Here is a 57,671-nt window from a genome sequence, read left to right as displayed (position 1 = left end):
GAGCGATACCGTGGTTATAGCACCGAAAGAATATTATCGAAATAAAAAAGGTTTTTGTTTGGCACAGAAAGATTGGATTACACGATAAAGGCAGCACTGATAAATTCAGCCGCGCCGTCTTAGCACATCTTTTTCGCCCTGCCTATGTCGACAAATTCTCCACATAGCCCTGCTGTGCGTTCGGTTTATTTCTTTGACAGGGAAAAATCTGTGCCAATCTGACGGCCTTCATTTTATCAGTGATTCCTAGATGTTGAATATGAGAGAGGGCAGTGCCGTGAAAATAGCAATCGCAGGTACCGGCTATGTAGGTCTTGCAAATGGTCTTCTGTTGGCGCAGCATCATGATGTATATGCCTATGATATTGTCCAGGAGAAAGTAGACCGACTGAACAGCGGGCGCTCTCCTGTTGTGGATGCTGACATTGAGGAGTACCTTCAGAAGGATACCCTTTCGTTTCGTGCGACGACAAATGCAGCGGAGGCATTTTGTGGTGCGGGATATATTATTATTGCTACGCCGACGGATTATGACGCGAAGCGCAATTTTTTTGATACGTCATCCATCGAAGATGTGCTTGACAAAATCATAAAGCTCAATCCTACGGCGAATATTGTCATCAAGTCGACGATTCCTGTAGGATATACAAAGTCCATACAGAAATACTATTCGTTGGAGAATATCTTCTTTGCACCAGAATTTTTGCGCGAAGGGAAGGCTCTTTATGATAATCTTTATCCGTCGCGCATTATTGTCGGTGCAAAGACGAAGGCGGCACAGCAATTTGCAGATCTTCTCGTCACAGCAGCGGCAGCGAAGGATGTTCCTGTCCTTTTCATGGAGTCTACAGAGGCGGAAGCGGTCAAGCTTTTTGCCAATACCTATCTAGCACTTCGTGTTGCGTATTTTAACGAACTGGACAGCTATGCGGAGCTTCGCGGACTGGACAGTGCGCAGATTATCAGAGGGGTCTGTCTTGACCCACGTATAGGTCAGGATTACAACAATCCATCCTTTGGCTATGGGGGATATTGTCTGCCGAAGGATACAAAGCAGCTTTTGGCGAATTATAAAGATGTTCCGCAAAATCTTATCACGGCGATTGTGCAGGCAAATCATACACGCAAGGATCATATCACGGAGATGGTTCTTGCGCGTGATCCGAAAAAGGTAGGGATTTATCGCCTAACGATGAAGGCCGGATCAGATAATTTCCGTACTTCAGCGATCCAAGGAATTATCAAGCGCCTTCGCGCAGAGGGGGCGCAGGTTGTTATCTATGAGCCGATGGCGGAGAAAGAAGCGCTGTTTCATTGCCCGATTCTTCGTGACATTGAGGAGTTTAAGCGGGTCAGCGATGTCATCGTCGCGAACCGTTGGTCGGCTGAGTTGTCGGATGTCAGGGATAAAGTCTACACACGGGATATTTTTGGAAGAGACTAGGCAGTCATAGGGGGAGAGCGCATGTGCGGATTTGCAGGGTTCGTATGTCCCGGAGCAAATGCGGAGAAAGAGCGTGTCGATGTGATGCTCGATACGATCCGACATCGTGGACCGGACGAGCAGGGCGTATATACCTTCTCGAACTGTGCTATCGGTCATGTGCGTCTTAGCATTGTCGATATGGTGTCCGGACGGCAGCCCATGCTTTCGGCGAGCAATGATGTGGGTGTCGTGTTTAATGGGGAAATCTACGGATTTCGCGAAATTCGCGAGGAGCTTTTTGCAGGTGGTGCGGCCTTTCGTACAAATTCGGATACGGAGGTTCTCCTTGCGCTTTATCAGAAATATGGTATGCAGATGCTTTCGCGTCTGCCGGGGATGTTTGCTTTTGCTCTATGGGATGATCGGGAGCAACTTCTTTTTTGTGCGCGTGACCGATTTGGTGAGAAGCCGTTTTACTATGCCATTGGGCGCAATGGGGAGATGATTTTCGCCTCGGAAATCAAGTCGATCCTGGCAAGCAATCTCGTTGATCCTGTATTGGATATGCGGGCAGTCTCGCATTATCTCCATTATTCGTATATCTATCCGACGCTTACGATTTATAAAAATATCTTCACGCTGCCCCCTGCCCATGCACTTTGTTATCATGCGGGGCGTATCGAGATCGAACCGTACTGGACTCTTCCCGAAACGAATGTGAAAATTGGGGAGGAGGAGGCTGTCGAGGAGTTTACACGGCTTTTTCATCAGGCGGCTCGGCGGCAGTTGGTCGCGGACGTTCCCGTGGGGGCGTTTCTCTCCGGCGGTCTGGATTCCGGTTCTGTTGTTGCGGTTGCATCGGACTATGTGCCGAAATTGACGACCATTTCGTTTGCATTTCGTGAAGGGCTTGATGAATCGCCGATTGCACATACGATGGCGGAACGATATGGGACGAATCACATTGATGTGCGCGATATTGACTTTGATATGGCAGAAATGCTGATGAAGATGCAGGAAATCTTCGATGAGCCGTTTGCCGATCCTGCCGCTATCCCTGCCTATCTGATTGCGAAGGAGGCACGAAAGTACGCCAAGGTTGTTCTGACGGGAGATGCCGGTGATGAAATATTGGGGGGCTACGATACCAAATATTCCGCATTCGCCTATGCACGGCGCTTTGCGGAGCAAAACATTTCCGTTCCGTTATATCGACGGCGGCTTCAGGCATCTTATTTTGCACAGCGTGTAAAGAGAAAACTGCAAAAACTGTACGCTGTGGACGGGCAGACAGTTGCTATGCGCGATATAGAGATTCGTATGCGTGCGCTCGATATTTATGCGGCTGCTCCGCAGAATATTGCGGATTACGCACGGGGCGCGTTTCGGCTGCTCAGCAAAGAACAGGCGCACGCACTCCGCCTTCCGCCGCTTGGTAATGATTATTGGCTATATGAGGGGCTTCTCGGAGGAAATGCGCTTGATGATGCAATCCGCATTGACTTGCTCGACTATCTTCCGGGCAACGGGTTCGTCAAATCGGATCGAACGACGATGGCGGTTTCTCTTGAGAGCAGGACGCCGTTCTGTGATGTTGAACTGGCGACGTTTGCGATCCGTCTGCCGTTTTCGATGAAGGTGCGCGAGAAGTCCGCGAAGTACATCATGCGAAAAGCCTTGGGGGATCGTTGGACGGATGCGGTAAAGGGATTTGCCAAAAATGGATTCTCACCGCCGTTTGGCACATGGCTGCAGGAACCCAAGGTGAAGGAGATGACCTCGTTTTACCTGCACGAACGAGACAGAAAGATCTTCGATGTCCTTGATTTTGACGGCGTACAGGCGGTTATGGGAGACGGGGGCGCTGTTTGGCAGCAATGGATGCTGCTCCAACTCTCCATGTGGATGGAACTGCATCCATGCAGGTTGGCGTGACTTCGATGCAGTACAGACAGACTTTTGATTGAATGGGTGATTGATTTGAACTACGCCGACTTGGTATGGGATCATGACGAGAATGCTCATGCGGAGTATATGAACAATCTTGCGCCGATCGTACTCTTTACCTATAACCGCCTTGACCATACAAGGCAGACGGTGGAGGCTCTTCGGGCGAATCTCTATGCAAAGGAAAGTGTGCTCTATATATACTCCGATGCGCCAAAGACGGAGGCGGCAGCTGCGGCTGTGCAGGCGGTGCGCGACTATCTTCATACGATTGACGGCTTTCGTGAAGTCCATATCATTCTCCGTGAGGAGAATTGGGGACTTGCGCGCAATATCATGGATGGTGTGACGCAGATTGTCAATCAATATGGGAAGATCATCGTTCTTGAGGATGATATTGTTACCTCAAAGTATTTTCTGAAGTACATGAATGATGCGCTTGAAATCTATAAAGACGCTCCGCAGGTTATGAATATCTCTGGTTATATGTATCCGCTTGTAACGGCGGAGTTACCCGAAGCATTTTTCATGCACTATGGGTATTGTTGGGGCTGGGGGACGTGGAAGGCTGCATGGGATCTTTTTGAGAGAGTGCCGAAGAAGCTGATCCAAGAATTTACAGAGGATGATATATACCACTTCAATCTGGAGGGCGCTGTGGATGTTTGGCAGCAAGTCGTTGCCAATGAGGGCGGGGCGCTATACACATGGGCTGTCTTTTGGTATGCTGCTGTTTTTCGGAATAAGGGATTGACCCTTGTTCCAAGAAACTCACTTACGCTTAATGTCGGGATGGATGGATCGGGAGAGCATTGTGGTGATACAGAACTGTATCATGTTAAAGTCAATCAAAATCCAATTCAAAAGTTCCCTTTAGAACTTCAAGAACTACCCCTTGCAAGGGAAAGGCATCGTCTTTTTTTTGAGAAGCAGAAGCTGAGCTTTTTCCGTCGATTGGCAAGAAAAGGGAAGAGCAGCATACGGAAACTGTTGTAAATATAGTTTAACGTCAGGGCGTGATTTTCTTGGTGAGTATGATAAGGATTGTGTTTCACTGCTGAAGAATGGCTGATGTAAAAGGTGTGATTATGTATGCTATCCTCTATTGTTTTTTTGTTCTCATGCCGTATGATGAATTTATGGGAACGTATTCATAATAAGATTCAAAAAAAACATTGTATTGTCGGTAGCAATACGAAGTTTCATCGACAGTCTAACATAATAAATATGTCCAATAAAAATGAGCATATTTTGATAGGGTGCGGAACTCATATTCGTGGAGAGCTTATGGTTTTTCCGTATAGAGGAAAAATACAAATTGGTGATGATTGTTATGTTGGTGAGGGAACAAGAATTTGGTCTGAAAAAGGGATCTCTATTGGAAATCGTGTGCTAATTTCGCACAATGTCGATATACACGATTCTAATGATCATCCGGTAGAAAAGAGAGAGCGACATAATCATTATTTAACTATTTTAAAAGAGGGGTTTCGTGAAGGCTTTGATTTGAGAGGTCAAGAGATTTGTATTCAGGATGATGTATGGATCGGATTCGGCTCATGTATTATGAAAGGTGTGACAATAGGAGAAGGGGCGGTGATTGCTGCTCATGCTGTTGTGACGAGAGACGTTCCATCTGGCGCTGTTGTTGGCGGAAATCCGGCGCGTATCATTAAGAAAATACCAAGTGAATAGATATACTGCCGTGAAAAATGAGTGAACAGAACAACAATCATAGAGAGGGGCTGAGCCGTTTTGGGGACAATGCAATGTGAGATTTGTACAACGGAGATGCAGCCGTTTGAAACAGGGACGATACTGCAAAAATATACCATACAGTATTATCATTGTCCTCATTGCGGTTTCGTACGGACAGAAGAACCGTATTGGCTGGACGAAGCCTATTCGGATGCCATCTGTGATGCGGACATCGGTTTGTTATCAAGAAATGTGTTTCTGTTTCCCGGAATCGAAGCCATCATCAATATCTGCCTTCCGCAATCGGAGACGTTCTTAGATTACGGGGGAGGGTATGGCATATTTGCGCGTCTGATGCGCGATAGCGGAATCCCCTTTGAATGGTATGACCGGTATTGTCAAAATCTATTTGCAAAAGGTTTTGAAAAACAGCACGATCATTACGATGTTGTCACGGCATTTGAGCTTTTCGAGCATTTTGCCGAACCGATGAAAGAAATAGAAAATCTGATGGCGCTTGGTGACAATCTCATTGTCATGACAACGCTGATCTCAAATCCGCCGCCCCATATAAAGGATTGGTGGTACTATGTGACGCTGCATGGGCAGCATATTGCATTTTATACAGAGCGATCCATGCATCTGATTGCGGAACGTTTTCGTCGCCATTATGTCGGCTGCGGCAATATTCATCTTTTTTCATCGGAACCGCTGCCATCTTGGAAAGTACGTCTTTCTCTGAGTCGTTTTCGTGGGATATTGATGCGCTTTAAGCACAGAGAATCCCTTTTGTCACAGGACTATGAAAAGATCACGGGATAACGTTTGACCTAATATCTGATACATGGTGGAGGAAACGGTGAAACGCGTATTGATTACAGGCGCACATGGCTTTCTTGGACGCTATGTGGCGAGAATATATGGTCAGGCGGGATTTTATGTCATCGGTTTGGGGCATGGCTCATGGAGTGCATCCGAGGCAAAGGAATGGGGCGTTGACGAGTGGCATCGTGCGGATGTCGATATGGATTCGCTGCAAAGCTATGCCTCCCATGTGAGTATCATAGCTCACTGTGCGGGAAGCGGCTCGGTCGGCTTTTCCCTGTCCAATCCCATGAAGGATTTTGAGCGGACCGTCTGGACGACGCATTATGTGCTCGAATACATTCGCACATGCTCCCCGCAGACACGACTGCTCTATCCGTCCAGTGCGGCGATTTATGGCAATCAAGAGACGCTTCCGCTGACGACGGACATGACCCCGAATCCGATTTCCCCCTATGGCGTGCATAAAAGCATCGTCGAGGAGCTGTGCGTGATGTATGCGAAGCAATACGGTGTTCATGTTGCCGTGCTTCGCTTGTTTTCGGTCTATGGGAATGGTCTGAAAAAACAGCTGCTTTGGGATGCCTGCAGCAAGCTGGCGCAGGGGGATAATACCTTTTGGGGGACCGGTGAGGAGACGCGGGACTGGGTTCATGTTTCCGATGTGGCGCAGGCGTTTCTGATTGCAGGGGAGAAGGCGTCGCCCCGGTGTCCTGTGGTCAATGTGGGGACGGGTCATGCAGTACAGGTCAAAGATGTTCTGGACATCCTTTTTGAAGCGTACGGGGCGCAGGGGCATCCGGCCTTCGGCGGAGAGGTCAATGCAGGGAATCCGAATCATTATGTGGCGGACGCTGCTGCGATGAACGGCTGGGGGTGGCACCCGTCCGTTGATTTGACGCAGGGGATCAGAGCGTATGTAAGGTGGTATCGGGAGTATGGTAACGGCGGCATTCGTGCTTGACCTATCGAACAGCTGGCTTGGTGGAGTAAATTACTATCGGAATCTCCTTACTGTGATTTCGCGGTATGCATCGGATGATATTCGCGTCAAGGTGTTTCTTCCGAAAGGGCAGGATATAGATGCGTTTCGTGATCTCTCAAGGACTGTCGAGTTTGTATACATATCGTTTCCTGCACGATGGACATTTCCTTGGTTCGTGCGAAAACTGTGGATGAAATTTTTTCATGAAGACCGGTTTCTGGCGCGGCTTCTTCGCCGTCATGGTGTCGATGTTCTCTCTCATGCGCCGGATTCTGTTCGGTGTCCGGGAGTAGAGAATATCGCGTGGATTCCGGACTTTCAACACAAGTATCTGCCGGAGTTTTTTTCACAAGAAGAGCGTTCGTTTCTGGACGCAAAATTTGAGCGCATTGCAGCGTGTATGGACAAGGTGATCCTCAGCAGTGAGGCAGCGAAAGATGATTTTATAAAATATTATCCGCAGTACAAAGAAAAAGCACGTGTCCTGCATTTTGCACCCGTTCTGGATTTCGATTTGCCCAAACAGGTGAATGCGGTTGAGGAGAAATATGGCATTACAGGGAAGTATTTCTTTTTGCCGAATCAATACTGGAAACATAAAAATCATAAAGTGGTTCTAAAGGCACTGCACCTTCTGAAGGAAGAGGGGAAATTCGTCCGCGTCGTGTCCACGGGGAATACAAGTGACTATCGAGCGCCTGCGTACTTTGCTGAGATCGAGGCGTTTGTTGAGGCACACGAGCTCGGCGACCGATATTTGATCTTGGGCATGATCCCCTATGCAGATGTGCAGGCACTGGCAGAGGGCTCTTTGGGGTACATCAACCCCTCGTTCTTTGAGGGGTGGAGTACCACGGTAGAGGAGGCAAAATATCGGGGGAAACCGATACTGCTGTCAGATCTGAAAGTACATAGAGAGCAAGCACCGTCAAAGGGCGTGTTTTTCCATCCAAACGATGCTGAAGATCTGGCGAAGAAGATGTGGGAACTGTGGCGGCAGCCGACGCTGCATGAAGATGTTGATGTTTTGAAGAGAAGAAATGAGGCGGCGCTTCAAAAATTTGCACAGGACTATTGTGATATTGTGCAGACATCACGATAGTTGTTGTGTATGTGCAAGAACAAATATGTACCATAGAGCGTGATATTATTTCAAGGGGATGGCAGATTATTTATCCGCAAAGTATCAGTAATCTAAGGGGGACGCCATGGAGAAAAAGGACTTTCCAATGTCGCAGAAGCTGGCTCTGCTGCTCGGCGATATGGGGATTACCGTCTTGGTGTACCTTTTTGTTACGACGGTCATCTTGGCGCGCGGCAGTCTCATCATTAATTTCGACCTGTATCAGGGGATGCTCCCTGTGCAGGTCATACTGACGGGTCTGTTGTTCAACATCAACGGACTCTATACGATCGAGCGCAAACGTTTCGCGGAGATCCTGCTCTCTGTCGCGGTCAGCATGGTGCAAATGCTCGTCCTCATGATGGCACTGACCTTTTTCATCCGTGAGTTTGCGCTGTCCCGTGGTGTGCTGCTGTGGTGTGCGGGCATTGACTTCGTCCTGCTTGCGGCATGGCGGCATCTTCTTTGGCGCTATGTCCGAGCGCATCAGGAAATTCATGGGGTTATGCTGATCGGCAGCGAGGAAGAATGTCAGCACGTCTACCATCGTATGAAGCAGCAGCCGCAGCTCGCGATGGAACTTCGCTCCATCTGCACGGATCTCGCGGGGAGTGACTGGGCGTCTGCGGCGGAGCAGGTGGATGTCCTCGTCATCTGCCCCGATATACGTCTCAAGGACAAGGCGAAACTCGTACACTACTGTAACCTGCACGAAAAGCAGGCGCTCCTGATTCCAAACGCATACGAGGTGTTCTGCAGCGGAATGACGCTGGACAAGATTGACGATATTCCCGTCTTTCGCCCGGAGCGACTTCGGCTGACCTTGGAGCAGCGCAGCCTGAAGCGGATCTTGGACATCACGGTTGCATTGGCAGGATTCCTCGTGGCTCTCCCGATCATGATTTTGACGGCAATTGCCATCAAGATTTTTGATCCGGGACCGATCTTCTACAGTCAGGAGCGGGCGGGACGCTATGAAAAGCCGTTCAAGGTGTATAAGTTCCGCACGATGTGCGTCGATGCGGAGAAAGTGAGCGGTCCCATGCTCGCACAGGAAAATGACCCGCGCATCACACGTCTTGGCGCGTTCCTCCGCGCGGTTCGCCTTGATGAGCTCCCGCAGATCTGGAATGTCCTCGTTGGGGATATGAGCATCGTCGGTCCGCGTCCGGAGCGCCCGTTCTTTATTGAACAGTTCAAACGGGAGATCCCCGAATACGTCTATCGGATGAATGTCAAACCCGGCATTACGGGACTGGCGCAGGTCTACGGCAAATACAATACAACGGCGTACGACAAGCTCATCTACGACCTCGTCTACATCCAGAACGCCGGTATCCGCACCGATCTCACCATCATCCTCCAGACGGTCTGCGTCCTCTTTCAAAAGAGTGCCACGGAGGGCGTGTATGACGTGCGTTCGAAGGAGAGCTTGAAGGAGTTCGATATACAGAAGAATATCTACGGGGATTTCTAACGACAGAGGATAGAGAATGAGAATCTCGATTATCACGGTCTGTTATAATGCTGAGGCTACCATCGAGCAGACCATACGCAGCGTAGTACAACAGACATATTCGAATATAGAGTACATCATTGTAGATGGAAATTCTACGGATCGTACCATGGATATTGTTCATTCCTATGAAGCACAAATAGCAACGATTATTTCCGAAGATGACAATGGCATATATGATGCTATGAATAAAGGGATTCGTGTCGCAACAGGGGATTATATACAATTCCTGGGTGCCGATGATTGTTTGGTTGATCCGTACACAATAGAGCGCGTTTGCGGTGCAATCCGTGATGATACGGATGTGTTTAGTGCGCCTTGTATTGCTGTAGATGAAAAATACCATTGTGAGGGGGTTCTGGATGCTGAAGGAGTGTCAAAAGACAATTTTCGTTCATTGCCGAAGTTGCCGCACCCGGGTGTGTTTGTCAAAAGTGCTGTTTTGAAGCAGGAGCAATTTGATACGTCGTATCGGATTGCTGCTGATCTGAAACTGCTCCTAAAGTTGTATTATACGATGCAGAAAAAGTTCCAGTTTGCAAATTTTCCAGTGACGTATTTCAGTCTTGGAGGTGTAAGCAATAAAGAGGAAAAATATGCAGAAGTGGAGAACCGGAGGATTATCAAGGAACTCGCCTTGACAGATTATGTGAGGCTTCCTTCGCAACATAAAACAAGTATAAAGGTAAAGAGCCTCATACGTAATGTACTGGATCGGGCACATATTTTGGGATGGGTTTTATGCACGTTTAAAAATTGGAACAAACATCACTGTACATGGGAACATTGCCGTTGGTGTAAAAGAAGTTGATATATGCCCATATACAGCAACACTTTGTGAAGGGAGGGCGCTGTGTGATTCCTAAAATTATACACTATTGTTGGTTTGGTCATGCGCCGAAAACAGAACAGATAAAATCGTATATCGAAACGTGGAAAACATACTGCCCGGACTATCAGATTATCGAGTGGAACGAAGAGAATTTTGACATCAATGAAAATCAATATTGCAGAGAAGCCTACGAAGCAAGAAAGTGGGCATTTGTCACAGACTATGTTCGGCTGAAGGTGCTATTTACTTATGGCGGTATATACATGGATACGGATGTCGAAGTTGTAAAACCGCTTGATAGATTCCTGTCTTACTCTGCATTTACCGGATATGAATCAACACGATATATTCCTACCGGAATAATAGGCGCTGAAAAGTGCAACGCTTGGATTCAGACGTTGTTACGAGAATATGAGACGCTCAGGTTTGTCAAAGCGGATGGTTCGTATGATTTGACAACGAATGTACATAGAATAACGAATCGGACGAAAGATGTGTATCAAATAGAATTGGATGGAAAGATGAGAGTGCTGGAAGGCAATATCGCACTCTTTCCTTTTGAATGTCTTTGTGCGAAATCTTTTCAGACAGGAGAACTTTTTGTATCAGATGAAACTTATACGATACATCATTTTGCGGGTTCGTGGCTTTCAGAAGATGCTGTGAAAGTAAAGGAGATGTATCAGAAAACCTATCTTTTTTTACGTAAGTATGTGCCAATAGAGTGTGTAGTGAATGGTTTGGCACGGCTTATTTCCACATATAAGGTATATGGCGCAAAAATCACAGCAAAAAAAATAATAAGGTTTCTTACATGAAAATATTCAAAGCATGAAATTCTTTCGGAAAGTGAACATCATACATGATAAAGATCACGGTTTTTACGGCTGCGTATAACAGAGCGCATCGTCTAAAAGAGTTATATGCGTCCTTGAAGGCGCAAAACTATGATTCCTTTGAATGGCTTGTTGTGGACGATGGCTCCGAGGACAGCACGGAGGTTCTTCTGGAAGAATGGGAGAAGGAAGCTGCCTTTCCCATCCGTTTTGTAAAGCAGCAAAATTCAGGAAAGCACGTTGCCATTAACCGTGGTGTACAGATGGCCCAAGGGGAAATCTTTTTTATTGTAGATTCAGATGATGTGCTAAGAACCGGCGTATTGGAAAAAATAGAAGGAATTTTCCGGCGTATCATTAAAAATTATAATGGATTGCTGGCAGGAATTGCGGGGCTGTCTGAGACGAGAGATGGGCGTGTGATCGGAACAGCATTTCCTTCTCGTTGTGAAAATAAATATACGAGTGTTTTGGACTGGAAGAAAGATGGTGTTGTTGGAGATAAGGCAGAGGTGTTTTATCTTCCCAGTCTAAAAAAATATCCGTTTCCGCAGGAGCAGGGTGAAAAATTTTGTTCTGAGGCAATCGTCTGGAATCGAATGGCACATGATGGATATAAGCTCTTTTGTGTCAATGAAGTCTTTAAGACGTGTGAATACCTGCAAGATGGGCTGAGTGCAAACATCGAGGCACATATGAAAAACAGTCCTCGATCCACGTTGTTATACTTTAAGGAATGGCACTCGTTTATAAGAAAAAATATCTGGTGGGGGATGAAGGTCGCATCGTGGTACGTTCTCTATGCTCGATTTTTTAAGATGCAGGATCATGAAATAAAACAGGAACTTGGGATTTCGGGTTGGTATTTTTACCTTGTATCTGCCTTGGCTAAGGTGCGAAAGGCAAGAGGACAATTTAGATGAAGAAGATTTTGTTTTTGCATCCGGGAAAGGCGAACCTTCCTGAGATTTCCATTTATAAAAAGTTTTTTTCTCGGTATTGCTTCGTAAATTGCCAAGACCTGCCTTCGTATTCATTATCTGATTTCGATCTGATATGGCAGTTTATGGGCGTGGACTTGCATTTCCGAAAATCCATTCCGACGATTCACGAGTATGCATCGCTTTCGGTGGGACGAGGGAATCGGATCAAGGATTTCATGAAGCGGTGGTTGAACGCACGTCCTTCCCTGCGAATTTTTCTGAATCCGTCCATTCGTGATGCCTATGGATTTGCGGACGGCGTGCCTTATTGTTATCGCGATATGGGGGTGGATCCCCGTTTTTTTGAAGTACCTGATCCTGAAATCATGTATGATTTCGTTTATGTCGGTGCAATGGATGCGCATCGAAAATTCCATCATGTGTTGGATTTTTTTGCACGCAATCCGAAGCATCGCATTTTGCTGATCGGAAAGCCCCCCGGCGATCTGTATGACGCATATAAAGGATATACCAATATAACCTTTACCGGTGCTGTTCCATACCAAGATGTTCCGCGCCTCGCGAAACAAGCGCAGTATGCGTTGAACTACATTCCGGATCAATATCCGTATTCGTTGCAGACCTCAACGAAGCTGCTCGAATACGTTGCGATGGGCATGAAGGTTGTTACAACGTCATATCACTGGGTCAACCGGTTTGAGGCGCAGCGCAAGATGCACTTTTATAAGATACGGGAGGATTTTTCGGGATTTGATTGGAATGAACTGAATGCATTCTCTTTTTGCAATACGGATATAGAAGACTTGAAATGGGAACACATCTTGAGGAACTCCGGCTTGGATGATGCCTTGATGCGTCTGTTGGGGGAGTGAGGATGAAAATACTATATGTCATCACGCTGCCGCAGATTGGCGGTGCGCAGGTTCATCTGCTCACACTGGTGACGGAGCTTTTGAAACGAGAGCATGAGGCTGCCGTTGTTGTTGGTGCGGCAGGTTGGCTGACCGAGCAGTTGGAGGAACGCGGCATCCAATGTGTCGTCTTGCCAACGCTCAGACGAGAGATCGCACCTGCTTGTGATTTTGCCGCGTTCCGGCGTCTGCGCCGCATCATCAAGGAGTATCAGCCGGATCTTGTTCATTGTCATTCAAGCAAGGCGGGACTGCTCGGACGAATTGCTGCGAGGTCACTTGGTATTCCTGCTGTTTTCACGGTGCATGGATGGGCGTTTACGGAAGGGGTTGCGTCAACGAAGCGACGCATTTATGAGTGCATCGAATGGATCGGCGGATTCTTCGCGCAGCGTATTATTTGTGTGTCCGCGTATGACCGTAAATTGGGCGCGGCAGCACTGGGGAAACATCGTGAAAAGATGGTGACCATCTATAACGGTGTTTCGGAAGATGCGCCCCGTTATACAGGCATCATGCAGGATCCTCTGCATCTCGTCATGGTGGCGCGTTTTTCGCAGCCGAAAGCACAGGGGGATGTGTTGCAGGCACTTTTTCATTTGAACGCGTGCGGAATGAAAGTCCATGTTGACTTCGTTGGGGATGGTGCGGAACTTGCCTCTGCAAGGCAGCTTGCGGAACGCCTTTCTCTATCCGATCAGGTTCGATTTTTGGGCAGCCAAACGCATGTCGAGGAGCTTTTGCCGCACTATGACGGGTTTTTACTCATCAGTCGATGGGAAGGCTTTCCCATCAGTATCCTTGAAGCGATGCGGGCAGAGCTGCCGGTCATCGCCTCGGATGTGGGGGGCGTGTGCGAGGAGGTTCTTCATGGCACCACGGGGCTTCTTGTGCGGCGGGACAATGTGGATGATCTCACGGAGAAGCTGCGATATGCAGCCATGCATCGGGAAGAATTTCGTGCGATGGGGCGAGCCGGGCGGCAGTCCTTTCTTGAAAATTTTACGACTGATAAAATGATGGAGCGAATTATGTCCGTCTATGAGGAGTTCCGATAAGATTATTTTGCGATAATGCGTATGGTATGTTACGATTTTGTGAAATGACATTCTGGCGAAGGAGCGATGTTCTGTGAAAAAAGCATTGATTACAGGGATTACAGGGCAGGACGGTTCGTACTTGACTGAGCTTTTGCTCGAAAAGGGCTATGAGGTGCACGGCATCATCCGTCGGCACAGTACGCCGTGTACGGCGCGGATCGATCATCTTCTGTCCGATGTACGGTACGATGGGCGGCTTTTCCTCCACTATGGCGATCTGACGGATTCGAGCAATGCACATACGCTGATTCGGGAGATTCGACCGGATGAGGTCTACAACCTCGCGGCACAGTCCCATGTCGCCGTATCGTTCGAAGTGCCGGAGTATACGGCGGAGGCGACGGGGGTCGGGACGCTCCGCCTGTTGGAGGCACTGCGGCAGAGCGGCCTGCCGATCCGGTTCTATCAGGCATCGACGTCGGAGCTTTTTGGCGGGCTTCCGGATACGGCGCCGCAGAGCGAGGCAACGCCGTTCTATCCGAAGTCGCCGTACGGCGCGGCAAAGCTCTACAGCTTCTGGATTACGAAGAACTACCGCGAGTCCTACGATATGTTCGCCGTGAACGGCATCCTCTTCAACCACGAGTCGCCGCGCCGTGGGGAGACCTTTGTCACACGCAAGATCACGCTTGCTGTTGCCCGTATTCTTGCAGGGAAGCAGGAAAAACTCTCGCTCGGGAATCTGGATGCAAAGCGCGACTGGGGCTTTGCGGGCGACTATGTCGAGGGGATGTGGCGGATGCTGCAACAGGATGCGCCCGACGACTATGTGCTTGCGACGAATGAGACGCATACGGTGCGTGAGTTTGCAGAACTGTCCTTCCGTGAGGCGGGCATTGAGATCGAATGGCGCGGCAGCGGTGTCGAGGAAAAGGGATACGATGCAAAGACGGGGCGACTGCTCGTCGATGTCAATCCGCGCTTTTTCCGTCCTGCCGAGGTGGAACTCCTATGGGGGAATCCGTCGAAGGCGGAGCGGGAACTCGGCTGGCGGCGCAAGGTGTCGTTCTCGGAGCTTGTCCGCATGATGGTCGAGGCGGATCGGGAGAAGTACGGGCACTGAACGTGCTGCGATAAGGAGAACGTATATGCACATTGTCCTGCTTTCGGGCGGCTCGGGGAAACGGCTCTGGCCGCTGTCGAACGACATTCGTTCCAAGCAGTTCATTCCGATCTTTCGCGGGCGTGACGGCTTGCGGCATTCGATGGCACAGCGTGTCTGCGGACAGGTGCGCCGCACGGTTTCGGATGTTTCTGTTACGGTAGCAACGTCAAAATCCCAAGTTTCGGCGATCCGCAATCAACTCGGCGATGCGATCGACATCTGCGTTGAACCGTGCCGCCGTGACACGTTCCCTGCGATCGCGCTCGTCAGCGCCTACCTGCATGATGTGAAAGGCGTTGGGCGCGATGAGGCTGTCGCCGTTTGTCCGGTTGATCCATACGTTGAGGATGCGTATTTCGCCTCCGTGCGGCGTTTGGCGCAGCTTGCCGCAGACGGTGCGGCGAATCTGATGCTCATGGGCATCGAGCCGACCTATCCGAGTGAGAAATACGGCTACATCATACCGCAGGACAAGGCGGAGGTGAGCCGCGTCCTCTCGTTTCGCGAAAAACCCGAGGAAGCCGCGGCAAAACGCTACATCGCGCAGGGGGCGCTCTGGAACAGCGGTGTATTCGCCTATCGTCTGGGGTATGTGCTAACGCGTGCGGATGCGCTGCTTGGATGCGCGGACTATGGGACGCTGTTTTCGACCTATGACCGCCTCGACAAGATCAGCTTTGACTATGCCGTTGCCGAGCGGGAGAAGAACATCGGCGTTCTGCGCTATGCGGGGGCATGGAAGGATCTCGGGACGTGGAACACACTGACGGAGGTCATGGAGGAAGCCGCGCTCGGCGATGTCACGATGGATGGAGGGTGTCGCAGTACCCACGTCGTCAACGAACTGGATGTCCCGATTCTCGTGATGGGCGGGCAGGATCTCATTGTCGCAGCGAGCCCCGAGGGCATCCTCGTGGCGGACAAGGCGGCATCAAGCCATATGAAACCCTATGTGGAGCGGATGCATCAGCCCGTCATGTTTGCGGAGAAGTCATGGGGGAGTTTCCGCATCATCGACGTGGAGGAGGGCAGTCTGACGATCAAGGTGACGCTGAATGCAGGGCACGCGATGAATTACCACAGTCACGAGCGACGACGTGAGATCTGGACCCTCGTGAGCGGCAGCGGAACGGTTCTGTTGGACGGCGAGGAGCGTGCTGTAGCAGCAGGGGATGTCATCGAAATTCCCGTGGGGATGAAGCACAAGATCAGCGCACGGGAGCGCATGGTGGTGATCGAAGTCCAGATCGGCGAGGACATTGTGAAAGAGGACAAGGTCAAGTGGGCGGAAGAGGTGTAGTATGATGATGGAAAAGGATGCGAAGATCTACGTCGCGGGGCATTGCGGCATGGTCGGCTCTGCGATCTGTCGGGAACTCGGGCGGCAGGGATATACGAACATCATAACGCGCACGCACGCACAGCTTGATCTGTGCCGGCAGGATGCCGTCGAAACATTTTTTGCGGAGGAAAAACCGTCGTATGTTTTTCTGGCGGCGGCAAAGGTCGGCGGAATACAAGCAAATTCGGAAGCCCCTGCCGACTTTATGTACCAAAATATGATGCTTGAGATGAACGTTATCCATGCAGCATGGCAGAATGGGTGCAGGAAATTGGAATTTCTCGGATCGTCCTGCATCTATCCGCGTCTTGCCCCGCAGCCGATGACGGAGGACTGCCTCTTAACTTCGTCGCTTGAGAAGACAAACGAGGCATATGCGCTTGCGAAGATCGCAGGGCTGAAGTACTGTACATACCTCAACAAACAGTACGCTGCGGACTATATCTCAGTCATGCCGACGAATCTCTACGGTCCGAATGACAACTATCATCCGGAGCACAGTCACGTCCTTCCCGCGCTCATCCGACGGTTTCATGAGGCAAAGGAAGCGGGTGCGCCGTCCGTGACCTGTTGGGGCGACGGATCGCCGCTGCGCGAGTTCCTCTATGTGGACGATCTCGCAAACCTCTGCGTTTTCCTGATGAACCACTACAGCGGAGACGAGACCGTCAACGCGGGGAGTGGCAGGGAAATCTCGATTCGAGGGCTCGCGGAGCTGGTTGCGCGTGTGGTGGACTATCGCGGAGAGATCCTGTGGGATACTACGAAACCGAACGGCACGCCGCGTAAGCTGCTCGATGTCTCCAAGGCGGCGGCGCTCGGCTGGCGGTACACAACGGAGCTTGCAGACGGGATTCGGCTTGCGTACGAAGATTTCTTGAACAATCCGATGCGTGCGGAGCGATGAAGGACTTTATCGTGCAGAACCATGCGTCAGGAGATGCCGAGGGCGTTCTTTTGTTCGTCGATGACAGTACAGTAGCAACACAAAACCCGCCGCACCAATCGGTGCGGCGGGTTTTGTGTATATAAGGAAGTGGAGAATGGATGGCGAAAATGGATTAAGCGAGCATGGAGCGGAGGAACCAGATCTGCTTTGCGTAGTTCGTGACATGATCCTCCATGAGGTTCGCAACGCCGAAGCAGTCGTGTGCATCGGCAGCCTTGCGGATCTCAAGTGCCTGGTCGCGGAGGAGTTCGAGATCCGCGAGCGTGATCTCAAGCGCCTTCTTCTGATCGACCGCCTCGTTGCCGAGTTCCTTGATCGTCGCAATTTCGAGGTAGCCCTTGAGGCTTGCAACCGGCTGTGCGCCCGCGATCTTCAGCAGCTCCGCCGTCTCGTCGAGCACATCCGCGAACGCATCGTAGAGCGATTCGAGGTACTCATGGACTGCCTTGAACTGCGAGCCGACAACGTTCCAGTGGAGGTTGTGCAGCTTGATGTAGCCGACGCCGATGTTGGCGATGTAGGTGTTGAGTGCATCGTTCAGGTTTGCATCATTTGCGTGTGACATAGTGAAAATCCCCTTTCATCATTTTGTACTGCAGACCCTTGAGGATCTGTTTCATATCCTGTTGACATGGGCTATTATAGTTCATATAGTGTTATTTGTCAATAGTAATTATTAAATAACTCTGCAAAAAATATCGACAAAAGATTTTGCTTGACAAAATCCACTCTTTATATATAATTCATATCAATAAAATATGTTATTGCAAAAAGAGAAGGGGAATATCCATGAGCGAGAAAAACTATCATTTTGAGACCCTACAGGTGCGCGTCGGACAGGAGGCGGCGGATCCCGTCACGGATGCGCGTGCGGTGCCGATCTATCAGACGACCTCGTACGTGTTCCACAATGCGCAGCACGCCGCCGACCGCTTTGCGCTCAAAGATCCGGGCTATATCTACGGGCGGCTCATGAATCCGACGCAGGATGTGTTCGAGAAGCGCATCGCGGCACTTGAGGGCGGTGCGGCGGCACTCGCGTTTGCCTCGGGAGCGGCGGCGATCACGGCGACGTTCCAAGGGCTCGCCCATGCGGGCGATCACATCGTCGCGCAGCAGACGATCTATGGCGGCTCATACAACCTCCTCGCGCATACGGTGAAGGAGTGGGGCATCGACGTGACCTTCGTCGATCCGAAGACGGGCGCACAGGGGGTTGCAGATGCGATCCGTCCGAATACGAAGTGTGTCTTTATCGAGACCGTCGGCAACCCGAACGCCGATCTCATCGACATCGAGGCGATCGCACAGGCGGCGCACGCGCAGGGCGTGCCTGTCGTCATCGACAACACCTTTGCCACGCCCTACCTCCTGCGCCCCATCGAGCACGGCGCGGACATCGTTGTGCACTCCGCGACGAAGTTCCTCGGCGGACACGGCGCGAGCCTCGGCGGCGTGATCGTCGACGGCGGCAAGTTCGACTGGAAGGCATCGGGACGCTTCCCGCACCTCACCGACCCGAACCCGAGCTATCACGGCGTGAGCTTTGTCGATGCGCTCGGCCCTGTCGCCTTTGCCGTCTACCTGCGTGCGCTCATCCTGCGCGACACGGGCGCGGCAATCGCACCACAGAGCGCGTTCTACTTCATCCACGGGCTTGAGACGCTGTCCCTGCGTGTCGAGCGTCACGTCGAGAATGCGCTGAAGATCGTGGACTTCCTCGCGAAGCACCCGAAAGTGGCAAAGGTCAACCATCCCTCCCTGCCCAACCATCCCGATCACGAGATCTACAAGCGGTATTTCCCGCACGGCGGCATCTCCATCTTTACGTTCGACATCGTGGGCGGACGTGAGGCGGCGTTCCGCTTTATCGACAAGCTGACCCTGTTCTCGCTGCTGGCGAACGTTGCGGACGTGAAGTCGCTCGTCATCCATCCCGCGACCACGACCCATTCGCAGATGAACGAAGCCGAGCTTGCCGCCTCCGGCATCGGCGAGGGAACGGTACGCCTCTCCATCGGCATCGAGCACGTCGACGATCTGATTGCGGATCTTGAGGAGGCGCTCGCCGCAGTGTGAGCCGTTTTTCCGTAAAAAGATACCTCTGTACGAAGGTTTTCCATCGTGCAGAGGTATTTTTTATGTTATAATGATTTTATAGGAATCGCTGATAAAATAGACCCTCAGATTGGCGTAGATTTTTTCGTCCGAACAAGAAGGCAAACCGGACGCATAGCCAAAGCTATGTGGAGGATCGCGGGCACAGTGCGGGCAAAAAAGATGCGTCAAGATGGCGCGGCTGAATTTATCAGTGCTTCCCTAGGTGGGGCGCGCCGGACGTCCTTCGTAGAAAAAGTCCTTGCCAACGCGCCCCTCACTGTGCTATAATGCGTCATGTCGCATAAGCGCATGGAGAGGTGTCCGAGTGGTCGAAGGTGCTTGACTCGAAATCAAGTGTGGTGATGAGCCACCGTGGGTTCGAATCCCACCCTCTCTGCCAGTAAAATCAAGGCTTCGTGGAGATTTCCACGAAGCCTTTTCTGTGTCCATTTTGGGGTGAAAAACAGGATTTTGGGCACACGAGATTTTGAAAATGGATTTTATGGTGCTCGAAATGAGGGGAACTGACATAAAAAACGAGGATGCCGTGCAGCATCCTCGCATTCGTTTGTGCATCACTTTTTGAAGAAGTATACGAGAAAAGTGATGTAGACTTCCCTTTAGAGGAGTGCCGGATATTTTGATTGTTCATCCTTTGCAATTCGCAGCACATCCATCGCAGCCTCGGCGGTGATGCCAAGATTCTGGGTTGGCTCCTCGATAGGACAAAAATCTGCACCAATCTGACGGATTTTAGTTTATCCGTGGTTTCCTTACGTCTTTTCACGTATTCATCGCCCGTATTTTGGCGCATTGCTCAGGGGGAAGGGCGAGCTTGCCGCGATCGAGGGAGAGGAGACCCTCTGCACGAAGGCGGTCAACGCTGCGGTTGACCGTCTTTAGGCTCGTGCCGATGGCATCGGCAATGTCCTGTCGGCGCATGGGGAACCGCACGGCGACATCGCATGCGGGCAGGTTCTTTTGCAGATAGGAGAGGAGGCGCGATTGAACCGTCATGTATTTGATCTGACCGTATTCGTCCGAGATCGGCCAAGATTTTCGTGCGATCATACAGGCGACGGCAAACGCTGCTCCCGCGTCGCGTTGGAGCCACGCGGCGAACGCGTCGATGCTGACGGCAAGCAGATCGCACACCGTCTCCGCCTCACACGTCGCGGCGTAGTACGGCGTGCCTGCAAGGGCCTCGTACTCGCCGAGGAATGTAGGCGGGTCGACAATGGCAAACACATACCGATCGCCGCTTGAGAACTCGTTGATGATGCGCACGCGCCCCGCAAGGAGGATGTAGACCGTGTCGGCATGCGTCCCCTTGCAGCGGATGATCTCGTCGGGCTGGAAAGTGAGCGGCCGCGCAACGCGCAGCAGGTGTGGCGGTATCTCGGGGAACGACGGTAACAGCATGATGCCTCTCCTCTCAGTACAGGTTCTTTCCAGTGTCTACGTCAAATTTTACGGACATGCGTGCTCCACGCAAACACTTAGTTGTGCAAGCGTTCGTGTGCTTGTACGCTCAAATACCGCTGGACTTCTTAAACGCGCTGCGCTTGAACGAAAGAAGTCCAACGGGGCGTACCGCACAAGCGGTCAACGTCATCCAATCACACATCGCTAACGCTCGTGTTCTTGGGACGTTTTCCCATGTGACCTGTTACCCAATCAGCTTCGTCCTGTGGACTTGCTTCTTGGACAGGTCAGTATTTTCTCGCTTGCTCCACTAGGGTTTGTTTAGGAGCATCGCCATCCTCATTTTTCCGTAACATTTATCATAGAACCTCTTTTCATTTTAACGAAAAAAAGCGCGCTGAAAAGTCATGTGTCCTTTTTTTCGTTTGGCGCATTTGATACAATCAAAAAAGAAAGGGGAATGCGGTATGAGTTCAGAGAACGTGCAGAGCAGACGCGTGGAAGTGATGGCAGGGCTGACATCGTTCTTTGCCATCTCGTACATCATCATCGTCAATCCGCTGATTCTTGCGGACGGCGGGATCCCGGCGGAACTGAGCGTGTTCGCAACGATATTCGCCTCGGCGATTGGGTGTCTGCTGATGGCACTCTGGGCGGATGCGCCGATCATCTTGACCCCCGGCATGGGGATCAATGCGTTCTTCACATATACCGTCGTGACGAACATGGGGTTCCGTTGGCAGGAGGCACTTGCCATCTCGCTCGTTTCGGCACTCATCTTCTTCGCACTGGCGGTGACGCGCGCGGGCAGGGTTCTGGCAGATGCTGTGCCGAAATCGCTGAAATACGCAGTGACGGCGGGCATCGGGTTGTTCCTCGTGGAGATTGGACTGGAGAAGGCGGAGCTGATCCGTGCCGGCGAGAACTCGATCCTCGCGCTCGGTGATCTGCAAAATCCGTCTGCGCAGCTCGCGCTCCTCGGTCTTGTGTTGAGCCTGCTGTTCTACCAGCGGCGGGTGAAGGGCGGCTTTTTCATCGCCATCCTCATTGTGACGGTCATCGTCAATGTGTTCGACCTCGTCCACGCGAATACGATTGAGATTGATATGACGCGGCTCGGCGAGTACGGCGCACTGCTCTTTGCGGAGGACTTCTCCGCCGTGCTGACGATTTCGTTCTGGCTTGCGGTATTCTCGATGACGATGATCCTCGTCTTTGAGTCCATCGGATTGCTCGAAGGGCTGCTGCCCGATACGGAGAAGTTTCGCAACGCGTTCCGCGCCTCGTCGCTGACAGCGGTGCTGTCCTCGGTACTTGGGACGAGCCCGACAGTTGCTGCCGCTGAGAGTGCGGCGGGCATCGTAGAGGGTGGGCGGCGCGGACTGACGGCACTCGTCGGCGGTGCCCTGTTCCTGCTCACGCTCGTATTCATCCCCCTGCTCGCCTACGTTCCGCAGACGGCCGTTGCGCCGGTCATCATCATCACAGGCGCCCTGATGATGCAGCAGCTTGAAAATATCCACTTTCAGGATTTCTCAGAGTGGTTCCCGGCGTTCCTCATCATCGTACTCATCCCGCTGACGAACAGCATCTCGACGGGCTTGGCGTTCGGCTTCGCCGCGCATCCGATGATGAAGCTGTTCACGGGGCGCCGGCGCGAGCTTGGCACGCTCTCCTACGTCCTCGGTGCACTGTTCCTCCTGCAGCTCATCTTTGAGGCGGTGCAGTGAGTATAGGTCATAGACCGCTATGTCGGTTTTCGATAAATGTTCTCCACAGTTTATGAAAGAGAGGTACACATCATGCCAACCCCACACATTGCAGCTGCAAAGGGCGAAGTCGCCGAGCGCATTCTCCTGCCGGGTGACCCGCTCCGCGCCAAGTACATCGCTGAGAACTTCCTCGAAGGGGCGAAAGAGTACACGAACATCCGCAACATCCTCGGCTACACCGGCACGTACAAGGGGCATCCCATCTCCGTGCAGGGAACGGGCATGGGGATGCCGTCGATCTCCATCTACGTCAACGAGCTCATCCGCGAGTACGGCTGCAAGACGCTGATCCGCATCGGCAGCTGCGGCGCATGCCACAAGGATATCCACATCCGCGACGTCCTCATCGCGCAGGCGACGACGACCGATTCCTCCATGCCGCGCAACATCTTCGGCTCTGCGGTCAACTTTGCACCGGTCGCGAACTTCGATCTGCTGCGCTCCGCATATCAGGCCGCCGTCGACAAAGGCATCGCCGTGCGCGTTGGAAATGTGATGTCGCAGGATCGCTTCTACGACGACGAACTCGACATCCACAAGCTCGCGAGCTACGGTGTCCTCGGTCTGGAGATGGAGGCGGCGGCACTCTACCTCATCGCGGCGAAGTTCGGCGTGCGTGCGCTCGCACTCTTTACCGTCAGCGACGAGCCGCCTTCCACGGCAGAGGAACGTCAGACATCGTTCAGCGAGATGATCGAGATTGCACTGGAGGCGTCGATTGCCTAGGGAATCGCTGATAAAATGAAGTCCGCCAGATTAGTGCAGATTTTTTGTTCTGTCAAGAAGACAAACCGGACGCATAGCAAGAGCTATGTGGAGGATTTGTCGACACAGACAGAGCGAAAAAGATGCGCTAAGATGGTGGTGCAGAATTTATCAGTGCTTCCCTAATTATAGGAGGAGATAGCAATGACCAGTATCAAACGCGTATTTCTGATCGTCCTCGACAGCTTCGGCATCGGGTGTGCTCCGGACGCAGCAGACTTCGGCGATGGGCGCTGCAACACGCTCGCATCGCTGACGACATCGCCGGAGCTGCACGCGCCGAACCTCACAAAGCTCGGCCTGTTTAACATCGACGGCGTCGGCTGCGGCACGCCCGCAGACAGCCCCATCGGTACTTTTGCACGACTGCGGGAGCTCTCGCGCGGCAAGGACACGACGATCGGACACTGGGAAATCGCAGGCATCGTCTCCGAGCAGCCCATGCCCACGTATCCGAACGGATTCCCGATGGAGATCCTCACGCGGCTCTCGGCGGCGTGTGACGGGAAGAAAATCCTCTGCAACAAGCCCTACTCCGGCACGCAGGTCATCCACGACTACGGGCGCGAGCAGGAGGAGACGGGCGGGCTCATCGTCTACACGTCGGCGGACAGCGTGCTGCAGATCGCAGCGAACGAGGCCGATGTCCCCGTCGAGCGTCTCTATGACTACTGCCGTGCGGCACGCGGGATCATGCAGGGCGAGCACGGCGTCGGACGCATCATTGCACGGCCGTATGTCGGCAGCTATCCGAACTATGAGCGCACAGCGCACCGTCACGACTTCTCCCTCGACCCCACGGGCGAGACGATGATGGACGCGCTCATGCGGCAGGGGCATGAGGTCATCGCCGTCGGCAAGATCAGCGACATCTTTGCGGGGCGCGGCGTCACGCGCAGCACGGGGGTCAACGAGAACAACGCCGACGGTATGGAAAAGACACTGCGCATTCAGCAGGAGGACTTCACGGGGCTGTGCTTCGTCAACCTCGTCGATTTCGACATGACGTATGGACACAGGCGCGACATCGCAGGCTATGCGCGCGCGACAACGGAGTTCGACGTGCAGCTCGGCACATTCATGGAGCATATGCGCGAGGACGATGTTCTGATGATTACGGCCGACCACGGCTGCGACCCCGGTGCCCCCGGCACGGATCACACGCGTGAGTACGTGCCGCTTCTCGTCTACGGCGCACAGATCCGCAAGGGGGTCAACCTCGGGACGTACCCGACCTTCGCCATGATCGGCGCGACGGTGTCAGATATGTTCGGTGCGGGGCTGACGACGAAGGGCGAGAGCCTGCTGCCGCGCATTCTTGCACACTGAGGAGGATCGACCCATGCGCATGTATGACCTGATTACGAAGAAAAAGCATGGCGGCACACTCACTGCCGAGGAGCTGCGCTATATGGTCGAAGGCTATGTCGCGGGCGAGATTCCCGACTACCAGATGTCCGCCATGCTGATGGCAATCTGGTTCAACGGCATGACGGCACAGGAGACGACGGAGCTGACGATTGCAATGGCGGACTCGGGCGACCGTGTCGACCTCTCGGCGATTGCCGGCAAAAAGGTGGACAAGCACTCCACCGGCGGCGTCGGCGACAAGACGACGCTCATCTGCGCCCCGATTGTCGCCGCCTGCGGTGGGCGCGTCGCGAAGATGAGCGGTCGCGGTCTTGGGCACACGGGCGGCACCGTGGACAAACTGGAGGCCATCCCCGGCTATGAGACGGCGATTTCGCGCGAAAAATTCTTCTCCATCGTGAACGAGTGCGGCGTGTCCGTCATCGGGCAGTCGGGCAACCTCGCGCCGGCGGACAAGAAACTCTACGCACTGCGCGACGTGACGGCGACGGTCGACGCGATCCCGCTGATCGCGTCCTCGATCATGAGCAAGAAGCTCGCCGCCGGCTCGGACTGCATTCTGCTCGATGTCAAGACGGGCTCGGGCGCATTCATGAAGACGCTCGACGATGCCATCGCGCTTGCACAGACGATGGTCGCCATCGGCGAGGGCGCAGGACGGCGCACCGTCGCACTGATTACCGACATGGACACGCCGCTCGGACTCGGCATCGGCAACAGCATCGAGGTCGCGGAGTCGATGGACGTGCTGCGCGGCAAAGGACCGCATGACCTGACGGAGGTGTCGCTCCAACTCGCGGAGAATATGCTCTACCTCGTCGGCAAGGGCACGATTGAGGAGTGCCGCCGCATGGCGGAGCAGTCGATTGCAGACGGGTCGGCGTTCGAGACATTCTGTACGATGGTGCGGCGGCAGGGCGGTGATGATGCCGTCCTGCGCGACGCCTCGAAATTCCCGCAGGCGGCCGTGCAGGTGCAGATCCGCGCGAACGCAGACGGCTACATCACGGCCATGGACGCGGAGAAAATCGGCGCGGTGAGCGTCGTGCTCGGTGCGGGGCGTGAGACGAAGGACAGTCCGATTGATTTCGCCGCCGGTCTCATCCTGCACAAGAAGTACGGCGACGCAGTGAAGTCGGACGATGTCATCGCAACGCTCTACACGGACAGCACACAGCGCGGCGACAGCGCGGCGCAGCTCTACCGCGCGGCGATTACCATCGGCACAGAGGAGCCGCCCGTCCGTCCGCTCGTCTATGCCCGTGTGGAGAAAGACAAGGTCGTTCGATACTAAGCATAAATTCCTATGGGGGGGCGTATGTTTTTCTTCGTCAACTTGCTCGGCCTTGTTGTGTTCCTCGGAATCGGTGTACTCGCCTCACGGAACCGCAAGGAGATCCAGTGGCGTTCGGTCGCCTCTCTGCTCACGCTGAACCTCATGCTCGCGTGGTTTCTGACCTCGTTCGAGATCGGGCGCGAGATGATTACAGCCGCTGCGGCCGGATTCACGGAGCTGATCAACATCTCGTACGTCGGCATCGCGTTCGTGTTCCCCGACTGGGTCAACGTGCCGCAGATGAACTTCTTCGCTGCGGCACTGCTGCCGATCCTCTTCGTTGTGCCGATGTTTGACATCCTCACGTATTTCGGCATTTTGCCGTTCGTCATTCGTTGGATTGGCAAACTGCTCACATTTCTCACGCGCGCGCCGAAGTTCGAGTCGTTCTTCGCCATCGAGATGATGTTTCTCGACAACACGGAGGCACTCGCCGTGTCGAAACTCCAGCTCATGAAGATGAGCAAGGAACGCGTGCTGACCATCGGCCTCATGTCGATGAGCTGCGTGACGGCGGCACTCATCGCCGTCTATGTCAAGATGATGCCGGCGGAGTATGTCGTCACGGCAATCCCGCTGAATGTCATCAACGCGCTGCTCGTCTCCTCGCTCCTCCATCCCGTGAAGGTTGCGCCGGAGGAGGATACGATTGCAACGATCCACGAGGGAGGGGGGCGCGAGCCGTTCTTCTCCTACCTTGCGGAGTCGATCATCGGCGCAGGACGCCTCGTGCTCATCATCTGTGCGAACGTCATCGCCATCGTTGCGCTGCTCAAGTGCGTTGACCTCCTTCTCGGCGTGCTGCACCCATCGCTCTCGCTTGAGCTCATCCTCGGCGTCGTGCTGTTCCCATTCGCGTGGCTGCTTGGGCTTGCGCCGGCAGAGGCATTCCAGATTGCGCAGTACATGGGGACGAAGTTCATCACGAACGAGTTTGTCGTCATGCTGCAGATCTAGGATGTCGTCCGGACGTGGCCCGCGCATATGCAGGCTGTGATGACCGTGTTCATTACGTCATTCGCCAACCTCGGGACAATCGGCATCATCCTCGGCTGCTTTAAGGGGCTCGTTGACAGCGAGAGCAACACGATCGTCGCGCGCAACGTGTCCTACATGATACTCTCCGGATTGCTGGTCTCCCTGCTGTCTGCCGCCATCTGCGGATTGTTTGTCTGGTAGGTGAAACAAAAAAGGCACCGCTGCAAATCATGGGGGCTGCTGTACGAAATAAACGTGCAGCAGCCCCTTTTTGTGTGTGCAATTGGAATCAGTGTTTCTTGCGGAACTCTGCCATAAATGCCGCGAGTTTTTCAACGCCGGCGAGTGGCATGGCGTTGTAGATGGAGGCGCGCATACCGCCGACGCTGCGGTGTCCCTTGATGCCCGCAAGTCCCTGCTCGCTTGCGCGTGCGACGAAGTCTTTTTCAAGGGATTCGCTTGCGAGGCGGAAGGTGACGTTCATGCGCGAGCGGCTGCCCTTTTCTGCGTGTCCGCGATAGAATCCGTCCGATGCGTCGATGGCATCGTAGAGGAGGGCGGCTTTCTTCGCGTTCGTTTCGCCCATGGCGGCGAGGCCGCCGTGCTCCTTGATCCAACGGACGGTTTTGCCGACCATGTAGATGGCGAAGACGGGCGGGGTGTTGTAGAGGGAGTCGTTCTTTTGGAAGGTGCTGTAGCGCAGCATGGTTGGGAGCTCGGCGGGGGTGTTTTCGAGCAGTTTCTTTTTGGCGACGTTCAGGACGACACCCGCAGGACCGAGGTTCTTCTGCACGCCCGCATAGATGAAGTCGTAGGAGGAAAAGTCCCACGGGCGCGAGAGGATGTCGGAGGACATATCGGCAAAGAGGGGGACATCGCCGGTCTCGGGGGTGTAGTGGTACTCCGTGCCGTAGATGGTGTTGTTGAGGCAGAGGTGGAGGTAGGCGGCGTCGGGGGCGATGCGGATTTCGTTCGGACGCGGGACGCGCACGTAGTTCTCCTCCTTCGTCGAGGCGGCGACGGTGCCGACCCCGAGTTTTACAGCCTCCTCGTATGCCTTTTCGGAGAAGCTGCCCGAGAGCAGGTAGCTGCCGGGATGCGTCTCGGTGGCGAAGTTGAGCGGGATGAGGGCGAAGGTCTGGCTTGCGCCGCCGGCGGTAAAGACGACATCGTAGTCGTCGCCGAGCCCCATGAGCTCTTTGATGTCCGCCTTTGTCTGCTGATGCACCTCGTCGTAGGCGGGGGAGCGGTGGCTGATTTCGAGGATGGACATACCTGTGCCGTTAAAGTTCAGGAGCTCCGCCTGTACCTCTCTCAGAACGTCCTCGGGCAGGACGGCGGGACCGGGGTTGAAGTTATAAATGCGTTCGTTCATGGTATTTCTCCCTCTGTGTCTATTATTCTTCGGGTGGTGCTTCCGTTCGCGTCATGCGGATCTGGGCGACGCGTGCGCGATCCATGCGCAGAACTTCGAAGGTGTATGCGTCCCATGTGCAGGTCTCGCCGACCTTCGGGATGCGGCCAATCTGGGCGGTGACGAAGCCGCCGAGGGTGTGGAAGTGGTCGTGATCCTCGTCGGGCAGATCGCCTGTGCCGAACTCCTCCTTGAACTCGTCGATGGGGAAGAGGCCGTCAAAGACCCAGTTCGCCGTCTCCTCTGCGCCGGTTCGCGTGCCGGTGGGGGCATCGCCTGTCGCGCTGCCGATGATCTCCTCCATGATGTCGCCCATGGTGATGAAGCCGACGACACCGCCGTACTCGTCGAGGACGACCGCCTCGTGAATCGCACCTGTGCGGAATTTCTCAAGGACACGCAACCCCTCCATGGTGCGCGGGACGAAGAGCGGCTTCCGAATGTAGTCCGCAAGGTCGAGCTCCGCGCCACCCAAGACGGCGTCGAGGAGTTCCTTTGCGTAGACGACCCCGCGAAAATCGTCGAGGTTCTCGTACGCGACGGGGAATACGTCGTGTTCTGCCGCACGGATGACGCGCAGCTGCTCGGCGCGTGTCTCGGCGAGGTCGATCCACGCGATCTGTGTGCGCGGGGTCATGAGGGCGGAGGCGGTCTGGTCGCTCATGTGAAAGATGCGGTCGACCATGTCCTGTTCCGCCTTTTCAAAGGTGCCGTCCTCCGTACCCTGCTCCATGAGATCCTTGACGGCATCCTCCGTGACGGAGGCGCGGTTCTCGGGATTGATGCCGACGAGGAGGAGGATGCCGCGTGAAACGGAGACGAGTGCCGCGCTCGGCAGTGCCGTGAGGCGCGTGAGCAGACGGATCGAGCGGTGGCTGCGCATGAGGATGTCCTCGGGATCCTGCAGGGCGATCTGCTTGGGCAGGAAGTCGCCGAAGAGCAGGGTCAGCGCGGTCATGACGAGGATGCTGAGAACGAGCGCGGCAGCAAAGACCTCCATGCCGGGGAGGAGCTTTGCGAGAAATCTGCCGAAGGTGGGCGCGACGAGGAGACCGATGCCAAGCCCCATGAGGAGACTGGTGCAGGTGACGCCCGCCTGTGCCATGGCGAGCGGCGGCGCGGGATGTTCGAGGAGGGCGAGTGCCGCCGCCGCATCCTTGTCGCCGTCACCCTCAAGGCGTTCGAGCCGTCCGCGATGGGATGCGGTGAGCGCGGTCTCGATCTGCGCGAAGTAGGCGTTCGCCGAGAGGCAGACGATGAGCAGGATGAGTGCAAAAAGATCGGATAGGGAACTGTCCAAGGGTGTATGCAGCTCCTTTCAAAAATATAGAGATTCGCTTGTATTGTAGCACAGCGGCGCGGAAATGTCATTTCCCATCCACAACAATGTTCGTCAGTCCGAAATACTGCTTCGCGCCGTCGGCGGTTACGCCGTTGTCCCAGTCCTCGTAGAATACATGGCGCAGGGCGCGGTTCGTGGTTCGGATGGGAGCGAAATGCACAACGGTTTCGCCGCGTGCGCGCGCCGCCTTGATGGCGGCGATGCGCGCCGCATCCTCCGCGCTCATCTCGTGCGTGATGAGGAGGGCGGCTGCTGCGGTGTAGGCGACGAGCAGCGCCGCCGCCGTGCGGAGGAGCAGTCCGCCGCGCGGGCAGAGGGCGGCGCGGACGGCAGGGTCGTTGAGGAGTGCCAGTGCAGCCGTGATGAACATGGCGGCGGAGCTGAACGTCGCGCGCCCCGGGAAGGTCGGTGCGGCGAGCATGACGAAGTTGTTGCCGAGACCGAGGAGCATGAGCACCGCCGCATAGCGTGCGGCGGGATAGGTGCGCAGCACCGTGCAGGCGGGGACACGCGATGCCGCCGCACGGATGGCGGCAGAGGTCAGCCCGAGCCGCTGCTTGAGGCGAGCGTAGCAGAGCAGCAGGGCGCACCAGTAGATCGCCATTTCCTCGAAGCCATTCATCACGTTTGTAAAGAGGTGGATCGTCTTTGGTTTTGTGAACCCCAGCGGCGTAAGCACGCCGCCGATCACGGCCTCGCGGATGCCCGACGCGACCCATCCGCCTGTGAAATAGGAAACGGTGAGGAGTGCGAGCACGGCGGTCAGGAGGATCATGCCTTTGCCTGCGGACGCGGCAGGCGGCATTTCTCCGCCCGCGAGGCTGCGGCGATAGAGCCGCCATGCCGTCAGGATGAGGAGGAGGACGGGCAGGAGGTAGAGCATCATCTCACCCTGCCCCGCGAACTGGTTGCCGATGTGCAGGAGGATTCCCTTGCCCGTACCCTGCTCATCGTAGCGGACGTAGTTGCCGGGCGCGGCGACGAGCAGGATCAGCCCCGTGAGCGCACCAAGCGCGCCGGAGAGCATCCACGGCGGGAGGAATCCGTGCCGTTTCCACGCATACAGAACCGCACCGAACGTGACAAGGACGACGGTCACGGCGAGGTTTTCGATTGACCAGCTGCCGAGCAGCCCCACGAAGAACATCGGGAGCACCGCCCACGTGTGCCGTCTGCGTTCGCCCGCACAGAGCCTGCGCAGACCGATGTTGTACGGCAGGAGACTGAGCAGCCCGAACACTGCCGACCAGAGGTAGACGGTCGCGCCACATTTCCAGATCGTCACCTCGGCAAAATGCGGGAGGCAGAGCCATGCGAGGACAAACGCGGCGGCGATGAGATCGGGGCGCTCATGGACGGCGATGCTGCGCCGCGCGTGCATCACGAGCAGCAGGACGAGCAGGAGGAATACCAGCGCGTTCGCAATGTCAAAGGGGAGCTTGCCCGCGAGCAGCAGCGCATCGAGGAAGAAGAAGGAGACCATGCGCCCGCCGTGCTCGAAATAGTGGCGCAGGAGCGAGTCGAATACATCGGCAAATGTGGTGATGTGAACGCCCGTGTGCCAGATCATCGAATAGTCGTAGTCGTCACGGTGCAGCGGCATAAAGTAGTTGAGCGCGAACATCAGCGAGAAGATCAAAAGTGCGGTCAGTGCCGTACGACAGGTATGGTTCTGCATAGATCCTCCTCACGGTACAAGTGCATGAAAATTGACCGCCGCCGCACCCGATGCGGTGAGTGCGTCGCGTACGGCGGACGATGTGACGGCGGCCAGCTCCGCTTCGAAATCGTGCTGCCAGAGGCAGTCGCGCACGAGTACGGCATTGTCCGTGCCGGGGTGGAGCATGACCTCGGTCGCGCCTTCTCTGAGAGACGCCGCTATCTCTGTGAGTGTCGCCGTATTTACCGCCTCGCCCGCAACGATGCCGGCGAAGTGATCGGGCGTGCGGATGCCGCGCCGCCGCGCCTTTGCCGCCGCACGGCGGGCGAGTACGGCAAGCCCCACGCGTCCGATGAGCTGCCCGATGCCGCCGAAGTTTCCCGCAAAGAGCGGCGCACGCGGCGCACGCATGGCGGGGATCTGCGCCGACGCGCAGAGATCGAGCACGATGTCGAGCACGCCCGGCAGGACGTGCATATGCTGGTGACTGTCCGCGTGCGTCGGATGGATCCCCGCCGCCTCGACACGCCGCAGCTGCGCGGCGAGTTCCGCACGCACCTCATCAAGACGCACTGCGCCGCGCAGAAGGCGCACGGCAAACGCCGTATGATCGTCGACAAATACGCCCGTCTCCGTCACGAGCGACGGGATCTCAGCGGGTGGCAGGACGGGCTGTCCGTTCACGAGCGTCAGATGGATGCCGACCCCGAGCGCCGGGCTGCGTGCGGCAAGCGCTGCCGCATCGTCGAACGCCGCGCCGCCCGGCATGAGCGTCGCCGAGCGCAGCACGCCGTCCGCGACCCCGCGCTCGACCGCGCGGTTGATGAGCGTGTGCCGCCCGAAATCGTCCGCATTTACGATAATTAGTTTCAATATATTTTTCCTCTGTGTTTTCAGTATCGCATGATCGTCTATCATACCGTATCATTAGAATGGTGATTTGTCAAAAGCAATGATGAATGGAAACGAGGTGTTTGCGTGGAGTACGCATAGGGATGCTGTCACTGATATTTTTCGACAAAAAATATGAAATTACCTTTTCTATATAGGCCTTTTGTAGTAAAATAGTGTAGAAAACCTATCGGTTGCAAAGGAGTATTACATGATCGTTGAAATCATCAGCGTCGGCACGGAGCTGCTCATGGGCAGCATCGTCAACACGAACGCACAGCATATCGCCAAAAAACTCACGCATATGGGACTGGACGCGTACTATCAGACTGTCGTGGGCGACAACCCCGAGCGGCTGCGCAGTGCGCTCGACATCGCGTACACGCGCGCGGACTGCGTCATCACGACAGGCGGGCTTGGTCCCACGAAGGACGATCTGACGAAGGAGATGCTCATCTCGTATTTCGGCTGCGTACCCGTCGAGGATGCGGAGACGCTGCGTCGTCTGGAGGAACGCGCGGCAAAGCGCGGTGTCCCTCTCTCGGACAGTATGCGCAAACAGGCGACCGTCCCCGCGGGCGCGATCGTCCTCCGGAACGACCACGGCACAGCACCCGGCGTGATCATCGAGAAGGACGGCAGGGCGTGCATCATGCTCCCGGGACCGCCGAAGGAGATGGTGCCGATGTTCGAAACGGCGTGTGATGTCTTTTTGCGCGGGAAAAGCGACAAGGTTTTTGTTTCTATGAACATCAAGCTGTATTCGATGGCGGAAAAGGGACTGCCCGTCGGGGAGTCGCCCGTCGCCGACCGCCTCGGCGCACTCGTCGATGGGGAGAATCCGACCGTTGCGACCTATGCGAAGGCGGACGGGTGTCTCGTGCGCGTCACGGCGGCAGCACCGACGCGTGAGGAAGCACGGCAGCTGCTCGCACCGACGCTTGCGGCTGTGCGTGAGGCAATCGGTTCGGAATACATCAGACATATGGAAGAGGACTAAATGCGATTTGGGGGATTCGGGCGGGGCGTTGGGGCGCTCCTTGCCGTTTTGATGATGCTGACCGCCATGCCGGCTGCGGCGGGCGCAAAAACAGTGCCGCGCCACAGTGCGCAGATCACGGGGGAGGCGAAGCGTGCCATGCAGGAGATCACGGCGGAGATGCAGCGCATTCCGCCGCAGGAGGCGACGCCGGAGACGGTGCTCCTGCGCTGGGAACCCGTTTCGGGTGCGGTGCGCTATGCCGTGCGCGTTCTGCGTGCGGAGCCGGACGGGCGTATGTCCGTGATTGAAACAATGGAGCGTGTCTATACGACGGGACTTCACCTCCCGCTGTTGGCGTATGGTACGGCGGACGGCCTCTACTGGAGCGTGCAGCCGCTGGACTACGACGGCGTGCCGCTCGGGCGGGCATCCGAGCCGCGTTCGGTACGCGGGGAGACGGCGCAGTCCCCTGCGCCTGTGCTCACCGACGAGTACGCGGAAATGCCGTATGCGCCGCTCTACCCGGTCTATTCGTGGATCCCGCTCGCGGGGCAGCGACATCATGAGGTCGAGGTCTACCGCCGTACGGCGGACGCCGATCGCTACCTGCACACCTTGCAGGCGAATGAGTATGATGTCTATGACGAGATGCCGTTTACCGTGCCCGGCATCTATCTCTATCGCGTGCGCGGCGTGACGCAGGAGGGCGAGCCGCTCTCGGCGTGGTCGGACTATGGGACGTTCACCGTCGCAGAACCCGTGCCGATCGCGGCGCTCGGGGACAGCATCACGCACGGCGGCGGCGCGATCACAACGCCGCCCTCGTACCGCATCTATGACTGGGAGACGTACTGCTCCGTTCCCGTGAAGAATCTCGGTCACAGCGGCGATACAACGGCGGCGATGCTGGCGCGGTTTGAGCACGACGTACTGCCCTTTGCCCCGCGCGTCCTCCTCATCATGGGCGGGGTCAACGACTACCGTGTCGGCATTGACGCGGCAAAGAGCGTGGACAATCTCATCGCCCTGCGTGAAAAATGCGCTGCGCACGGCATCACGCCGGTTTTCCTGACCCCGACGCCCATCCGCCCCGCGCTGATGACCGCACGCATGGACATCACGCCGCCGCCGGAGGACTGGTACGAGCATCAGGAATACATCAATGACTGGGTCATGCAGCAGGAGTTCCACATCGAGGTTGCACGCACCCTCGCAGACGCGCACAGCGAACTTGAGGCGGAGTACACGACCGACGGTCTGCATCCCGATCTCATGGGCAAGAAATACATCGGCGAACGCGTGGATGCGTATCTGCGCGAACACTTTGCCTTCGCGGCGGGGGCGGCCGAGCGGCGCGTGCGGATGCTGAAAGCAGATGGGAAATAACCGATGGGACACGCTATAATACAACGACTGCGCCGCCGTGCGATCCTCCTCCTCACGCTCGTATTTTTGGGTGGGGCATATACGGTCTATGCCGATTGGCGCGACCGTACGCCAGAGGCGGCGCTCATGCAGATCGCGCACGCCGTCCGCACCGAGGATCGGCAGCTCTTTGACACATACGTTGACGAGGATGCCGTGCTCGAAACGATGTATGCGGATACGGCCGCGCTCCTCGCGGACAATATCGAGGTGCTCCACGAGCGGCATCCATCCGATTGGTTTTTTCGTCACGATTCTGCCTTTATGCGGGACTACATGGCACAGCACCGTGCAGAGCACATGGATGCGGCACGGATGGCGTTGGATTTCTACTTCGACGCGCACCGTGTACCCGTGACGAAGGAGGACGGCAATGCACGTTGGATCTCGGATGAGATGCGTGCGTTTGCCGCGCACTATACGATGGACATGGAGCCCGCCGTCATCGCGGGAGACCGTGCGTTAGTTCTCTGCCGCATACACGGCGACGCTGCGGAGAATGGCCGGCTTTTGCCCGAGGGCTCCGTTACGATGGAGCTGGTGCGGCAGGAGAGCGGGCGGTGGAAACTCACACGCATCATGACGGACACCGCGCGGGCGAACGGATTCTATGCCTTTGTCGATGCGGCGGAACGGTATTGGGAACTTCAGGGTTGGGATTAAGGAGAACAGAACATGAAATATGAATTCACAAAAGACTATTTGACGGGCATCGGGGAGATCGACAAGGAGCACGCGCGGCTCTTTGAGATTGCCAATGAATGCTATGAACTCGTGATGGACGATGCGGCGGTGGATCGCTTTGACAAGATCGTTGCCCTCCTCGATGAGTTGCGCAACTATGCGGCGACGCATTTTGCCCACGAGGAAGAGTATATGGAGCGCATTCAGTACGAACGCCGCTTCAGCGAACGCTATCAGCATCTGCGCTTCATCCAGAAACTCAGCGGGATCAACCTCGACGACATCGACGAGAACCAGCAGGAGTACCTGCTGAAGCTCCTCGACTTCCTCGCGCAATGGCTCTATGGCCATATCAAGGGCATGGACTGCCGCATTCCACGGGAGGAGGACATCGCTGCGCAGAGAGCGTCTGCGGCGGCGCGTGCGGAAGAGTCTGCTGCGACGCAGGAGGAACAGCAGGCAGAACCCCCTGTGACGGAGCGCGGTGCGGAACCTCCCGCCGCAGCGACGGAGGAGTCCTCCGCACCTGCCGCCCCCGAACCTGTGGCAGATGCCCCGGCAGAGGCTGCTGACAGCCCGGCACCGGAGGAGCCAGCTGCGCCGGAGCCCGAGGACGAGTCTCCTGCCGCCAAGAAAAAGGCGGCGAAGCCGAAGAAGGAGACCGCCGCAAAGGAAAAGAAGACCAAGAAAAAATAGGCGGCACATAGGGGACTGCGCCGCTGCGGGAAAATACAGGGAAGAAATGGCAGAGGAAGAGGGAATGGGCAGTCATGAAATACGAGTTTACCGACGACTATCTGACGGGGATTGCGTCTGTGGACGCGCAGCACAAAAAACTGTTCGATCTGACAAATGAATGCTATGAGCTCGTGATGGGGGATACCTCGGACGATAAATACGACAAGATCGTCGCCATCTTGAATGAGCTCGCCGCCTATGCGGGGACGCATTTCGCGCATGAGGAGGCATATGGGGAGAGCGTCAAGGATCCGCATCGGTTCAGTCACCGCGCCCTGCACCTGCGCTTCATGAAAAAGGTCGCCGAGGTCGATCTTAGTGCCGTCGATGAGAATCAGCAGGAATACCTGTTGAAGATTCTCGACTTCCTCGCGCGTTGGCTCTATGATCACATCAAGGGGCGCGACTGCAAGCTCCCGCGCAAATCCGCTGCACAGTAACGGCGTACTGCATCCGCGCGGCACCTTTGCAGGTACCGCACGGGCGCATACGGAGCGCACAAAAACAGCCCGCAATGAGCAGTTGCGGGCTGTTTTTGCTGTGTATTATATTTTAGGAGAGCTCCGGAAACCGTATCCCTTCCGCGGGATACCGCTTCTCTTGAAAGCCTGTGGATACTATACCACATGAGAGAATGAATTTCAATAGCGGGAAGAAAATTTTATAGAGAATTTTATCGGAGGAATTGCGTGAAAATGGGAAGAAAGCCCTATGTTCAATGACTGAGATTTTTTTTATAATAAATATGGACAATGGAAGTGTCTGAGCAGGTCGTACAAAGGAGCGATACGACCAAGAATACTCATAAGGAAATGAGGTGGCTGTAATGGCAGTCATATCACTCGCATCAGTGCTGGACGATCCGGCGAAACGGATTCCGATTCATGCGATGGTGCAGGCGTCGGCGGTCTATCCCGCGAAGGATGACGATCTCTTCGAGGGGATGCGTGCGCAGCGGCTTGCCTATCGGGAGCAGATCCGGCAGCTGCACCGCATGGACAGTGAGGCGTACAAGCTCGACATCGAGGGATTGACGCGTTCGCTACGTGCGTTGGAAGAGGATATCCGCGTGGACGCAACGCGCGAGATGTTCGGCGACGCATATGTTGTCGAGCTGGGGGGACATCGCCCCGCGACCGATGCCGAGGCGGCGTCGGCGTAGATCTTCTCACAGGAGGGGATACATCTGAACAACTGCATAGAACTGCAAACGAAAACCGCAGAAAGCTGAGTCGGTGGAATGACCGATTGAGTTTTCTGCGGTTTTTTTGTGCAGCTGATTCGTCTCGCGGCGGGGCTGTTGCACGAAGCTAAAAACTTCATACAACGCCCGACCGTCAGACGATAGGAGTCAGCGTTTGATCTGCTCCAAGATGAACGGGTCTTTGATTTTTCCGTCCTCCGCGAAAAGGACGATTTTGGACACGATCTCCGCCGTTTTCGGATCCTCGTCGAGGAACGGCAGGAAGAGCCGCCCACGGTGCTGGCTGTGGACGGGCAGCACGTTTATCATCGCGCCCGCCTTCTGCTGCACGACGCCGCTGCCGAGGTGGACGGTGTAGTCGCCGAGCGTTCCGTGGATGTGTGCGTGCGAGCCTTCGAGCCGTACGTTGTCGAGCTTAAAGAGCGGGAGACTGTACTGCACGATGGCGCGGCGCATCTCGACGGTCGAGTGGCTTGCCTCGGGATCGACACCGCCGACGTGCGCGACGGAGACGACGAGATCGACGTCACGCATGACCTCGGTAAAGACGAGGTCGGGTACATCGTCAATGGGCAATTTCTTGAACGTCTTGCGGTCGAAGAAGTCCACCCATTCGAGCGTGGGTGCCTCGATGTCGGCGGGCGAGAACCAGTCGGCGAGCGCGTAGATGCGTGCGATGATGTTCGCCTTGTAGTAGACGCGCTGCAAGCCCTCCTCGCCATCGACGACCCAGCGGCGCGTCTTGAGCAGCGCGACGGTTTTGGCGGGCTGGATCTGGTGTCCCGCGTAGCGACGGCTCGTTTCCTTGCCGTGTTCGTCCGCCGTCTTGACATACAGTTCGCGGAACACCTGCTTGAACGGCTGACGGATGCCCTTTTCAAAGAGATACTTCTGATACGCCGCCCATGTGCCGCTCTCATAGAGATCGAGCGCGTGGGCGATTTTCAGCTTCGTGTCGCCCGCGACCTCGGTGCGCGTGCCGTCGGGTGCGACGAGTGCGCCGTCCGCGTAGAAGCCGAGCGCATTCCCCGCGCAAAAGACGAGTGGCTTTAGGAGCGGCGCGATGACGGGGTTGTACTCCATGACGTTTGCGATCTCGCGGGCGAGGAGCGGCGTGCCGTCCTCCATCATCTCTTCGAGCATCTTCCGCGCACGGCGGTACTGCTCCCGCAGGTTCTTCTCCGCTTCCTTCAGTTCGAGCACGTAGGCGTTCTTTTTCAGCTTGGCGGGGATGGATTTCAGCGGTTTTCCGCCCTTGGTGCAGGAGAGGGAGACGGCGCCGTCCTCTGCGACGGAGAGCCACAGCTCGACACCATCGACCTCCTTCGGGGTGAAATGGGCGGCGTGCGCCTTGATGAGCTCTGTCTCCGCCGTCCATACGAGGCGTGTCACATCGTCAAAACCGCAGGCACGCGCGAGGTTCGAGAGGGCGATCTCGACCGCCTTGCCCTCGCTCGCGCGCCGTTGTGCACCGAACTGGCGGCTCTCCTTGAGGAAGTTTTGCAGGAATGCGTAGCGTGCGAGCATGTCCTTCTCCCGTGCGCGTTTCAGCGGGATCAGCCCGCAGCACAGGACGAGATCTTTGTTGCGCTTTGCCGCGATTTCCTTCTCCACGTCCGCGAGCTTCATCACGCCGCGTACGGCATCGGCGAATTTGCGCGCCCGCGCGTGCTTCGCGCCGTCGGAGATGTATTTCGCGCTCTCGTAGAGGAGGTCGAAATGCGCCTTGCCCAGCTCCTTGTACGCCGTGCGGAACCAGTCAATATCGAATGCGCCCTCCTTCAGATCCTCGATGGGGATGGGCGTGTATTTGGCGATCATGCTCTCGCGATCCTTCGGGATGTCGCTCATGTGCGCTTGGAAGTAGTAGCAGCCGCTCGCCATGCCGCGCCAGCCGAGGTGCGCCTCGATGAGCGGGATCCACTGCGGCGCGTACATTGCAACTTCGACGAGACGCTGCTCCGTGATGCCTGTTCCCGAGAGAGCCGCCTTTAGGTCTGCCGCCGTCTCGCCCGCACGCGGGTGGGAGACTTTCAGTAGGTGGCTGAGGGTCGATGCCTTTGCCTCGTTCGATCCGTAGTACCAACTGCCGCGGTCGAGTTTCAGCGCACCGAGCGCCTGTAGGATGCGCACGAGCGTCGGGATGCCCTCGACGCGGAGAATGCTGCGCACGGCGGCGGAGTGGCGTGCGGGCGTGTCGCCGCGCCGCAGTTCTGCCGTGACGATGCAGTCGATGACCCGCTGCCCCTCCTCCTTGACAAAGGCGAGCACGTCCTCCGTCTGTGCTCCTCTAAATTCGGGATCACTTGGGTTTGGCAGTTTGCCGCTGCGATAGCGTTCGAGTACCTGCACGCGATTCGTTTCCACTGCTTTTTGTTTGCGTGCCGCGTCCTCACTCATCCCGTCCGCCTGCGTGCCGAGGAGCATCTTGTAGAATGCGTCCTTCTCCACCATGCCGAGGAGATGTGCCTGCGCGTGCTCGATGATGCCGACCATGCCGGATTCCGGCTCCTGCTCCGTGCGCAGAAGCTGTGCTTCGAGCCGCTCCATCATGCGGTACCGCAGGGCGTAAGACTGTGCGAATTCCGCCGCCCCCTGATAGAGCCGCGCACCGTGCAGGGCGGTCTGCATGAGCGCAGTATGGTGCATGATCTGGCGCGTGTTCCCTGTGCGCCACTGATTCTTGTACTCCACGAGAAAGAGTTTTTCGTCAAAGCATTCATAGGCGCGGCTCATCAGAAGCAGCCCTGCCGCAAAGACAAACGAGCGGTTCTCCTCGGCGTGCGTTTCATAGAGCACGCGGATGACGTTTTTCCCCGTCTGCCGTCCGACGTACCCCTCGCCGAAGTAACTCAGCTTCTGCGCGGCGAGGGCGGCGGGGAACGCCGTCCAGTCCCGCTCCGTAATGCGCGTCAGACCCTCGGTAAAGAATGCGTCCTCCGCCTTTGGCATACGGAGCGCGATGGCGAGCTGATAGAGCGTGGGGAAGTCCACGATTTCCTGCGCGTAAAACTCCTCCCAGACTTCGGCGAGCGGATAGCGCCCGATATGCTCGGGCGCGTCCTTCGCGTGCTCTGCGTCTGCCCGTTCGTAAAAGCCCGCCGCAAGCGTCGTCTCCTCTCTGCCGATCCAGCGGCTCTTGTACTCGTAGTCCTCGTGTTTCGCATAGAGCGTGTTCAGCTTCGTGACGATGGCAAGCAGTTCCTCGTCCGTGCGCGGAAATATGTCTTTGAGCGTGAGCGTGTTGACGACGCGGACGTTTTTCGTCGCCGCATCGTAGCCGCCCGTCACACCGTCCGTATTTGCCGCATCCGTGATTTCGATGTTGAAATCCGGCGTATAGGACGCGTCATACAGCTCCTGCTCCTGTGCGTCCGCCCCCGCGCTGCTCGACAGCTCGTCGATCAGCACCTGTTCATCCGAGGTAGGCGACTTGATCCCGTGCGCGAGGGAGAGCAGATCCTCCTGTGTGAGGCGCCCGTCCGCCTTGCAGCGTAGGAGGAGGTCAAGTGCGCCGAGACGCTTCATCACGTCCTTCTGCGCGAGGAGGTCTGCGATGCTTGTGCGGAGCAATTCGTCCTCCTGCGTGTAGAGGAGGTCGAGCACCGTGCGGCGCGTCGCTGTATTTTTCAGCCGCAGCAGGGCGGCGATCTCTGTACGGTGGCGCGGGACGAAGCCGGTGCCTGCCTCCTCCGCCGCTGCCGCTGTGGGATTTTTGCGGATGATCTCTGCCGCCGTCTCGGGGGCTTGGCGCAGGAGGTCGATGAGCGCCTTCTCCTGCACGGCGCTCATCGGCGCTTTGAGCAGGAGCGGCGCAGCCCGCTGTCCCGTGTAGCAGGCGGGGAGGATGGGCGCGACGCGATCCGTCAGCGCAGTGCCGGCACAGAGGGCGGCGAGCACCATCGCATTGGACAGCGCTTCCTTTGTCAGCGTCACCCCGTACCACGGGAAAATGCACGGACGGTATTCCTCCTCCTTGCGCTTCATGCGTGCGTGGGCGCGTTCACAGAGGTCGAAGAAACGCGTGGCCTCCTCTGCGTCCGCGAAATATGCCTGTGCGTCGAACTTTTTGACGAAGTCGTCGAGTTCCCGCAGGATGTAGAAATCGCCCGTCACATAGGACAGATAGCAGGCGATTTTCTGCATATCCGCCGCACTGAGTTCCGCGTCCGTGATGCCGAGGAGAACGCGCTTTGCAATGCGCCGCTCGTATGCGCCGTCCTGTAGGGCGTGCAGGAAGTACGAAACGAGCAGGACGGAGTGCGGCCGTCCCTCCGCGATGATCGCCTCCATGCCGGTGATGAGTTCTGTGAGGTCGTGTACGCCCTTGCTCCACAGCCCGACCATCGCCTCGACATTGTCCTCACTGCGAAGGAGCGTGTCCGCCTCCGCAGGGTCGCGCAGCACGCGCATCATGAGCGCGAGGAGCTTCTTGTCCACGCGCTCGCTGTCCGTGCCGATGCCGATGGTCGTCGCGATGGCGCGGCGCACGGACGAGAAGCGGATGAGGTTGTGCTCCTCGATCAGCCCCATCATGGAGACGAAGTGCTCCTGCCGCCCGCAGTCCATCGTCTCACAGATCGCCTGCCGCAGTCCCTCCTGTAGCTTCCCCGCGAGCAGGAGTTTGCCGACGAGTTCCACGAGTTCGGTACTCTGTGACTTGAAGATGGCGCGGAAAATGTCGTAGGTGAGCACGTTCGTATTGTTCTCACTGAGGAGCATATCGCGGATGATGGCGATGGTCTCCGCGTCCCCACGGTCGATCCATACGGCGATCTGCTCGGGCGGGAGGAAGCTGCTGCCGTACCTCTCCACATCGTACTCCCTGCGCAGGAGCTGCAGGAAGTTCTTTCCTGAGGCGTACTCGCGCACAAGCTGCTCGACCAGATTCCAAATGCGACCGACATGCTGGTGATAGTCATGCGAGCGGACGAGACGACGGTAGTAGCGGTTCGTATAGGGATAGGCGGCGAGGTTGTGCGCCATAGCGACGAGATCCCTGCGCAGATCCTCACCCATCATCAGATCAAAGGCGGGATACAGCGCGGGCGGCAGCACGTCATCATCGACCGTGCAGACCACATCCTTCTTGTTGCGGCGGAAGTTTGTCACGGCGATGTCCCAGTCGTAGTCGGGATTGCCCTTTTCGTCCGTACGGAAAAAAAGGAAATTGAGCAGCTTTTGGCTCTGTGGGTTCAGCGCATCAAACCCTGCCTTCAGCCGCTCGATATAGCGTGTCATTTCCTCGTCGCGCAGATAGTAACTGATCATCGTATTCCTCCATTTATCAGCGATTTTTACCACATACGTCCCGCAAGCATTGTCAGGCGGACAAAGGTGATCTCATCGTTTTCGTGCAGCGTGACGGGCGTGTCGCAGGTCTCGCCCGCCTCCTCTCCGTTGATGAAGATGCGGTAGATGCCGTCCTCGAACGACTGACGTGCGTTCTCGATCGCCGCCGCCGTGTCCTGCACCTGCCCGTTGTAGTCCGCGCCGAACCCGATCTTTCCGACCGTGGCGGCATCCGCGACATCCTCGCTCGTCAGATAGCGGAGCACCGTCTCTCCCGCCGCCGCCCGTTCGTTGAACCGTGTGACCTCCGCCGTGACGAACGCCGCAATCAGCCCGCCGACATCACGCACCTCCCCAATTTCATAGGGGCGCGTTTCAATCGCGTTCCTGCGCTTTCCGATTCGCTTTACGTTTACCTGTACCTGCATAGCCTCGCTCCTCTGTGTCGCTGTTTTATTCGCTTTATTGTAACATTTCTTACAGGAGGCTACAATCGGGCGAATTGTCTCATATGACGATGTGGCTTTATCAGGGAGTTCTTCATTTTTCGGAAAGAGAATCGTCATAGCGGTTGGTTTTGTGCTTTCCATATGCCGAAACGTGGGGTATAATGAATTTGCAAAAGAATAATAGGGAGGATTGCGATATGATTCGAACAATAGAGATCAATGACTTCAAAAAATTTGAGCATATACAAATTGAAAATCTCGCACAGGTCAATCTTTTTGTCGGGATGAACAACGCCGGCAAGACAACACTGCTAGAGGCTGTTTATGGGGGGGCATGTGGGGATCACTTTAGACCGCTGTTTTCCAAGGGGATCATGAGCCGTTCTGTGCAGTATTCAGGGCAGTCCATGACACCTTATCGAATGGCTGATGCAGTGTTTAATTCCTTTACAAGAAAAACGGAGCGGGATACGTATGAGTTCTCTTTTAAGATTAAGACAGATGACAGTGTCATAAATATACATCATACACTTGTTCCGGGGGAGATATTCTCAGATTTTTTTTATCATTCGCCGGATGAGGGGCATACGATAGATATTGCACCAGATGACATACACGTTCCCCGCATACAAATGCAAACGAATGACAGTATCAGTATACAGATTGACCCGCAGTTGATTGGAAGCTGGAAAATAGCAGTCAATGAACAAGAAAGTTTATATCAAATTTTATTTCCACATATTCCCGGTGAAATGAAAAGTAAAAAACCGTTGTTTTTAGCCCGATTTACCGATATGCTTACGTATCGAAATGAAAAAGAAAATAAAAGGATTTATTCTCAGTTAAGCAGAGAGAATGAAATCGATGCGTTTGCAATGGAAATGAATCGATCATTTGAAGGGTTGTCGATACAAAAAATAGAGAATATACCATTCCCTGATGGCTCTGAGGCATCTATTTCACTTTTCATGAAAGACGGTGGGCGAATCCCTCTCTATGGGATGGGGGATGGTGTTCGACGCTGGTATGACATTTTAGGTGGGATGTTATCGTTTCCGCGCGCCATTCACTGCCTAGAGGAAGTTGACAGCGGATTCCACTCAGAGGCGCAGGAGCAGTTGAGCCGTAATCTCCTTCACTATGCAGAGAAATATAACAATCAGCTCTTTATGACGACGCACAATTTGGAGTATATGGATGCGCTCCTGCAGGCGGCTCAGAAACGGGGAAAGCAGTGCTTACAAGAACAGATTCGTATTGTTACACTGCGTCATGATGGCCAGGGCGTTACGCATCGTGTCATGGACGGGGAGGAGGCTCTGTGGGCACGTGAGCGTGGATTGGAGCTGAGAATATGAATGTCATCATACTTTGCGAAGGTGAATCGGATCGAGTTGTCTTAGATCGTTATTTTTGCAAGCGATTTGGCTTTCTACATAAAGGCGACGGCGAGATTCGCAATGAGTACATAGAAGACTGCTATTATGAAAAAGACCAAATACTTCTTACAATTCGTGTGGTTCAAGGATGTACAAAATTTTGTACGAAGTTGGAAGAAGTTTTGCGTGTCAATTATGTCAATACTAATCTGCAGAATCGGTACACACATATCGCTGTCATTGCCGATCATGACAGTGAGGCAGAAAAGAATGCTCTGTTGCAAGAACTTAATCAGATTCTACAAAAGTATAATTTGCCAAACTTTCAAGATGGTGCATGGTGTAAAGGTCGTCAACCCACGGCAATGGGCGGGCGTCTTATCGATGTAGAAACTCTCTTTTTGGGCATACCGTTGGAAGGTGAAGGCGCTTTGGAGACCGCTCTTTTGTCAGGCTTGGAGAAAACCGCAAAAGGAGCGTGTCTTGCGAGAGTGTCGCGAAAGTTTGTTCAATGTCTGGTAAAACATAAAGAAAAAGAGAATATGCCATATTTATCAGTCAGGGAAGATCAAGTAAAAGCTCCATTGGCGGTATATCTTGCTATTGCTGCGCCGACACATATTTATCAAAAACACCGGAAAATACTAAGTACAATAGATTGGAACGAACTTGCGGAGATACAAAGAACCTTGCAGGCGTTTGATATATTTGATGGGGCCGATTAGCTGTCAGACGAAATCTAAGGAGCGTATTCAGGAAAATGTGGATTACAAGAATGACTGATTGTGGTAAAATACATTTATTATAGATTAGGAAGGTGAATAAAGGCATGGGCATTTTTGCGGGGAATGATTTCTTGCGAGATGCGCTGCTGCAGCTCCTTCGTCGTCATTTTCCCAATGGCTATCGGCTCAATTCGCCGATTGCAATGCGGCAGCTGCGTGAGCGATGGCGGGAAGATCATGGTGGCGAGGAGCTGCTGGCATCGGATCATGCTGTGCGTGCACAGATTGCTGCGTTCACCATACAGGACGGGCAAATGGCATTTCTGATTCCTCGCGATGTCCTGGACTGGCTGCAATTTATTGTTACGACTTATCTCGGAAAGTCGCAGGTCATCTTCTATGAGGCGTTTTTCGCACGCCATCAAAAGAAGCTGAGCGATGCGCATATATTTAGCGAATCCATCTTGAACGCTGTCTTGCGGCAATTATTCCCCGACCTGCATTATGAAAAAATGTACTTTGGAAAGCGGGATGGTACTCTTTTTGATGTAATCACAGACGATATAATAGCGATCTGGGGTGATAAGACCCTATGGACGTATGAGGAACTGGCAGATCGACTCTATATCCCCTATGATAAAATCAAACAAACATTGCGGGATGGCGGTGATTTCCTGCGGGTGTCGAACGAGACGTATACGCATGTTTCGCGTGTTGCAATCCGTGATGAGGTGAAGGTTCGGCTGCGCGAAAAGGCTCAAGAGCTTTCGGAGCAGCAGCCGTACTGGAGCATCAAGGAACTGCCCGTCGATGATGTTCTCGCCGAGAACTATGAACTCGAGACGGAGAGTTGCTCCGCGATTTATGATGCGATTTATGCGATCTGTCTGGCGGATCATTACGATAAAAAGGGTGTCACCGTAACGCAAAAAGGGCATTCATCAGCGGCGGAGGGGCGGAAAATGTCGGCGATTGACCGAATGCGTGCGTTCTGTCGCGAGCGAGATGTCTGTACGTTGTCGGAGATGAATGATTATGCGAAAAAACTTACAAAAAATAGTGTGACAGCCTTGCGTGCAGCATTGGAAATAATGGTTCGAGTTGATGCGGAGAATTTTGTATCGGATTCTTACGTGGCTTTTGATGTAGCAAGAACGGATGAAGTGCTTTCAGAAATCGTTGTTGGAGAATATCTTGTCTTAAAAGATTTTGTGTCCTTTGCACATTTTCCTGCATGTGGAAAGCAGTGGAATCGGTACTTACTTGAGAGCTATTGCAGAAGGTTTAGTCGGCAATTTCGATTTGAAGCACCGCAATTTAATAATGGTAATGTGGGAGCCGTTATTCGGAAAACTGCATCACTTAGAACTTACGATGATTTGTTGGCAGATGCCGTACTTCATGCAAATATAGACTTGGAACGCGAAACAGTTGGACAGTTTCTTTGTGATTTTGGTTATGTTGGTAAAATGCCGATTGACAGACAACTAAACGTCGTAATAGCACTAGCGAAGGTGAGGGGTTGAAATTTATTCCTATACGTATGATGACGAGACGGGGGGGCTGCTGTTAAACTCCTCACCGACGAAGATGTCCAAGGAGCCTCGTCCTGTATATGCTGCTGAGTTGGATGTTTTGGGATTTGATGCGTATTGGAAGTACGTACATCAGAATGAGTTGCCCTATCTCTGGGCAGAGGCGAATTGCTACTACTACCGTGGGCAGATGGTTGCAAAGCTCAAGGGCGGCGATGTCTATACCGCACCACAGATTGAGCTGATGGCGGATGAGAACGGCGACCTACTTCTTCCGAAAGGCGTGGAGCTCATCTGTGTAGATATTCCTCGTATGGTCGCGAAGAATCGCGAGATGCTGGAGTTGATTGAGCAGACCACGGTGAAGAAGATCGTCGCGGTTTATGAGAAGTATCGAGCAAAGCTGGATTGTTTTCATGTTGCGTTCTCGGGAGGGAAGGACAGCTGTGTCCTGCTCGATCTCGTGAAAAAGGCACTGCCGCAGGGCAGCTTTGTTGTTGTGTTCGGCGATACGGGGATGGAGTTCCCGGACACCTACGCGCTCGTCGATCAGGTAGAGGCGGAGTGCAAAGCCGAGGAGATACCGTTCTATCGGGCTGCCTCGCATTTTACCCCCGCCGAGTCATGGAATCTCTTTGGTCCCCCATCGCGTACACTTCGCTGGTGCTGCTCGGTTCATAAGAGCACACCACAAACTTTGAAAATTCGTGAAGTGCTAGGAAAAAAAGACTATGTCGGGATGGACTTCGTTGGTGTCCGTGCCGAGGAAAGTGTCAGGCGAAGTAGTTATCAATATGAAAATTATGGAAAAAAACAAAGAGGACAGTTCAGTCATAATTCTATTTTGAAATGGACTTCTGCCGAAATCTGGCTGTATATCTATACACACAAACTTCTGATCAATGAAACGTATAAAAAAGGGAATGCCAGAGCCGGATGCTTGTTCTGCCCTATGTCAGGTGGCGTGAGCGGGTTCTTCCGTCAAACAAGCTATCCGGATGAAGTGCGACAATACACAGATATTATTAAGAACACACATGGAGGAGCAAAAAAACAAGCAGAATCCTATCTTGTGAATGGTGGGTGGAATGCTCGAAAAAATGGCAGGGATTTGTTGGATAACCCCTTTCGCTGTGTTGAAACAGTGGAGAAGAATACTGTTCGTATTGTGGTGAGAAGACCTGATTCGGACTGGCAAGAATGGATGAAGACGATTGGGGAACTGCGTGTAGAAGGAGAGGTGTGCTATTTAGCATATAAACGTGAGACAATTCGTTTTGTTGTAAAACAAACAGCGGATGGCTACGATGTAAAAATCTCTGAGAGAACCTTAAAAGACAGAGCCGAACTCAGCAAGTTGTTTCGACAGGTATTTCGGAAGGCTTCTTACTGTAGTTCATGTCGTGTATGTGAAACGAATTGTCCGCATGGCTGTATCAGTTTCAATGAAGGAAAAGTAAAAATCGATGGATGTATTCAATGTCATGCGTGTCATGACATTGACAGTGGATGCTTGATGTTTCATTCGTTAAGACATCCACAAGGAGGGGGAAAAGCTATGAAGAGTTTGAACTCGTTTGCCGATCATGCACCAAAACCCGAATGGATGAAATCGTTTTTTGAGCTGAAAGAAGCTTTTTTTACGGAGCATACATTGGGTCCCAATATGTATGATATGTTCCGTCGATTTCTACGCGATGCTGGCTTAAATGAAAAAAATCATTTTACTCCATTTGCTGAGCTGATTGCCGGTCTTGGGTGGGATTCGGCAGAAGCAGAAGGGCTTATCTTACTCAATCTGGCGGCTGACAATCCTCAAATAGCTTGGTATATAAAGAATCTTGACCTAAATCGACTGTATGCTAGAGCCGATGTCGAGAATATGCTTCTTGTGTTTGAAGTAAAGCCTAAAGACGCAAAGTCGATTGTGAAATCATTTAAGCGTATTGTTAATACACCTCTCGGCACTGTACTAAACTTTGGCTATGTGTCGGAGGATGGGAGTCTTTGCCGAACGAAATGTGTGCTTTCGGATGCGCGTGTGTTCCTCTACGGGCTGTTTAAGTTCGCGGAGAAATGCGGCGACTATAAAGCGTTCACGCTCTCGACGCTGCTCAATGATACAATTGAGCGTGACGGCATCAGTCCGACGCGGATCTTCGGTGTGACGCGCGAGGAGGCGGAGCCAATGCTGCGGGGGCTTTCGGCGAAGTATCCGGATTTCATTGACGTGTCCTTTACGCATGATTTGGAGAAGATCACGCTGGCAGAGGATAAGAGCTCCGCAGATGTATTGGAACTCTTCCGCACCGAGGAGGTCTGAGGAAATGGCACAGGGAATGTATCGCACATATTTTGACTTTGACGAGAACTATTTTCCTCAGATAACGGACTCCTCGATTCGGGACTCGGAGAATCTGTGGCTGAAAACCTATCCGCATGAGAAGTTTCTGGAACTGCTGAAAAAGATGGAGCGTGTGATGGCGCGGCAGGAGAAACGCTCGGTGTGGATCTCGGGCGCATACGGCACGGGCAAGTCGCAGTGCGCCTATACGCTCAAGAAGATTCTCGATGTACCCGAGTCGGAACTGCGCGCCTACTGGGAAGACTATAAGGCACTCGCACATGAGACTGATTTACTGGGCAAGCTGCTTGGACACAAGCAGGTAGGCAATGGCATTGTGACGGTGTACCGCTACGCGGGAACTCCGCACTCGACGCAAGATCTGCTCATTGCCGTGCAGGAGAGTGTGCAGGCAGAACTTCATGCGCGTGGCCTTTACGAGGGAGAACATACGCTCAAGGAGAGTGTCATCGCATGGCTGGAGGCGACTGAGGCGCGCAAGATCTTCGTTGACAGCGTGCTACAGCAGCCGCAATGGACGGCATCGTTCGGCGGGATGATGGTCGAGGATATTGTCACACGTCTGCGCGAGGGCGGTGAGGTGCGTGACCTCATGGAGCGTATTACGCGACTCTCTAACGCCGAGGGCTTTACCATGATGCAGCTCGATATTGATCGTCTGATTGCGTGGCTGACGGATGTCATTGAGCAGAACAATATCAAACTCGTCTTTATCTGGGATGAATTCTCGGACTATTTCCGCATAAATCGTGAGAGTCTGGCAGATTTTCAAAAACTGGCGGAGCTCGTGAATGCAAAGCATTTTTTCTTCGTTCCTGTGACCCATGAGACGGATCATCTTTTTACGCAGGCGGATGAGACGTGGAAGAAGGTTCGCGACCGCTTCATCGATGTCGGGATTACACTGCCGGACAATATCGCGTTTGATCTCATCGGTGCGGCATTCAAGCCGAAAGCTGTCGCGGCGCAGGATTGGGCGGAGGTGGAGGGCGATCTCAATGGTCGTCTTCATGAGTCCCGTCGTCGCGTGATGGATGTCGCGGGCATCACGTCTGAGGATGTGATCCGAAATATCATGCCTCTGCATCCGATGACGGCTCTGGTTCTCAAACATATTGCATCCTCGTTCCAGTCGAACCAGCGTAGTATGTTTGATTTTATCAAGTCGGTTGGGGATGAGCAGGTCAAGGCATTCCAATATTTCATCGATCATACGGGTCCGTATGACGAGCATCCTCTGCTGACGGTGGATCAGCTCTGGGATTTCTTCTATGTGCGTGGAAAGGCAGATCTTGCAACCCATATCCGCATGATTCTGGACACCTATGAGCAGCAGAAGGATTTGCGTGAGGAACAGCAGACGGTGCTCAAGGCGATTTTGATCCTGCTCGCAGTGGATAAGCAGTTGGGCGGCAGCATCGAACTCCTGCACGCGACGGATCAGAATCTCTCCTATGTGTTTGAGGGGGATGATGATCTGGGCTCTCGTGTTGCCGCGATCGCACAGTCTCTCAAGACGCAGGGGATTTTGATCCAAACGCCTCGTCAAAAGGGAGGGCCGACGTATGATTTGGCACTGCTCAGCGGCGATCAGGGGAAGATCGAGCAGTACAAGGAGGGGCTGCGCAAGACGAAGACGGATAAGCTGGTGGAGACGGGGAATCTGGGCAAGATTCTGACACTCCACCCCGAGGGGTTGAAGCCACGCTTCCTGAGCAGTCTCGGCAGTATCCAGACGGTGACGGCCGATAACTTTACCCGTATTATCAATGGGCTGGAGAAGCCAGTGGAGGCGTGGCGTTTTCAAGCCGTCCTTGCCTTCGCCAAGGACGATATGGAGGCGGCTGCTTTCCGCTCCAAGATCAAGGACGCAGCGCGTGATCCGAAGTATGGGCATATCATTTTTATCGATGCACTGAGCACGCCGCTTGGAGCAGACGATTTCGAGAAATATGTGGAATACTCCGCAATGGCGGAATACTATCAGGGGAATAATCGGACGGCAGCCGATCAGCAGGCAAGACATGCAAACGCTGTACTGGAGCAGAGCTGGAAGAACCGTATCTACAGCGGCCGCTTTATCGTCTATACGGCACAGCAGCCGGACGGAATCTCTCTGACGCAGGCAAGTGAGGTGTCCGGCGTTCTTAAAGCGATTGTGCTGCGTCAATTTCCAAACGCCTTTGATGTTGAGAAGACAACCACGGAAGGGTATTATAAGACAAATGCGCTAAAGCCATCGGCACTCGCCGGCCTCAATGGTGTAGTGTCAGGTACGATCAAGGATGCGGACAATCGCGTCTTGTCCGAGGTGTGGACGCTCCCCGACTATTGGCAGAGAGCGGAGACGAAGAGTCTTCCCATCTCTATGATCAAGAGGGATCTGGAAGCTCGCATCGCTGCCCAATTCTCTCAGGCGGGTCAGATCGGCGTTGCCGAGCTATGCGATGTGCTCCTGTCGGAGTATGGGATGCCTCCGTGCAATCTCACGGCGTTCCTGCTCGGTTTCCTGCTGCGTCCATACGCAGGCGATCCCTATCGCTACGGCGATGCGGCGGGCAGCTCGGGGGCAATGACTGCCGAGAAGCTAAAAGAGATGCTGGGGGACTGTATTGGCGATCTGGCAAAGGGAAAGACACCGCAGGATACCTTTATCGTGGAGATGACGGCAGAGGAGCGCGCCTTTTATGAGATAACGCAAAAGGCGTGGGGCCTATCGGAGGCAAGCTGTACGTCTGTGGCGCGAGTCTCCATTGGCATCCAAAATCGCATGAAGGAGTGGCAGCTGCCGCTTTGGTGCCTCGATGATTTGGCAGAGGAGAATTTGTTCGCTGTTGTTGAGCTGTATTCCCTTCTGCAGCAGAAGGAGGGACGCGAGGCTCACGGCATCATGATGGCGCTTGGAAGCTCTCCGCAAGAACATCCCTCGTTGGCGGATGAGCTGAAAGCACTGCTCTGTGTGGAACGGCTGGAGGAGGGGATGAACCTCTTCCTGAAATCCTTTGCCGATGGTGAACTCCTGCATCTTGCGGATGAACTTGGGCGGCGCGGTCAGCTGCTCCAAGATATACGACACAAGTTTTCACAGAAGTACGCCTGTCTTTGGAGCAAGGAGACAGGGGAGGAGCTCCTGCGGGAGCTCTGCATGGAGTATCGCGCGGTTCGTGCGACGAATCGGGTGCTCAATGTACAGCTTCAGGAGTGGACTGCGGCACGTGCGGCGTGGAAGGAACGCCTGAGCTTCCTGCGTATCTCGGCAGAATTTTTGGCGGAGCAGTCCGAAGCGTTTGCGAAGACGAGGCATATTCTCCAACTGTTGGCGAAGGGCGGTGATGTCCTGCCCGAGCATGTGCGTGACTTTGTTTCGTTGATGGAACAGTATGGTGCCGAGATGGAGCAGGTGCTCGGTGAGGAGGATGTGTTCTTTGCCAAGGCGTATGCTCCCTATCTGGATGGGCTTTCTGAGGCAGAGCGGAAAACAATACGGAGCAAGGTGGAGCAGGGGCTTTTCCTCAAAACGAAAACCCACTGCAATGAGGCGGTACGTTCCTGTGCGGAGGAGTATCGGCGCAGTCAGCTCAAGGAACAGCTGCGCGAACTCTGGAAGGAGAAAACGGGCTCGCTCAGTCCGCGCAAATGGTCGGAGCAGTACCAAACACCTGTCCTTGCCTGTGTGGGGGCGGATGAATACGATGCGGCGCAGCGTGTATTCTCCTATATTGACCATCGCGACGGCAAGGACGAGGAACTGAAGGCGGCGATTGCCTTTTTGGAGAAGGCGGCTTTTATCACGGTGCTTTCGGATGGGGCACAGAGAGATGCAGCGTTCCGCAAAAATGTCATCGGGAAGTATGCGGGACTCTTGACTGATTTGCCGGTAGTACGTGAAAAACTGACTGCACTCGGTATCTCTCCGTACGACTGGAGAGGTCACCTGCGCGTTGAGGAAAAACTGAAGCAGCTTGCAAAGGCGAGCTACGATGCAGGCGGCTCCTCCAAGGTGCTCTCGAAGATCGACAGTATGGACGATGCAACGCTCAAGGCATATTTGAAGCGCCTTGTGGCAGATAATATGACGGTCGGGATGGAGATTCTGGAAAACTCGTAAATGGGAGTGAAATGCAATGGTGCCGGATTTGACAGCTGTCGAGCGATATTTGCAGGACAGGGAGCGAACGCCGTTCTTCCTCTTTGCGGGGGACTCGGTCTATGCGCAGCTGCGCCACAGGCTGCAAGGTCTGGGGCTTCATTTGCTTACGCTGAGTTCGCTTTCCTCTGAGGAGGATCGGCTGCCGCTTCCCGATGACATTGTTACGACCATCAAAACGAAGGCGCAGAGCGGTGAGAAGATCCTCCTCATCGGCTTGGCGGAATATCTCGCCCTGTGTGGGGAGGAGGCGGCGCGCCGTCTCTTTTCCCGTCTCAAGTCGATGCCCTGTGGGGATGGTGCCGCTCTACTTCTGCTGCGCGGATTTTTCCGTTATGCGTCGGAGCTGTCCGAGGATCCCCGTATCGCAAACGGTGAGCGTCGCTTGGCACTGCGGCGCAGTGCCGAAGATGCGGCGGAGGACTCTGTGCTGGGGATGGATGTCTCCCTGAGCGTATTGCCGCCGGAGATTCCTGTGGAGGCGGGAATACACGGTGCACGGTCTTTGCTGGCGGTATTGGAGCAGGGACGCGGCGGTGTCCACATTGTCCATAGTCGGCAGAGCTTTCCCCATGCGCTCCTTCGTGTTCATCATGTGAGGGATGCGTTTGGGGTGATTTCGCATTTTTGTGAGGAATTTGCCCTCCTGTGCTCTTGCGGGACGGAGGCGGAATGGCAGCGGCTCTTGCAGGAACTCTCCAAGGAACAGTGGAAGATGTCTGCCGTGTTCGCGCACTACGGACTGGACGGAGATTTGGCACAGCTTTTTCATGAGCGAACCAATGCCTCTGACTTTGATAGATGGTTGTATTTTATTGCCCTGCGGCTGGCAGGGGACGACATGGCGAAGAAGTATCCCTATCTTTTCTTTGCCGCACAGCAGGCGGAAAGTGCCGCAGGACTTCGTACGGCGGTTATTCATGCCATCTCAAATATGTCGCTTCAAAATCCAGAGTTTCAGAAGCTGTATCAGGAGCGGAAACGTCTCCTGCGCAATTGCTCTGAGGCAGAAATGGCGGAGTTTGTGCGGAAAAATCGCAGAATTCGTGCAGAGCGCATCTACCGTTTGACGGATCTGACGGAGGTGGAGCGCGAGGATATGATCGCGGCACTTTCGCATGATGCAGATGATGGCTATGATGACTGGAAAAATTGTGGGATTTTGCAAACGGTCTATCCCTCGCTCTATGCTTATGCCTCTGACTATGTGTTCAAGGATTGTGCACGGGCAGCGGAACTGACGGAGTATTTCATTGCCTACAAGCGGCAGAAGCTCAGCAACTGTCTCGAAGAGATGTTCCTATCTAAAGTAGATGCGCTTGCTGCGGCGCGGATTTATAATGAGCTCCCTGCGCGTGAGTCGCTGTTGGATGGTGTTCCGCAGGAGGGGACGCATCTCTTTTGGCTGGATGCGCTCGGCGTGGAGTATCTCGCCCTGATTGGGGCGTTTAGCAAACAGCTCGGATTGAAGATACGGGTGCAGGTGGGGCGTGCGATGCTCCCGACGATTACCTCGGTGAATCGGGCGTTTTACGCGCAATGGCAGGGCAGTAAAGCGGCAAGCAAGCGACTGGATGATCTGAAACATGGCGAGGAGAGCCGCTACAACTATACGCTGGAGAAACATCCGATTCACCTTGCGAAGGAAATAGATGTAATCGAAGAGATGATGCGTGATGCTGCGACGCAGCTTGCGGCAGGAAAGTGCCGCAGGTTTGTCATTGTGAGCGATCACGGAGCCTCTCGTCTGGCGGTGCGCAGAGAGAAGGAGGAGAAGTACGAGACGGATACGAGGGGGGAGCATTCGGGGCGGTGCTGCCGTATGTTTTCGAACTATGCACATGATTTGCCTTTTGCAACGGAGGAGGGCGACTACCTCGTGCTTGCCGACTACGGCAGGTTCAAGGGCAGCCGTAAGGCGAGTGTGGAGGTACACGGCGGCGCATCGTTGGAAGAGGTGCTTGTGCCGCTCATCACATTGGAGCGTGCCGATGGGCAGACGGTTCATGTGAGCCTTGCGGATGAAAATGTGTTTGTGGATCGTAAGACCGGGCTTCGCCTCGCTCTTTTTGCCGATGCGCCGATCAACGCATTGGGGATTGTTTGGCAAGGTAAATTTTATGCGGGGCAAATGCAGGATGCCCAGCATTTCGTGGTGCAGCTTCCCGATCTTACGCACGCCGGCACATACAGTCTTGCGGTATATGAGGGGGATACTCCCCTGAACGTGCTTGTGGTAGAGGCGCAGAGCAAAGGGATGAAGATGAATGATGATTTTGACTTCTGAGGTGAAGAGGGGAGGTTATGTTGATGATCGATAAGCTCAAAAATGCTTTTGATGAGATGATTGTTTACAAGGATTTGAAGAAGAGCAGTTTTCTTTCGGCACTCGGACTTCCTTCTTTCCTTCGTGATTGGCTTTTGAAGCGGTTTGCAAATGCGGACGGTGTATTTGACGCCGAGGAACTTGCGAGCTTTGTGCATCGCTTTTTGCCGCGGAAGGAAGAATGGACGGCAATCAAGAGCCGCATTGTGATCGAACGGGAGCAGGTAAAGCTGCTTGCACGTATTTCGATTGATATTGATATTAAGACGGGCGCGGTGTCCTTTTCTTTGCCGGACTTTGGACTGATGAGTAAGGAGACCATGATCGAGGAGCATGTCTGGCAGGACTGCAAGGATGAACTCGTTGCGGCGCGTGAGACGTGGGGGATGGTGGAGCTGGGCTACCGTCCACCAGCTGGAAAGTCAGTACAGGACAAAGGGAAAATCAAACTCGTCACATTTAAGAGCTTCTGCCCCTATACGATTGATTTGGACTACTATAAGGACGCACGACGGGACTTCACAACCGAAGAATGGATGGATGTGTTGCTGGGGGCGGTGGACTACAACCCCGCAGGGTATGCGAGTGAGGAAGAGAAGCTGACGATGCTGACACGGCTCCTCCCCTTTGCCGAAAAGAAGTTGAACCTCATCGAACTCGCACCGAAGGGGACGGGGAAATCCTATCTATTTGGGCGCGTAAGCCGCTTCGGCTGGTTGGCGAGCGGTGGTGTGATGAGCCGTGCAAAGATGTTCTATGATGTGGCACGGCGACAGGACGGGCTTGTGACGAATCATGATTTTGTGACGCTGGATGAGGTGCAGACGATCACGTTCCCCGATGTGGATGAGATGCGCGGCGCACTCAAGTCCTTCTGTGAGAATGGATACTGCAATATCGGAACGCATCGCGTGGACGGGGATGCCGGTGTGATTCTCTGCGGAAATATCAAGAAAGAGGTTATGGATCAGGATGGCTATGGCAATATGTTTGAGGAACTGCCGAAGGTGTTCCATGAGTCGGCTCTGATCGAGCGCTTTCACGGATTTATCAAGGGGTGGAATATCCCGCGTATGACGGAGGATCTGAAGGTCTCCGGCTGGGCGCTGAACTCGGAGTATTTCTCGACGATTCTTCATCAGCTGCGCGATGATTTGTCTTATCGCGCCATCGTGGATGAGATCGTGGAGGTGCCGGAGGAAGCCGATACGCGCGATACGGAGGCGATCAAGCGCATTGCAACGGCATATATGAAGCTGCTCTTCCCTCATATCCGTACGGCGGCAGATGTCAATGTGCGCGAGTTTGATCGCTACTGTTTGCGGCGGGCACACAAGATGCGCGATACGGTCAAGATACAGCTGGGCGTTCTGGATATTGAGTACAGGGGCAAGGATGTACCGAAGCTGCGACTGCGGGAGATATAGAAGATGTCGCGAGAGAAGTTTTGTCGGGAATGTGGAAATCCTTTGTCAAAGGATGAGGTCGGTCTAACGAAGAAGCTGCTGGATATGAAGGCAAAGGATTTTTTTTGCTTTTCATGTCTTGCGGAATACCTTGAGGTGGAGGAGGAGTTCCTTCGGGAGAAGGTCGAAGAGTTCAGGGATGAGGGCTGTACGTTGTTTTAAGGAATCGCTGATAAAATGAAGTCCGTCAGATTGGCGTAGATTTTTTCGTCCGAACAAGGAGGCAAACCGGACGCATAGCCAAAGCTATGTGGAGGATTTGCCGACGAAGTGCGGGCAAAAAAGATACGTCAAGATGGCGGTGCTGAATTTATCAGTGCTTCCTTAAGGAAGGGAGACGCTTCACGAGGAGGGGGAGCGT

General features: G+C 54.4%; 42 protein-coding genes, 1 tRNA gene and 4 pseudogenes. 39 read left to right on the top strand and 8 right to left on the bottom strand.

Features of this window, described 5'->3' with window-relative positions; all coding sequences use genetic code 11:
• Positions 1-277 precede the first annotated feature (277 nt).
• From QU667_RS10800 to QU667_RS10725, 17 genes and pseudogenes are all read left to right on the top strand, one after another.
• Positions 278-1,444: a nucleotide sugar dehydrogenase gene (locus tag QU667_RS10800; RefSeq protein ID WP_304987173.1), complete on the top strand. Its 1,167-nt coding sequence runs from the start codon at positions 278-280 to the stop codon at positions 1,442-1,444.
• A gap of 21 nt (positions 1,445-1,465) precedes the next feature.
• Positions 1,466-3,361, top strand: coding sequence for an asparagine synthase (glutamine-hydrolyzing) (gene asnB / locus QU667_RS10795; protein ID WP_304987172.1), 1,896 nt, complete (start codon positions 1,466-1,468; stop codon positions 3,359-3,361).
• 36 nt (positions 3,362-3,397) lie between these two features.
• Positions 3,398-4,369, top strand: coding sequence for a glycosyltransferase (locus QU667_RS10790; protein WP_304988458.1), 972 nt, complete (start codon positions 3,398-3,400; stop codon positions 4,367-4,369).
• A gap of 96 nt (positions 4,370-4,465) precedes the next feature.
• Positions 4,466-4,744: pseudogene (locus tag QU667_RS11640) on the top strand (hypothetical protein); the annotation flags it as partial.
• A 156-nt stretch (positions 4,745-4,900) separates the two neighbouring features.
• Positions 4,901-5,050 (top strand): annotated as a pseudogene (locus QU667_RS11635) (DapH/DapD/GlmU-related protein); the annotation flags it as partial.
• Positions 5,051-5,164: 114 nt separating this feature from the next.
• On the top strand, positions 5,165-5,893 hold the full coding sequence (locus QU667_RS10780) for a class I SAM-dependent methyltransferase (RefSeq protein ID WP_304987170.1): 729 nt from the start codon (positions 5,165-5,167) through the stop codon (positions 5,891-5,893).
• A 22-nt stretch (positions 5,894-5,915) separates the two neighbouring features.
• Positions 5,916-6,860, top strand: coding sequence for an NAD-dependent epimerase/dehydratase family protein (locus tag QU667_RS10775; RefSeq protein ID WP_304987169.1), 945 nt, complete (start codon positions 5,916-5,918; stop codon positions 6,858-6,860).
• 211 nt (positions 6,861-7,071) lie between these two features.
• Positions 7,072-7,983, top strand: a complete 912-nt coding sequence (locus QU667_RS10770; protein WP_304987168.1) for a glycosyltransferase family 4 protein — start codon at positions 7,072-7,074, stop codon at positions 7,981-7,983.
• Positions 7,984-8,089: 106 nt separating this feature from the next.
• Complete coding sequence (locus QU667_RS10765; protein ID WP_304987167.1) at positions 8,090-9,481, top strand: sugar transferase; 1,392 nt, start codon at positions 8,090-8,092, stop codon at positions 9,479-9,481.
• Positions 9,482-9,497: 16 nt separating this feature from the next.
• The gene (locus QU667_RS10760; RefSeq protein WP_304987166.1) at positions 9,498-10,331 is read left to right on the top strand and encodes a glycosyltransferase family 2 protein; all 834 of its coding nucleotides are present in this window, start codon (positions 9,498-9,500) and stop codon (positions 10,329-10,331) included.
• A 44-nt stretch (positions 10,332-10,375) separates the two neighbouring features.
• Positions 10,376-11,170: a glycosyltransferase family 32 protein gene (locus QU667_RS10755; RefSeq protein ID WP_304987165.1), complete on the top strand. Its 795-nt coding sequence runs from the start codon at positions 10,376-10,378 to the stop codon at positions 11,168-11,170.
• A 44-nt stretch (positions 11,171-11,214) separates the two neighbouring features.
• The gene (locus QU667_RS10750) at positions 11,215-12,111 is read left to right on the top strand and encodes a glycosyltransferase family 2 protein (protein ID WP_304987164.1); all 897 of its coding nucleotides are present in this window, start codon (positions 11,215-11,217) and stop codon (positions 12,109-12,111) included.
• Positions 12,108-13,004 carry a glycosyltransferase gene (locus QU667_RS10745; RefSeq protein WP_304987163.1) on the top strand — a complete coding sequence of 299 codons (897 nt, stop codon included), beginning with the start codon at positions 12,108-12,110 and terminating at the stop codon, positions 13,002-13,004. Before QU667_RS10750 ends, QU667_RS10745 begins: the two co-directional genes overlap by 4 nt.
• A gap of 2 nt (positions 13,005-13,006) precedes the next feature.
• Positions 13,007-14,101, top strand: a complete 1,095-nt coding sequence (locus tag QU667_RS10740) for a glycosyltransferase family 4 protein (RefSeq protein WP_304987162.1) — start codon at positions 13,007-13,009, stop codon at positions 14,099-14,101.
• Between the two features lie 73 nt (positions 14,102-14,174).
• Positions 14,175-15,206, top strand: coding sequence for a GDP-mannose 4,6-dehydratase (gene gmd, locus QU667_RS10735; protein ID WP_304987161.1), 1,032 nt, complete (start codon positions 14,175-14,177; stop codon positions 15,204-15,206).
• A 25-nt stretch (positions 15,207-15,231) separates the two neighbouring features.
• The gene (locus QU667_RS10730) at positions 15,232-16,548 is read left to right on the top strand and encodes a sugar phosphate nucleotidyltransferase (protein WP_304987160.1); all 1,317 of its coding nucleotides are present in this window, start codon (positions 15,232-15,234) and stop codon (positions 16,546-16,548) included.
• Between the two features lie 4 nt (positions 16,549-16,552).
• Entirely contained in the window at positions 16,553-17,497 is a 945-nt protein-coding gene (locus tag QU667_RS10725; RefSeq protein WP_304988457.1) for a GDP-L-fucose synthase family protein, read from the top strand.
• A gap of 154 nt (positions 17,498-17,651) precedes the next feature.
• On the opposite strand, the gene QU667_RS10720 is transcribed toward QU667_RS10725, so the two are convergent.
• Positions 17,652-18,104, bottom strand: a complete 453-nt coding sequence (locus QU667_RS10720; RefSeq protein WP_304987159.1) for a Dps family protein — start codon at positions 18,102-18,104, stop codon at positions 17,652-17,654.
• 224 nt (positions 18,105-18,328) lie between these two features.
• On the opposite strand from QU667_RS10720, the gene QU667_RS10715 reads away from it, so the two are divergent.
• Both QU667_RS10715 and QU667_RS10705 read left to right on the top strand, forming a co-directional pair.
• On the top strand, positions 18,329-19,618 hold the full coding sequence (locus QU667_RS10715) for an O-acetylhomoserine aminocarboxypropyltransferase/cysteine synthase family protein (protein WP_304987158.1): 1,290 nt from the start codon (positions 18,329-18,331) through the stop codon (positions 19,616-19,618).
• Positions 19,619-19,950: 332 nt separating this feature from the next.
• Positions 19,951-20,039 (top strand) — tRNA-Ser (locus QU667_RS10705).
• Between the two features lie 383 nt (positions 20,040-20,422).
• On the opposite strand, the gene QU667_RS10700 is transcribed toward QU667_RS10705, so the two are convergent.
• Positions 20,423-21,061, bottom strand: coding sequence for a Crp/Fnr family transcriptional regulator (locus QU667_RS10700; protein WP_304987157.1), 639 nt, complete (start codon positions 21,059-21,061; stop codon positions 20,423-20,425).
• 470 nt (positions 21,062-21,531) lie between these two features.
• On the opposite strand from QU667_RS10700, the gene QU667_RS10695 reads away from it, so the two are divergent.
• The 6 genes and pseudogenes from QU667_RS10695 to QU667_RS10670 all read left to right on the top strand — a co-directional run bounded on the left by QU667_RS10695 (position 21,532) and on the right by QU667_RS10670 (position 27,487).
• The gene (locus tag QU667_RS10695; RefSeq protein WP_304987156.1) at positions 21,532-22,794 is read left to right on the top strand and encodes an NCS2 family permease; all 1,263 of its coding nucleotides are present in this window, start codon (positions 21,532-21,534) and stop codon (positions 22,792-22,794) included.
• A 72-nt stretch (positions 22,795-22,866) separates the two neighbouring features.
• Entirely contained in the window at positions 22,867-23,562 is a 696-nt protein-coding gene (gene deoD / locus QU667_RS10690; RefSeq protein ID WP_304987155.1) for a purine-nucleoside phosphorylase, read from the top strand.
• Between the two features lie 15 nt (positions 23,563-23,577).
• Positions 23,578-23,727, top strand: a complete 150-nt coding sequence (locus QU667_RS10685) for a secretion protein HlyD (RefSeq protein ID WP_304987154.1) — start codon at positions 23,578-23,580, stop codon at positions 23,725-23,727.
• 18 nt (positions 23,728-23,745) lie between these two features.
• Positions 23,746-24,930: a phosphopentomutase gene (locus QU667_RS10680; protein ID WP_304987153.1), complete on the top strand. Its 1,185-nt coding sequence runs from the start codon at positions 23,746-23,748 to the stop codon at positions 24,928-24,930.
• 13 nt (positions 24,931-24,943) lie between these two features.
• On the top strand, positions 24,944-26,266 hold the full coding sequence (locus QU667_RS10675) for a pyrimidine-nucleoside phosphorylase (protein ID WP_304987152.1): 1,323 nt from the start codon (positions 24,944-24,946) through the stop codon (positions 26,264-26,266).
• A 12-nt stretch (positions 26,267-26,278) separates the two neighbouring features.
• Positions 26,279-27,487 (top strand): annotated as a pseudogene (locus QU667_RS10670) (NupC/NupG family nucleoside CNT transporter).
• 88 nt (positions 27,488-27,575) lie between these two features.
• Here the strand turns inward: QU667_RS10670 and serC are convergent.
• The 4 genes from serC to QU667_RS10650 form a co-directional block, all read right to left on the bottom strand.
• Positions 27,576-28,661 (bottom strand): 3-phosphoserine/phosphohydroxythreonine transaminase, encoded by a 1,086-nt coding sequence (serC, locus tag QU667_RS10665; protein WP_304987151.1) that lies wholly within the window; start codon positions 28,659-28,661, stop codon positions 27,576-27,578.
• Between the two features lie 22 nt (positions 28,662-28,683).
• Positions 28,684-30,000 (bottom strand): hemolysin family protein, encoded by a 1,317-nt coding sequence (locus QU667_RS10660; protein ID WP_304987150.1) that lies wholly within the window; start codon positions 29,998-30,000, stop codon positions 28,684-28,686.
• Between the two features lie 67 nt (positions 30,001-30,067).
• The gene (locus QU667_RS10655) at positions 30,068-31,720 is read right to left on the bottom strand and encodes a DUF3329 domain-containing protein (RefSeq protein ID WP_304987149.1); all 1,653 of its coding nucleotides are present in this window, start codon (positions 31,718-31,720) and stop codon (positions 30,068-30,070) included.
• Positions 31,721-31,729: 9 nt separating this feature from the next.
• Positions 31,730-32,575, bottom strand: coding sequence for a ChbG/HpnK family deacetylase (locus QU667_RS10650; protein WP_304987148.1), 846 nt, complete (start codon positions 32,573-32,575; stop codon positions 31,730-31,732).
• Between the two features lie 229 nt (positions 32,576-32,804).
• Between QU667_RS10650 and QU667_RS10645 the strand changes: the two genes are divergently transcribed.
• The 6 genes and pseudogenes from QU667_RS10645 (at position 32,805) to QU667_RS10620 (ending at position 37,584) form a co-directional block, all read left to right on the top strand.
• The gene (locus tag QU667_RS10645; protein ID WP_304987147.1) at positions 32,805-33,593 is read left to right on the top strand and encodes a molybdopterin-binding protein; all 789 of its coding nucleotides are present in this window, start codon (positions 32,805-32,807) and stop codon (positions 33,591-33,593) included.
• On the top strand, positions 33,594-34,961 hold the full coding sequence (locus tag QU667_RS10640; RefSeq protein ID WP_304987146.1) for an SGNH/GDSL hydrolase family protein: 1,368 nt from the start codon (positions 33,594-33,596) through the stop codon (positions 34,959-34,961).
• 3 nt (positions 34,962-34,964) lie between these two features.
• Positions 34,965-35,663: a hypothetical protein gene (locus QU667_RS10635; RefSeq protein WP_304987145.1), complete on the top strand. Its 699-nt coding sequence runs from the start codon at positions 34,965-34,967 to the stop codon at positions 35,661-35,663.
• A gap of 12 nt (positions 35,664-35,675) precedes the next feature.
• Positions 35,676-36,071: pseudogene (locus QU667_RS10630) on the top strand (bacteriohemerythrin); the annotation flags it as partial.
• 383 nt (positions 36,072-36,454) lie between these two features.
• A complete protein-coding gene (locus QU667_RS10625) occupies positions 36,455-36,862 on the top strand; it encodes a bacteriohemerythrin (RefSeq protein ID WP_304987144.1) in 408 nt (135 codons plus the stop codon).
• 386 nt (positions 36,863-37,248) lie between these two features.
• On the top strand, positions 37,249-37,584 hold the full coding sequence (locus QU667_RS10620; protein ID WP_304987143.1) for a hypothetical protein: 336 nt from the start codon (positions 37,249-37,251) through the stop codon (positions 37,582-37,584).
• Between the two features lie 189 nt (positions 37,585-37,773).
• Here the strand turns inward: QU667_RS10620 and QU667_RS10615 are convergent, their stop codons facing one another.
• Both QU667_RS10615 and QU667_RS10610 read right to left on the bottom strand, forming a co-directional pair.
• Positions 37,774-42,897, bottom strand: a complete 5,124-nt coding sequence (locus tag QU667_RS10615; RefSeq protein ID WP_304987142.1) for a DUF4132 domain-containing protein — start codon at positions 42,895-42,897, stop codon at positions 37,774-37,776.
• A 26-nt stretch (positions 42,898-42,923) separates the two neighbouring features.
• On the bottom strand, positions 42,924-43,346 hold the full coding sequence (locus QU667_RS10610) for a hypothetical protein (RefSeq protein WP_304987141.1): 423 nt from the start codon (positions 43,344-43,346) through the stop codon (positions 42,924-42,926).
• Positions 43,347-43,564: 218 nt separating this feature from the next.
• Here QU667_RS10610 and QU667_RS10605 point away from each other — a divergent pair, with 218 nt between their 5' ends.
• The 8 genes from QU667_RS10605 to QU667_RS10570 all read left to right on the top strand — a co-directional run bounded on the left by QU667_RS10605 (position 43,565) and on the right by QU667_RS10570 (position 57,472).
• Positions 43,565-44,725 (top strand): ATP-binding protein, encoded by a 1,161-nt coding sequence (locus QU667_RS10605; RefSeq protein ID WP_304987140.1) that lies wholly within the window; start codon positions 43,565-43,567, stop codon positions 44,723-44,725.
• A complete protein-coding gene (locus tag QU667_RS10600) occupies positions 44,722-45,471 on the top strand; it encodes a DUF3226 domain-containing protein (protein WP_304987139.1) in 750 nt (249 codons plus the stop codon). Before QU667_RS10605 ends, QU667_RS10600 begins: the two co-directional genes overlap by 4 nt.
• A 104-nt stretch (positions 45,472-45,575) precedes the next feature.
• The gene (locus QU667_RS10595; RefSeq protein ID WP_304987138.1) at positions 45,576-46,997 is read left to right on the top strand and encodes a hypothetical protein; all 1,422 of its coding nucleotides are present in this window, start codon (positions 45,576-45,578) and stop codon (positions 46,995-46,997) included.
• A 64-nt stretch (positions 46,998-47,061) separates the two neighbouring features.
• The gene (locus QU667_RS10590; protein ID WP_304987137.1) at positions 47,062-49,329 is read left to right on the top strand and encodes a phosphoadenosine phosphosulfate reductase domain-containing protein; all 2,268 of its coding nucleotides are present in this window, start codon (positions 47,062-47,064) and stop codon (positions 49,327-49,329) included.
• Positions 49,330-49,333: 4 nt separating this feature from the next.
• Positions 49,334-53,479: a hypothetical protein gene (locus QU667_RS10585; RefSeq protein WP_304987136.1), complete on the top strand. Its 4,146-nt coding sequence runs from the start codon at positions 49,334-49,336 to the stop codon at positions 53,477-53,479.
• Between the two features lie 16 nt (positions 53,480-53,495).
• Entirely contained in the window at positions 53,496-55,805 is a 2,310-nt protein-coding gene (gene pglZ, locus QU667_RS10580; RefSeq protein WP_304987135.1) for a BREX-4 system phosphatase PglZ, read from the top strand.
• A 17-nt stretch (positions 55,806-55,822) separates the two neighbouring features.
• Positions 55,823-57,271: a BREX system Lon protease-like protein BrxL gene (gene brxL / locus QU667_RS10575; protein WP_304987134.1), complete on the top strand. Its 1,449-nt coding sequence runs from the start codon at positions 55,823-55,825 to the stop codon at positions 57,269-57,271.
• Between the two features lie 3 nt (positions 57,272-57,274).
• Positions 57,275-57,472: a hypothetical protein gene (locus QU667_RS10570; RefSeq protein ID WP_304987133.1), complete on the top strand. Its 198-nt coding sequence runs from the start codon at positions 57,275-57,277 to the stop codon at positions 57,470-57,472.
• The last annotated feature ends 199 nt before the right edge of the window (positions 57,473-57,671 follow it).

The organism is Selenomonas dianae, assembly GCF_030644225.1.
Lineage (GTDB): Bacteria > Bacillota > Negativicutes > Selenomonadales > Selenomonadaceae > Centipeda > Centipeda dianae.
This window is presented reverse-complemented; position numbering and strand designations above follow the sequence as displayed.

Excerpts from the sequence above, each read along its gene's own strand:
- asnB (WP_304987172.1), top strand. The coding sequence starts at position 1,466 with ATGTGCGGATTTGCAGGGTTCGTATGTCCCGGAGCAAATGCGGAGAAA.
- QU667_RS10780 (WP_304987170.1), top strand. The coding sequence starts at position 5,165 with ATGCAGCCGTTTGAAACAGGGACGATACTGCAAAAATATACCATACAG.
- QU667_RS10775 (WP_304987169.1), top strand. The coding sequence starts at position 5,916 with ATGGTGGAGGAAACGGTGAAACGCGTATTGATTACAGGCGCACATGGC.
- QU667_RS10770 (WP_304987168.1), top strand. The coding sequence starts at position 7,072 with ATGAAATTTTTTCATGAAGACCGGTTTCTGGCGCGGCTTCTTCGCCGT.
- QU667_RS10765 (WP_304987167.1), top strand. The coding sequence starts at position 8,090 with ATGGAGAAAAAGGACTTTCCAATGTCGCAGAAGCTGGCTCTGCTGCTC.
- QU667_RS10760 (WP_304987166.1), top strand. The coding sequence starts at position 9,498 with ATGAGAATCTCGATTATCACGGTCTGTTATAATGCTGAGGCTACCATC.
- QU667_RS10750 (WP_304987164.1), top strand. The coding sequence starts at position 11,215 with ATGATAAAGATCACGGTTTTTACGGCTGCGTATAACAGAGCGCATCGT.
- QU667_RS10745 (WP_304987163.1), top strand. The coding sequence starts at position 12,108 with ATGAAGAAGATTTTGTTTTTGCATCCGGGAAAGGCGAACCTTCCTGAG.
- QU667_RS10740 (WP_304987162.1), top strand. The coding sequence starts at position 13,007 with ATGAAAATACTATATGTCATCACGCTGCCGCAGATTGGCGGTGCGCAG.
- QU667_RS10730 (WP_304987160.1), top strand. The coding sequence starts at position 15,232 with ATGCACATTGTCCTGCTTTCGGGCGGCTCGGGGAAACGGCTCTGGCCG.
- QU667_RS10725 (WP_304988457.1), top strand. The coding sequence starts at position 16,553 with ATGATGGAAAAGGATGCGAAGATCTACGTCGCGGGGCATTGCGGCATG.
- QU667_RS10720 (WP_304987159.1), bottom strand. The coding sequence starts at position 18,104 with ATGTCACACGCAAATGATGCAAACCTGAACGATGCACTCAACACCTAC.
- QU667_RS10715 (WP_304987158.1), top strand. The coding sequence starts at position 18,329 with ATGAGCGAGAAAAACTATCATTTTGAGACCCTACAGGTGCGCGTCGGA.
- QU667_RS10700 (WP_304987157.1), bottom strand. The coding sequence starts at position 21,061 with ATGCTGTTACCGTCGTTCCCCGAGATACCGCCACACCTGCTGCGCGTT.
- QU667_RS10695 (WP_304987156.1), top strand. The coding sequence starts at position 21,532 with ATGAGTTCAGAGAACGTGCAGAGCAGACGCGTGGAAGTGATGGCAGGG.
- deoD (WP_304987155.1), top strand. The coding sequence starts at position 22,867 with ATGCCAACCCCACACATTGCAGCTGCAAAGGGCGAAGTCGCCGAGCGC.
- QU667_RS10685 (WP_304987154.1), top strand. The coding sequence starts at position 23,578 with ATGAAGTCCGCCAGATTAGTGCAGATTTTTTGTTCTGTCAAGAAGACA.
- QU667_RS10680 (WP_304987153.1), top strand. The coding sequence starts at position 23,746 with ATGACCAGTATCAAACGCGTATTTCTGATCGTCCTCGACAGCTTCGGC.
- QU667_RS10675 (WP_304987152.1), top strand. The coding sequence starts at position 24,944 with ATGCGCATGTATGACCTGATTACGAAGAAAAAGCATGGCGGCACACTC.
- serC (WP_304987151.1), bottom strand. The coding sequence starts at position 28,661 with ATGAACGAACGCATTTATAACTTCAACCCCGGTCCCGCCGTCCTGCCC.
- QU667_RS10655 (WP_304987149.1), bottom strand. The coding sequence starts at position 31,720 with ATGCAGAACCATACCTGTCGTACGGCACTGACCGCACTTTTGATCTTC.
- QU667_RS10645 (WP_304987147.1), top strand. The coding sequence starts at position 32,805 with ATGATCGTTGAAATCATCAGCGTCGGCACGGAGCTGCTCATGGGCAGC.
- QU667_RS10640 (WP_304987146.1), top strand. The coding sequence starts at position 33,594 with ATGCGATTTGGGGGATTCGGGCGGGGCGTTGGGGCGCTCCTTGCCGTT.
- QU667_RS10635 (WP_304987145.1), top strand. The coding sequence starts at position 34,965 with ATGGGACACGCTATAATACAACGACTGCGCCGCCGTGCGATCCTCCTC.
- QU667_RS10625 (WP_304987144.1), top strand. The coding sequence starts at position 36,455 with ATGAAATACGAGTTTACCGACGACTATCTGACGGGGATTGCGTCTGTG.
- QU667_RS10620 (WP_304987143.1), top strand. The coding sequence starts at position 37,249 with ATGGCAGTCATATCACTCGCATCAGTGCTGGACGATCCGGCGAAACGG.
- QU667_RS10615 (WP_304987142.1), bottom strand. The coding sequence starts at position 42,897 with ATGATCAGTTACTATCTGCGCGACGAGGAAATGACACGCTATATCGAG.
- QU667_RS10610 (WP_304987141.1), bottom strand. The coding sequence starts at position 43,346 with ATGCAGGTACAGGTAAACGTAAAGCGAATCGGAAAGCGCAGGAACGCG.
- QU667_RS10605 (WP_304987140.1), top strand. The coding sequence starts at position 43,565 with ATGATTCGAACAATAGAGATCAATGACTTCAAAAAATTTGAGCATATA.
- QU667_RS10600 (WP_304987139.1), top strand. The coding sequence starts at position 44,722 with ATGAATGTCATCATACTTTGCGAAGGTGAATCGGATCGAGTTGTCTTA.
- QU667_RS10595 (WP_304987138.1), top strand. The coding sequence starts at position 45,576 with ATGGGCATTTTTGCGGGGAATGATTTCTTGCGAGATGCGCTGCTGCAG.
- QU667_RS10590 (WP_304987137.1), top strand. The coding sequence starts at position 47,062 with ATGTCCAAGGAGCCTCGTCCTGTATATGCTGCTGAGTTGGATGTTTTG.
- QU667_RS10585 (WP_304987136.1), top strand. The coding sequence starts at position 49,334 with ATGGCACAGGGAATGTATCGCACATATTTTGACTTTGACGAGAACTAT.
- pglZ (WP_304987135.1), top strand. The coding sequence starts at position 53,496 with ATGGTGCCGGATTTGACAGCTGTCGAGCGATATTTGCAGGACAGGGAG.
- brxL (WP_304987134.1), top strand. The coding sequence starts at position 55,823 with ATGTTGATGATCGATAAGCTCAAAAATGCTTTTGATGAGATGATTGTT.
- QU667_RS10570 (WP_304987133.1), top strand. The coding sequence starts at position 57,275 with ATGTCGCGAGAGAAGTTTTGTCGGGAATGTGGAAATCCTTTGTCAAAG.